The 52,844-nt window shown below is 65.6% G+C and carries 55 protein-coding genes (1 of these 55 only partly in view); 25 read left to right on the top strand and 30 right to left on the bottom strand.

The features are described from left to right. A partial coding sequence (locus tag N5E02_RS01950; protein WP_279945778.1) for a dihydrolipoamide acetyltransferase family protein occupies positions 1-981 on the top strand: 981 nt, incomplete at its 5' end. Positions 982-1,150: 169 nt separating this feature from the next. On the opposite strand, the gene N5E02_RS01945 is transcribed toward N5E02_RS01950, so the two are convergent. The 3 genes from N5E02_RS01945 to N5E02_RS01935 form a co-directional block, all read right to left on the bottom strand. Next, complete coding sequence (locus N5E02_RS01945; protein ID WP_164230223.1) at positions 1,151-1,537, bottom strand: VOC family protein; 387 nt, start codon at positions 1,535-1,537, stop codon at positions 1,151-1,153. 117 nt (positions 1,538-1,654) lie between these two features. Further along, a complete protein-coding gene (locus N5E02_RS01940) occupies positions 1,655-2,362 on the bottom strand; it encodes a YafY family protein (RefSeq protein WP_235649027.1) in 708 nt (235 codons plus the stop codon). Continuing rightward, positions 2,362-2,997, bottom strand: a complete 636-nt coding sequence (locus N5E02_RS01935; RefSeq protein WP_065186555.1) for an NAD-dependent dehydratase — start codon at positions 2,995-2,997, stop codon at positions 2,362-2,364. The genes N5E02_RS01940 and N5E02_RS01935 overlap by 1 nt, the downstream gene beginning before the upstream one ends. Positions 2,998-3,102: 105 nt before the next feature. Between N5E02_RS01935 and N5E02_RS01930 the strand changes: the two genes are divergently transcribed. Next, positions 3,103-4,641 carry a GGDEF domain-containing protein gene (locus tag N5E02_RS01930; RefSeq protein ID WP_005419936.1) on the top strand — a complete coding sequence of 513 codons (1,539 nt, stop codon included), beginning with the start codon at positions 3,103-3,105 and terminating at the stop codon, positions 4,639-4,641. 65 nt (positions 4,642-4,706) lie between these two features. On the opposite strand, the gene N5E02_RS01925 is transcribed toward N5E02_RS01930, so the two are convergent. After that, positions 4,707-5,633, bottom strand: coding sequence for a DUF808 domain-containing protein (locus tag N5E02_RS01925; RefSeq protein ID WP_279945777.1), 927 nt, complete (start codon positions 5,631-5,633; stop codon positions 4,707-4,709). A 162-nt stretch (positions 5,634-5,795) separates the two neighbouring features. Here N5E02_RS01925 and N5E02_RS01920 point away from each other — a divergent pair, with 162 nt between their 5' ends. Beyond that, a complete protein-coding gene (locus N5E02_RS01920) occupies positions 5,796-7,487 on the top strand; it encodes an AarF/UbiB family protein (RefSeq protein WP_329953217.1) in 1,692 nt (563 codons plus the stop codon). A gap of 244 nt (positions 7,488-7,731) precedes the next feature. After that, a complete protein-coding gene (locus tag N5E02_RS01915) occupies positions 7,732-9,837 on the top strand; it encodes a phosphoglycerol transferase I (protein WP_111129211.1) in 2,106 nt (701 codons plus the stop codon). A 591-nt stretch (positions 9,838-10,428) separates the two neighbouring features. On the opposite strand, the gene N5E02_RS01910 is transcribed toward N5E02_RS01915, so the two are convergent. After that, positions 10,429-12,849 carry a DUF3772 domain-containing protein gene (locus tag N5E02_RS01910; protein ID WP_171957632.1) on the bottom strand — a complete coding sequence of 807 codons (2,421 nt, stop codon included), beginning with the start codon at positions 12,847-12,849 and terminating at the stop codon, positions 10,429-10,431. Positions 12,850-12,938: 89 nt separating this feature from the next. After that, positions 12,939-13,187, bottom strand: a complete 249-nt coding sequence (locus tag N5E02_RS01905) for a hypothetical protein (protein ID WP_005419952.1) — start codon at positions 13,185-13,187, stop codon at positions 12,939-12,941. A gap of 182 nt (positions 13,188-13,369) precedes the next feature. On the opposite strand from N5E02_RS01905, the gene N5E02_RS01900 reads away from it, so the two are divergent. The 3 genes from N5E02_RS01900 to N5E02_RS01890 all read left to right on the top strand — a co-directional run bounded on the left by N5E02_RS01900 (position 13,370) and on the right by N5E02_RS01890 (position 15,693). Continuing rightward, complete coding sequence (locus N5E02_RS01900; RefSeq protein WP_005419954.1) at positions 13,370-13,864, top strand: lipocalin family protein; 495 nt, start codon at positions 13,370-13,372, stop codon at positions 13,862-13,864. Positions 13,865-13,876: 12 nt separating this feature from the next. Then, positions 13,877-15,085: an FAD-dependent oxidoreductase gene (locus N5E02_RS01895; protein ID WP_164093445.1), complete on the top strand. Its 1,209-nt coding sequence runs from the start codon at positions 13,877-13,879 to the stop codon at positions 15,083-15,085. Positions 15,086-15,210: 125 nt separating this feature from the next. Next, positions 15,211-15,693 carry a hypothetical protein gene (locus N5E02_RS01890; RefSeq protein ID WP_065178855.1) on the top strand — a complete coding sequence of 161 codons (483 nt, stop codon included), beginning with the start codon at positions 15,211-15,213 and terminating at the stop codon, positions 15,691-15,693. A gap of 204 nt (positions 15,694-15,897) precedes the next feature. On the opposite strand, the gene N5E02_RS01885 is transcribed toward N5E02_RS01890, so the two are convergent. After that, positions 15,898-16,332, bottom strand: coding sequence for a PepSY domain-containing protein (locus N5E02_RS01885; protein WP_065178854.1), 435 nt, complete (start codon positions 16,330-16,332; stop codon positions 15,898-15,900). Between the two features lie 145 nt (positions 16,333-16,477). Here N5E02_RS01885 and N5E02_RS01880 point away from each other — a divergent pair, with 145 nt between their 5' ends. Genes N5E02_RS01880 through N5E02_RS01870 form a run of 3 tightly spaced genes read left to right on the top strand, consistent with a single transcriptional unit; the run spans position 16,478 to position 18,743 of the window. After that, positions 16,478-16,768, top strand: coding sequence for a PepSY domain-containing protein (locus tag N5E02_RS01880; protein WP_049403791.1), 291 nt, complete (start codon positions 16,478-16,480; stop codon positions 16,766-16,768). Continuing rightward, a complete protein-coding gene (locus N5E02_RS01875; protein WP_095378378.1) occupies positions 16,768-17,427 on the top strand; it encodes a response regulator transcription factor in 660 nt (219 codons plus the stop codon). Before N5E02_RS01880 ends, N5E02_RS01875 begins: the two co-directional genes overlap by 1 nt. Further along, a complete protein-coding gene (locus N5E02_RS01870; RefSeq protein ID WP_279945776.1) occupies positions 17,424-18,743 on the top strand; it encodes a HAMP domain-containing sensor histidine kinase in 1,320 nt (439 codons plus the stop codon). Before N5E02_RS01875 ends, N5E02_RS01870 begins: the two co-directional genes overlap by 4 nt. Before the next feature lie 132 nt (positions 18,744-18,875). Here N5E02_RS01870 and N5E02_RS01865 read toward each other — a convergent pair whose 3' ends face one another. Together N5E02_RS01865 and speA are read right to left on the bottom strand one after the other, a co-directional pair. After that, positions 18,876-19,196, bottom strand: coding sequence for a DUF6122 family protein (locus N5E02_RS01865; protein WP_005411369.1), 321 nt, complete (start codon positions 19,194-19,196; stop codon positions 18,876-18,878). Between the two features lie 44 nt (positions 19,197-19,240). Continuing rightward, positions 19,241-21,130, bottom strand: coding sequence for an arginine decarboxylase (gene speA / locus N5E02_RS01860; protein ID WP_049417051.1), 1,890 nt, complete (start codon positions 21,128-21,130; stop codon positions 19,241-19,243). A 191-nt stretch (positions 21,131-21,321) separates the two neighbouring features. On the opposite strand from speA, the gene speE reads away from it, so the two are divergent. Next, the gene (gene speE / locus N5E02_RS01855; RefSeq protein WP_111175846.1) at positions 21,322-22,173 is read left to right on the top strand and encodes a polyamine aminopropyltransferase; all 852 of its coding nucleotides are present in this window, start codon (positions 21,322-21,324) and stop codon (positions 22,171-22,173) included. 113 nt (positions 22,174-22,286) lie between these two features. Here the strand turns inward: speE and N5E02_RS01850 are convergent, their stop codons facing one another. Next, complete coding sequence (locus N5E02_RS01850; RefSeq protein WP_032954620.1) at positions 22,287-23,192, bottom strand: aspartyl/asparaginyl beta-hydroxylase domain-containing protein; 906 nt, start codon at positions 23,190-23,192, stop codon at positions 22,287-22,289. 436 nt (positions 23,193-23,628) lie between these two features. Between N5E02_RS01850 and N5E02_RS01845 the strand changes: the two genes are divergently transcribed. After that, positions 23,629-24,288, top strand: a complete 660-nt coding sequence (locus N5E02_RS01845; RefSeq protein WP_100478874.1) for an RIO1 family regulatory kinase/ATPase — start codon at positions 23,629-23,631, stop codon at positions 24,286-24,288. A 125-nt stretch (positions 24,289-24,413) separates the two neighbouring features. Here N5E02_RS01845 and N5E02_RS01840 read toward each other — a convergent pair whose 3' ends face one another. Next, positions 24,414-24,752 carry a P-II family nitrogen regulator gene (locus tag N5E02_RS01840; RefSeq protein ID WP_005411374.1) on the bottom strand — a complete coding sequence of 113 codons (339 nt, stop codon included), beginning with the start codon at positions 24,750-24,752 and terminating at the stop codon, positions 24,414-24,416. 155 nt (positions 24,753-24,907) lie between these two features. Here N5E02_RS01840 and N5E02_RS01835 point away from each other — a divergent pair, with 155 nt between their 5' ends. Together N5E02_RS01835 and arr are read left to right on the top strand one after the other, a co-directional pair. Then, the gene (locus N5E02_RS01835; protein ID WP_012512353.1) at positions 24,908-25,159 is read left to right on the top strand and encodes an accessory factor UbiK family protein; all 252 of its coding nucleotides are present in this window, start codon (positions 24,908-24,910) and stop codon (positions 25,157-25,159) included. A gap of 123 nt (positions 25,160-25,282) precedes the next feature. After that, positions 25,283-25,717, top strand: a complete 435-nt coding sequence (gene arr / locus N5E02_RS01830) for an NAD(+)--rifampin ADP-ribosyltransferase (RefSeq protein WP_065178851.1) — start codon at positions 25,283-25,285, stop codon at positions 25,715-25,717. Between the two features lie 4 nt (positions 25,718-25,721). On the opposite strand, the gene N5E02_RS01825 is transcribed toward arr, so the two are convergent. From N5E02_RS01825 to N5E02_RS01800, 6 genes are all read right to left on the bottom strand, one after another. Continuing rightward, on the bottom strand, positions 25,722-26,156 hold the full coding sequence (locus tag N5E02_RS01825) for a DUF4279 domain-containing protein (RefSeq protein WP_164093448.1): 435 nt from the start codon (positions 26,154-26,156) through the stop codon (positions 25,722-25,724). A 120-nt stretch (positions 26,157-26,276) separates the two neighbouring features. Next, on the bottom strand, positions 26,277-26,642 hold the full coding sequence (locus N5E02_RS01820) for a hypothetical protein (RefSeq protein ID WP_049402756.1): 366 nt from the start codon (positions 26,640-26,642) through the stop codon (positions 26,277-26,279). A 39-nt stretch (positions 26,643-26,681) separates the two neighbouring features. Then, positions 26,682-27,170 carry a hypothetical protein gene (locus N5E02_RS01815; protein WP_080104356.1) on the bottom strand — a complete coding sequence of 163 codons (489 nt, stop codon included), beginning with the start codon at positions 27,168-27,170 and terminating at the stop codon, positions 26,682-26,684. Between the two features lie 314 nt (positions 27,171-27,484). Beyond that, the gene (locus N5E02_RS01810; RefSeq protein ID WP_005419991.1) at positions 27,485-27,841 is read right to left on the bottom strand and encodes a CPCC family cysteine-rich protein; all 357 of its coding nucleotides are present in this window, start codon (positions 27,839-27,841) and stop codon (positions 27,485-27,487) included. A 314-nt stretch (positions 27,842-28,155) separates the two neighbouring features. After that, the gene (locus tag N5E02_RS01805) at positions 28,156-28,485 is read right to left on the bottom strand and encodes a hypothetical protein (protein ID WP_005419993.1); all 330 of its coding nucleotides are present in this window, start codon (positions 28,483-28,485) and stop codon (positions 28,156-28,158) included. A 240-nt stretch (positions 28,486-28,725) separates the two neighbouring features. Next, a complete protein-coding gene (locus N5E02_RS01800) occupies positions 28,726-29,328 on the bottom strand; it encodes a DUF998 domain-containing protein (protein ID WP_279945775.1) in 603 nt (200 codons plus the stop codon). A gap of 255 nt (positions 29,329-29,583) precedes the next feature. Between N5E02_RS01800 and N5E02_RS01795 the strand changes: the two genes are divergently transcribed. The 3 genes from N5E02_RS01795 to N5E02_RS01785 all read left to right on the top strand — a co-directional run bounded on the left by N5E02_RS01795 (position 29,584) and on the right by N5E02_RS01785 (position 31,851). Then, positions 29,584-30,444 (top strand): OST-HTH/LOTUS domain-containing protein, encoded by an 861-nt coding sequence (locus N5E02_RS01795; protein WP_235646041.1) that lies wholly within the window; start codon positions 29,584-29,586, stop codon positions 30,442-30,444. Positions 30,445-30,918: 474 nt separating this feature from the next. Beyond that, complete coding sequence (locus N5E02_RS01790; protein WP_279945774.1) at positions 30,919-31,275, top strand: hypothetical protein; 357 nt, start codon at positions 30,919-30,921, stop codon at positions 31,273-31,275. Positions 31,276-31,320: 45 nt separating this feature from the next. Continuing rightward, positions 31,321-31,851 (top strand): cold-shock protein, encoded by a 531-nt coding sequence (locus tag N5E02_RS01785; RefSeq protein ID WP_139727881.1) that lies wholly within the window; start codon positions 31,321-31,323, stop codon positions 31,849-31,851. A gap of 76 nt (positions 31,852-31,927) precedes the next feature. On the opposite strand, the gene N5E02_RS01780 is transcribed toward N5E02_RS01785, so the two are convergent. Together N5E02_RS01780 and N5E02_RS01775 are read right to left on the bottom strand one after the other, a co-directional pair. Further along, the gene (locus N5E02_RS01780; protein ID WP_231109117.1) at positions 31,928-32,446 is read right to left on the bottom strand and encodes a hypothetical protein; all 519 of its coding nucleotides are present in this window, start codon (positions 32,444-32,446) and stop codon (positions 31,928-31,930) included. A 178-nt stretch (positions 32,447-32,624) separates the two neighbouring features. Then, positions 32,625-33,548 (bottom strand): RHS repeat-associated core domain-containing protein, encoded by a 924-nt coding sequence (locus N5E02_RS01775; protein ID WP_235646116.1) that lies wholly within the window; start codon positions 33,546-33,548, stop codon positions 32,625-32,627. Between the two features lie 517 nt (positions 33,549-34,065). Here N5E02_RS01775 and N5E02_RS01770 point away from each other — a divergent pair. Beyond that, positions 34,066-35,565 (top strand): YifB family Mg chelatase-like AAA ATPase, encoded by a 1,500-nt coding sequence (locus N5E02_RS01770; RefSeq protein ID WP_164229893.1) that lies wholly within the window; start codon positions 34,066-34,068, stop codon positions 35,563-35,565. 124 nt (positions 35,566-35,689) lie between these two features. Here the strand turns inward: N5E02_RS01770 and N5E02_RS01765 are convergent, their stop codons facing one another. Continuing rightward, positions 35,690-36,076, bottom strand: coding sequence for a hypothetical protein (locus N5E02_RS01765; RefSeq protein ID WP_065179393.1), 387 nt, complete (start codon positions 36,074-36,076; stop codon positions 35,690-35,692). A gap of 177 nt (positions 36,077-36,253) precedes the next feature. Further along, positions 36,254-38,572 carry a TonB-dependent receptor gene (locus tag N5E02_RS01760; protein ID WP_279945773.1) on the bottom strand — a complete coding sequence of 773 codons (2,319 nt, stop codon included), beginning with the start codon at positions 38,570-38,572 and terminating at the stop codon, positions 36,254-36,256. Between the two features lie 297 nt (positions 38,573-38,869). On the opposite strand from N5E02_RS01760, the gene N5E02_RS01755 reads away from it, so the two are divergent. Further along, the gene (locus tag N5E02_RS01755; RefSeq protein WP_231109126.1) at positions 38,870-39,403 is read left to right on the top strand and encodes a hypothetical protein; all 534 of its coding nucleotides are present in this window, start codon (positions 38,870-38,872) and stop codon (positions 39,401-39,403) included. Between the two features lie 15 nt (positions 39,404-39,418). Here the strand turns inward: N5E02_RS01755 and yidA are convergent, their stop codons facing one another. Further along, positions 39,419-40,252, bottom strand: a complete 834-nt coding sequence (gene yidA, locus N5E02_RS01750; protein WP_139727888.1) for a sugar-phosphatase — start codon at positions 40,250-40,252, stop codon at positions 39,419-39,421. Positions 40,253-40,401: 149 nt separating this feature from the next. Between yidA and N5E02_RS01745 the strand changes: the two genes are divergently transcribed. Then, complete coding sequence (locus N5E02_RS01745; protein WP_049444347.1) at positions 40,402-41,064, top strand: exopolysaccharide biosynthesis protein; 663 nt, start codon at positions 40,402-40,404, stop codon at positions 41,062-41,064. Between the two features lie 87 nt (positions 41,065-41,151). Here N5E02_RS01745 and N5E02_RS01740 read toward each other — a convergent pair whose 3' ends face one another. The 3 genes from N5E02_RS01740 to N5E02_RS01730 all read right to left on the bottom strand — a co-directional run bounded on the left by N5E02_RS01740 (position 41,152) and on the right by N5E02_RS01730 (position 43,414). Further along, positions 41,152-42,462: a sorbosone dehydrogenase family protein gene (locus tag N5E02_RS01740; protein WP_065186567.1), complete on the bottom strand. Its 1,311-nt coding sequence runs from the start codon at positions 42,460-42,462 to the stop codon at positions 41,152-41,154. After that, the gene (locus tag N5E02_RS01735; protein ID WP_041863928.1) at positions 42,455-42,895 is read right to left on the bottom strand and encodes a DUF2231 domain-containing protein; all 441 of its coding nucleotides are present in this window, start codon (positions 42,893-42,895) and stop codon (positions 42,455-42,457) included. Before N5E02_RS01735 ends, N5E02_RS01740 begins: the two co-directional genes overlap by 8 nt. A 108-nt stretch (positions 42,896-43,003) precedes the next feature. Continuing rightward, the gene (locus N5E02_RS01730; RefSeq protein WP_235646038.1) at positions 43,004-43,414 is read right to left on the bottom strand and encodes a hypothetical protein; all 411 of its coding nucleotides are present in this window, start codon (positions 43,412-43,414) and stop codon (positions 43,004-43,006) included. Positions 43,415-43,665: 251 nt separating this feature from the next. Between N5E02_RS01730 and N5E02_RS01725 the strand changes: the two genes are divergently transcribed. Together N5E02_RS01725 and N5E02_RS01720 are read left to right on the top strand one after the other, a co-directional pair. Continuing rightward, on the top strand, positions 43,666-45,432 hold the full coding sequence (locus N5E02_RS01725; protein ID WP_279945772.1) for a S8 family serine peptidase: 1,767 nt from the start codon (positions 43,666-43,668) through the stop codon (positions 45,430-45,432). Further along, entirely contained in the window at positions 45,432-46,010 is a 579-nt protein-coding gene (locus N5E02_RS01720) for a DNA breaking-rejoining protein (RefSeq protein ID WP_065197201.1), read from the top strand. Before N5E02_RS01725 ends, N5E02_RS01720 begins: the two co-directional genes overlap by 1 nt. Before the next feature lie 144 nt (positions 46,011-46,154). Here N5E02_RS01720 and N5E02_RS01715 read toward each other — a convergent pair whose 3' ends face one another. The 5 genes from N5E02_RS01715 to cyoA are packed head-to-tail and all read right to left on the bottom strand — an operon-like array spanning position 46,155 to position 50,700. Further along, on the bottom strand, positions 46,155-46,835 hold the full coding sequence (locus tag N5E02_RS01715; protein ID WP_262220250.1) for an SCO family protein: 681 nt from the start codon (positions 46,833-46,835) through the stop codon (positions 46,155-46,157). Positions 46,836-46,846: 11 nt separating this feature from the next. Continuing rightward, positions 46,847-47,179 (bottom strand): cytochrome o ubiquinol oxidase subunit IV, encoded by a 333-nt coding sequence (gene cyoD, locus N5E02_RS01710; RefSeq protein ID WP_006399830.1) that lies wholly within the window; start codon positions 47,177-47,179, stop codon positions 46,847-46,849. Between the two features lies 1 nt (position 47,180). Next, positions 47,181-47,816: a cytochrome o ubiquinol oxidase subunit III gene (gene cyoC / locus N5E02_RS01705; protein WP_005420033.1), complete on the bottom strand. Its 636-nt coding sequence runs from the start codon at positions 47,814-47,816 to the stop codon at positions 47,181-47,183. Further along, positions 47,813-49,789 carry a cytochrome o ubiquinol oxidase subunit I gene (cyoB, locus tag N5E02_RS01700; protein ID WP_065186571.1) on the bottom strand — a complete coding sequence of 659 codons (1,977 nt, stop codon included), beginning with the start codon at positions 49,787-49,789 and terminating at the stop codon, positions 47,813-47,815. Before cyoB ends, cyoC begins: the two co-directional genes overlap by 4 nt. 5 nt (positions 49,790-49,794) lie before the next feature. Continuing rightward, positions 49,795-50,700, bottom strand: coding sequence for a ubiquinol oxidase subunit II (gene cyoA, locus N5E02_RS01695; RefSeq protein WP_095378935.1), 906 nt, complete (start codon positions 50,698-50,700; stop codon positions 49,795-49,797). Positions 50,701-50,883: 183 nt separating this feature from the next. Between cyoA and N5E02_RS01690 the strand changes: the two genes are divergently transcribed. The 3 genes in view from N5E02_RS01690 to N5E02_RS01680 are tightly spaced (at most 55 nt apart) and all read left to right on the top strand, a layout consistent with a single transcriptional unit that may run on beyond the window. Next, on the top strand, positions 50,884-52,299 hold the full coding sequence (locus N5E02_RS01690; protein ID WP_065179383.1) for a PLP-dependent aminotransferase family protein: 1,416 nt from the start codon (positions 50,884-50,886) through the stop codon (positions 52,297-52,299). Between the two features lie 55 nt (positions 52,300-52,354). Beyond that, positions 52,355-52,633 carry a hypothetical protein gene (locus N5E02_RS01685; RefSeq protein ID WP_231109129.1) on the top strand — a complete coding sequence of 93 codons (279 nt, stop codon included), beginning with the start codon at positions 52,355-52,357 and terminating at the stop codon, positions 52,631-52,633. After that, positions 52,633-52,844 carry the 5' portion of a DUF6436 domain-containing protein gene (locus N5E02_RS01680; protein WP_053497371.1) on the top strand. The gene runs 388 nt beyond the window's last position, so the window shows 212 of its 600 coding nt (coding positions 1-212); the start codon lies at positions 52,633-52,635; its stop codon lies off the right edge, out of view. The genes N5E02_RS01685 and N5E02_RS01680 overlap by 1 nt, the downstream gene beginning before the upstream one ends.

Here is a 52,844-nt window from a genome sequence, read left to right as displayed (position 1 = left end):
GTGGTCGGCGCGATGCAGAGCTCCAATGCCGTGCACGCCGAGCAGGCGCTGGCCGTCGGTGGCGTCAAGGCCGTGCCGGCCGTGCGTGCGATGGCGCGCAAGCTGGGCGTGGACCTGAGCCGCGTGGCCGCTACCGGCACCGATGGTGCGGTGACCATGGCCGACGTCAAGCAGGCCGCCGCCAACGGCACCGCCAAACTCGGCGCCGCCCCGGCACCGGTTGCCGCCGCGTATGCCGCGCCCACCCCGGCGCAGGTGTCTGCCCCTGTGCAGAGCGAAGCCCGCACCCCGCTGTCTGCGGCCGGCAAGCCGATGCGCACCCAGCCGCCGGGCGTGGTCGCCAAGGGCCAGCCGGAACCGCTGAAGGGCGTGCGCCGCAACATGGCCCGCGTCATGGCCGATGCGCACAGCAAGGTCGTGCCGACCACGCTGAACGACGACGCCGACATCCACGCCTGGCTGCCGGGCAACGACGTCACCGCCCGCCTGGTTCGCGCCATCGTCATTGCCGCACAGAAGGTGCCGGCCATGAACGCCTGGTTCGACGGTGAAGCGCTGACCCGCACCCTGCACGCCCAGGTGGACATCGGCATCGCCGTGGACACCGACGACGGCCTGTTCGTGCCGGCCCTGCGCAATGCCGACATGCTCGATGCACGCGGCATCCGCGAAGGCGTCAACCGCCTGCGTGAGCAGGTGGAATCGCGTTCGATCGCCGCCTCGGAACTGAGCGGCTACACCATCTCGCTGTCCAACTTCGGCATGTTCGCCGGCCGCTACGCGACCCCGGTCGTGGTGCCGCCGTGCGTGGCCATCGTCGGTGCCGGCCGTGCCCGCCACCAGATGACCCCGGTGATGGGCGGCGTGGAAGCGCACAAGGTAATCCCGCTGTCGGTCACCTTCGACCACCGCGCGGCTACGGGTGGTGAAGCCGCCCGCTTCCTGCGCGCGATGATGGACGACCTGGCGCTGGCCAGCTGATCGGCCCCCTCTGAAACACAGGAAACGCCGGGCAATGCCCGGCGTTTTTTTGTGCCGCTCTATTGTAGAGCCGAGCCCTGCTCGGCTGCCTTGCAATATATCCACGTCATGCGTGGATGAAGGCAAGAAGCAAGCCGAGCATGGGCTCGGCTCCACAGATCGCCTGCGATCAATCGCGCGCGACCATACCCTCGGCACGGCTGTACACACGCAGGCGATGACCATCCGGATCGGCGCCGACGAAGGTGTGGCCGAATTCCAGCGTTGTTGGTGCCTGCAGGATCTGCACGCCCAACGCGCGCCACGCATCGTGCATCTGCTGCACGGCGTCGGGGTTGGCGACCACCATCGCCAGTTCGGCGGCACCGGCCTGCGCGGACACCGGAGGCTGCACGTCATCGCGCTGCCACAGGCCGAGTGCGGCACCATCACCGAGCAGGAACAGCGCAAAGCCGGGCGACTGTTCAACCGGTGGTTTGCCGAGGATGCCACTGTAGAAGGTTGCGCTGATGGCGACGTCGTGCACGTACTGCAGCAGGGTGCTGGGTGTGAACATGGGGAAGCTCCGTTGTTGGGAGCATTCATGGTGGTATGGGCCTGCTGACACATTCTGTCAGTAGAGGGGACTACCGGTAGAGTCGACTCTCCCCCCCGCTCTCGGCTGTTGCTGTGGTTATGAGCGATCCAGCCAGTCGGGTGCAATGCCCTGCGCCTTCTGCCAGCGCCGCCGCAGGGTGGCGCGCGGCACGCGGTAGCGGTCCTCCAGCACACGCACCTGACGGATGCGATCCAGCCGGAAATGGCGGAAATCCTCGCGGTGCTCGCACCACGCCGCCAGCATCGGCACCTCATCGAAGTAGCCCAGCGCGAACGGCCAGACGACGCGCGCGCTGCGCTGGCCGTGCGCATCCTCGTAAGCGAACTTCAGGCGCTGCTGCGATCCCACGGCTTCGCGCACGGCCTGCAGACGCGCGGGGGGAACCTTGCTCCCCGCGCGCGAAGGGCCAACGCGCAGGCCACTGTCACGCAATGCCTCGCGGCGTGCCGCAGGCAACACATGGGCGATACGCGCCAGGGCATCACGTGCGGCCTCGGCCAGCGCCGGCTCGGTGCGCGCGGCGACCCAGCGCAGGCCCAGCACCAGCGCGTCGATCTCGGCCGGTGGCAGGGTCATGGGAGGCAAGGTATCGCTGGGTGCCAGCTGGTAGCCGACGCCGGCCTCGCCACGCAGGTCGGCGCCCTGCTCGCGCAGGGTCTCGATATCGCGGTACAGCGTGCGCAGGCTGATGCCCAGCGCTTCGGCCAGCGCCTGCCCGGCCACCGGCCGTCGATGACGGCGCAGCAGCTGCAGCAGCTGGGTCAGGCGCAGCGCTCGCGACATCAGCCGACCAGCGTGCTCGACGCCACCACGTGCTCGCCCGGCTGCGGGGCCAACGCAGCCTCGACCAGCGCCCTGGCAATCTCGGTGGCCGGATTGATCCGCCACGCACGCGGCAACACCGGTCCCAAAGCACCCAGCACCGTCAGTGCCAGGCGTTCGCCGCGACGCACCTCGTTGCGCTCGCCCCCGATCAGCCCTGGGCGGACCAGGGTCAACGAGTTGAATCCCAGCGCGCGCAGGTCACGCTCCAGCTCGCCCTTCACCCGGCTGTAGAAGATCGACGACTGTGGATTGGCGCCGGCTGCGGAGTTCAGCACAAAGGCCTGCGCACCCTGCGCCTGCGCCAGGCGGGCGAACGCCAGCGGATAGTCGTGGTCGATACGGTGGAAGGCCTCGCGGCTGCCGGCCTGGGCGATGGTGCTGCCCAGCGCGCAGATGACCGCGTCAACGCGCGCCCATTCTGGCGAAGTGGGCAACGCGTCGAATGCCAGCACCGGGTTCTCCAGCTTCCCGTGAGTCAACGCCAGGGGGCGGCGGGTCGGGGCAACCACGGCGCTGCAGCGCGGGTCGTCCAGCAGCCTGCGCAGGGTCAGCCCACCGACCAGGCCGGTCGCCCCCAGCAACATCACGCGCATCACCACCTCCACTGCGGCATCCTGTCGCCCATCCTAGCCGTTCAAGCCCTCGGCGGCCGCGCCGATATGCTGGAACCAGTCCCTGCCAGCCCCAGGATTCGCTCCATGACGGACCAGCCCGACCACCGCCCTGCCCCCGGTACCGCCCTTGGGCCGCCGGCACGCGTGCGCGCGGTGGTGGACGATGGGCGGGGTGACCGCGTAGTGCTGCAGGGCGGCGGTGGCGTGGCGCTGCAGCAGCTGTTCGCAGGCGCCGATGCGCCGGAACCGCTGCTGGCGGCGTTCGCCAACGGAATGGCCACCCTGCCCGGCGAACTGGGCGACATGGGCGACCGCCTGCAGTCCGCACAGGCCAGCGCCGATTGGCCGCGCTATGGGCGCGCGATGCGGCAGCTGATCGACAAGTACATCCGCACCATCGAGCAGCATTCGCCGGACGGGCAGCCGGAAAGCCTGCGCCTGTCCGAGCAGCTGCGGCTGCTGCTGGGCGGTGCGGTGGTGGCCCTGCTGCAGCACGACCCGGACCTGCGCGAGCAAGCGCAGGCGCTGGCCCTGCGCCTGCGCCAATGGCAGCCGGGCACGGCCCTGGAACCCATCGAACAGGGCGTGCGCGAACTTGGCCACCAGGTCGGCGTGCGTGCCGAAAGCTGGCAGGAGCAGCAGGCGCTGCTGCTGGAGCTGTTCGCGCTGCTGCTGGAGAACGTCAGCGAACTGCTGGATGACCGCAGCTGGCTGCAGGGCCAGATCGCGGCGGTACGCCAGTTGCTGGACGGTCCGTTGGAAGCGGAAGCGGTCGAGCGCACCCGGGCCGAACTGCGCGAAGTGATCTACAAGCAGGGGCTGCTGCGCCAGGGCATCGACGATTCGAAGGCGGCGATGCGCGGGTTGATGGGCGAGTTCATCGAGCGCATGGATGGCATGGCCACCAGCACCGGCGAATACCACGACCGCATCGGCAGCTACGCGTTGCAGCTGCGCGAGGCGCGCAGCATCGCCGACCTCAACCAGCTGCTGCAGGAGGTGATGCGCGATACAGGCAAAGTGCAGCAGCAGGCCGCACAGGCCCGCGATCACCTGGCCAATGCGCGGCAGGAAGTGGAGCGCGCAGAGCAGCGCATTGCCGAGCTGGAGCAGGAACTGCGCGCCGCTGGTGACCTCGCACGCATCGATCCACTGACCCAGGCGCTGAACCGCCGTGGCCTGGACGAACTGCTGGAGCGCGAGCTGGCCCGCGCCGCACGCAACAACTCACCGCTGGGCGTAGCGGTGATCGACCTGGATGATTTCCACCAGACCAACGACGCGCATGGGCATGCCGGTGGCGATGCGTTGCTGCAGCACCTGGTGGCCGTGTGCAAGCTGCTGCTGCGCGCCACCGACGGCATCGCACGGCTGGGCGGCGACGAGTTCGTGCTGGTGCTGCCGGAAACCCAGGGCGCCGACAGCATGGCCACCGTGCAGCGCCTGCAGCGCTCGCTGGCCCATCGCGTGCTGACCGTGCAGGACCAGCGCGTGCCGGTGCATTTCAGCGCCGGGCTGGCGCAATGGCAGCCCGGCGACGATACCGAGACCCTGCTGCGGCGCGCCGATGACGCGCTGTATGCGGCCAAGCGGCAGGGCAAGAACCGCGTGCAGGCGGGGTGATCGTGGAATGGGGTCAGATCCCTTTTCCAACGGGAAAAGGGATCTGACCCCGAGGGTCTACGGGCTTATTTACCGCGCAGCTTCTGGAACCCGGTCACCGCTGCCAGCACGATGGCGCCGGCGATGATGCCGACCACCATGTTGCCCACCGCGCTCACCAGCCAGCCCCACTGCCCTTCGCCGCCCAGCGCCTGCACCGCGTGGTGCAGGGCCGGCACGTTGTGCACCAGGATGCCGCCGCCGACCAGGAACATGGCGATGGTGCCGGCCACCGACAGGAACTTCATCAGCCACGGCGCCGACGCCACCAGCCCGCGACCGAAGGCGGCAATGGCACCGCCCTTGCGCGACAGGTACAGCCCAACGTCATCGAGCTTGACGATGCCTGCCACCAGTCCGTAGACGAACACGGTCATCGCCAGTGCGACCACGCTCAGCGTGAGGATCTGGTTGGTGAACGACGCAGTGGCGACCACGCCCAGGGTGAGCACGATGATCTCGGCCGAAAGGATGAAGTCGGTGCGGATCGCGCCCTTCACCTTGTCCTTCTCCCACGCGACCATGTCCACCTGCGCGTCAGCCAGCGCCTTGCGGCGTTCGGCCTGGCGTTCGGCATCGTCGTCGGAGGAATGCAGGAAGCGGTGCGCCAGCTTCTCCACGCCTTCGAAGCACAGGAAGGCACCGCCGATCATCATCAGCGGCACGATCAGCGGCACGTTCCAGCCGCGGCTGCGCAGCCAGGCTTCCAACGCACTGATCGCCAGGGCCGCCGGCACCAGGATCACCTTGTTGACCAGCGAGCCCTTGGCCACCGCCCACACCACTGGCAGCTCGCGGTTGGCGTTGACCCCGGTCACCTGCTGCGCGTTCAGCGCCAGATCGTCGCCCAGCACACCGGCGGTCTTCTTCGCGGCGACCTTGGTCAGCACCGAGACATCGTCGAGCAGGGAGGCGATATCGTCGAGCAGGGCGAACAGGCTGGCACCGGCCATGGGGCGTCCAAGAGAGGGAATGCGCCGATTCTGACCGATCCGCCGGTCTCTGCGATAGCCGCGGGGTTCACCGCATGCCCACCTTCCCCCGGCGACACTGCCGAATCCGGACATTGCCGGCCAGCGCCCGGCACTACCGTCCTTGCCGCATGGGAGTTACGCTTGAGCAATCCGCCCACCGCCAATGGCAATCCCCCGCTGGTCAAAGGCATGAACCGGCGCAGCCAGATCCTGCGCCTGCTGATGCGCTACCGCCATTCGGGCGTTTTCTCGGGCATGAACCTGGACGTCGCCAGCAACCAGGCCGACGTGCCCGCCGATGGCAACCCGGAACAGTTCGTCAGTGACCTGGAGGCCCTGGGGCCGACCTTCGTCAAGCTGGGCCAGATGCTGTCCACCCGCCCGGACATGGTGCCGGTGGAGTTCGCCACCGCCCTGGAGCGCATGCAGGAGAAGGTGGCGCCGATCCCGGTAGAGCGCATCCACGCCATCATCGAGCAGGAGCTGGGGGTGGGGGTGAACAAGCTGTTTGCCTCGTTCGATCCCGAGCCGTTGGGTTGTGCGTCGATCGCGCAGGTACATCGCGCGGTGCTGCACGATGGCCGCCAGGTGGCAGTGAAAGTGCAGAAGCCCGAAGTGGCCGCGCAGCTGCGCTCGGACCTGGAAGCGCTGCGCAGCTTTGCGCTGGCCGCCGATCACCTGACCCAGGTGGGCCGCCGCGTGCGCCTGCGCGACTGGCTCAACGAGTTCGCAAAGACCCTGATGCAGGAGCTGGACTACCACGCCGAGGCCGAGAACCTGGCACGCTTCGGACGGCATCTGCGGCCCTTCCGCCGCCTGTGGGTACCGCAGCCGATCTGGGACTACAGCAGCCAGCGCGTGCTGACCATGGAGCTCGCCACCGGCGTGCGCGTGGATGCGATCTCTGGCGTGCGCCGCACCGAGCAGGACATGGATCCGCTGGCAGCGGCGCTGATCCGCGGCTATCTGGACCAGATCTTCGTGCATGGCGAGATCCATGCCGACCCGCACCCGGGCAACCTGCGGGTGATGCCCGATGGCCGGCTGGCGATCTTCGACCTGGGCATGGTCGCGCACATGCCGCCGCGCCTGCGCGAGCGGCTGCTGAAGATCCTGTTCGCCGCCGTCGATGGCCGCGGCGAAGAAGTGGCCGACGATCTGATCAGCATCAGCACGCGGCTGGAGGCCTTCGACGAAGAGCGCTACCTGCGCGAGACCGGCCAGCTGATCGCGCGCTACGCCGCCAGTGGCAGCTTCTCCGAAGGCCGCGTGGTGCTGGACATGGTGCGCATCGCCACCGCCTGCGGCCTGCGCACGCCGCCGGAACTGAGCCTGCTGGGCAAGGCCCTGCTCAACCTGGAAACCGTGTGCCGGCTGCTGGCACCGGAGCTGGACACGCGCCGCATCGTCGAGCGCCAGCTGCAGCACGTGATGCGCGCGCGCCTGAAGAAATCCCTGTCGGCGGCCAACATCGCCAGCGAGGCGATGGAGCTGCAGCAGCTGCTGCGCGATGGGCCGCGCAAGCTGTCGGACATCATGGCGCTGCTGGCCGAGAACCGCCTGCAGATGAAGGTGACCGGGCTGGAAGAATCGCGATTGATGGAGAACCTGCAGAAGATCGCCAACCGCGTGGCGGCCGGCATCATCAGCGCCGCGTTGATCATGGCTGCGGCAATGATGATGAAGATCGACACCGACTGGCACCTGTTCGGCTATCCCCTGATCGCACTGATACTGCTGTTGATCGGCGTGGTGCTGGGGCTGGGCATCGTTACCAGTGCATTGCTGTTCGATCGTCGCGCGCGGGCGCGCGAGGAACGCGGGCACCGCTGATGCATTGGCGAAAAGCCGCGTATTCATGCGGTTTTTAATGCAATCCAACGAAGCCTTTCACGCTCGTTTTACCTTCGCGGCGTGATTGCGCGCGCGTCATTCCAACAAACATTTCAGTCAGGTTCGTGCATGCACTATCGGGTCATCGGCCTGTCATGTGGATGTGCTTGCAGCAGCGCCGGTCGGATGGACACGCGTCGGTACGACGTCCATCACCACCACCCCGTCACTGCCGAAGCTGCCTATGCTCTGGATACTGCTGCTGTCGTTGTTGCTGCTGTGCTGGCTGTTCCTCGCGTCCGACAAGTGGGTGTGGTGGAAGGCCGGTGCATTCTCGCTGCTACTGCTGATGCTCAGCGCGTGGTGGCTGATCGACAAACTGTCCGGGGATGGGCTCAACGCCGCCACGCTTTATCACCTCGGCGCCGACATGGAAGGCGCTGGTGTCTCCGACTTCAAGGGCTACATCGCCGGCTTCATCGTGCTGGCGCTGGTCTCGCTGCTGCCGCTGTTTGCCACGCGGGTGAAGCGCTGGCGCCGGCCCGGCCACGGTGGTGCGCTGTTCGCCGGTTTCGCGACCGTGTGGGTGGCCACGATCCTGATCAGTCCGCTGGCCCGTGACGGCCAACGCCTCTACCAGCAGCTGCGCCCGGTCGATTTCGCCCGCATCGCCCCCGAGTACCAGGTGCCGACGCAGCCGTTGCAGCGCCCGCGCAACATCGTATGGATCTACGGCGAGAGCCTGGAACGCACCTATCTGGACGAGGCCGTGTTTCCCGGCCTGATGCCCAACCTCAACCGCCTGGCGTCCGAGTCGCTGGACGTGCGTGGCCTGGCCTCGGCCGAAGGCAGCGGTTGGACCATCGCCGGCCTGGTGTCGTCAATGTGTGGCGTGCCGCTGACCACCTCGCAGGGCGACGAGAACAGCATGGACCGCATGGGCAGTTTCCTGCCCAAGGCGGTGTGCCTGGGCGACTACCTGAAGCAGCAGGGCTACACCAACCATTACCTGGGCGGCGCCAACGGCCAGTTCGCCGGCAAGGGCCAGTTCCTGGCCAGCCATGGCTTTGACGAAGTGCATGACCTGGCATGGTTCAAGCAGCAGAAGAAGATCGGCCGCATCCACTACTCGGCCTGGGGCGTGCACGACGACGTGCTGCTGGACACCGCCTACCAGCGCTTCGAGCAGCTCTCACGCGCCGGTTCACCGTTCATGCTGACCACGCTGACCATGGACACCCACCACCCGGCGGGCCACCTGCCGGTGTCGTGCAAGGGCGAGCGCTACCGGAGCGGGTACGGCAACATCGGCCTGCTCAATGCACTCAAGTGCACCGACCGCCTGATCTCACAGCTGGTCGAGCGTATCCAGGCCAGCCCGTATGGGAAGGACACGCTGATCGTGATCGCCTCCGACCACCTGGCGATGCCCAACGACCTCAGCCACGTGCTGGCCAAGCAGAAGCGCGAGAACCTGCTGCTGTTCCTCGGCGACGGCATTGCCCCGCAGCAGCTCAGTGCCGACGCTGGCACCACCCTGGATTCCGGTGCGACCCTGCTCAGCCTGCTGGACCCGAACCTGAAGACGATGGGCTTTGGCCGCTCGCTGATCGACCCGCAGCGCGCGCCCAGTGCCAGCGTGGCCGCGCGGCGCGATGATGGCCGCGACTACCCGCAGTACCTGGCCTTCGCCCGTTCGCTGTGGCTGGGCCAGCCGACCCGCGAACTGAAGATCGATGGCGATGACCAGGTGGTCGTTGGCCTGCAGCACGTGCAGCCGCCGGTGCTGCTGGAGTACGACAAGGAGTGGGGCTTGAAGTCGGTGTACCTGGAAAACACCTCGCGCCAGTTCGATGATGCCAACCCGGACAACACCCTGGCCTACGTCGACCGTTGCACCGCGTTCGAGGACGGCTCGGCCGATGGTGACTGGTGCGCCCTGCTCGTCAACCGCGACAACGGCTTCAAGCTGTACCGCGACAACGACCTGCGCGGTGGCATCGCGGTGGATGCACCGCTGGATACGCTCCAGGGCCCGCGCCCGAGCGTGCGCCAGGCACACATGATCACCCAGAAGGGACGCCGTACGCGTGCCGGCCAATACATGCTGCAACTGGTGGCGAGCACGCGCCCGGACCGCGGTTTCTGGATCGAAGCGGTGTCCTCGCAGCGCAAGGTGGTACTGGCCCAGCAGTGGGTACAGCCCGATGCCAACGGCAAGATCAACGTGTCGTTCGGGTTGGATCACGAAGTGGACGATCTGGAGATCCGCGCGTGGTTGAACCACGCCGAGAAGCTGGCGGTGGATACGTTCGCACTGGTGCCCTCGCGCAGCCGACCGCGGGGGTAGGGCTATTTGCAGGGCTGCGCCCTGCACCCGCTACAAACCGGAGCAACGGCAACAGCGACAGCGTGCATTCCGTGGTTGGGCGGGGCGGTGTCGGAGTGCGGGGACGCCGTAAATCCGTCCCTGGAGGCTTGGCAGCCGCATCCATGCGGCTGACACCCCGCACTCCGACACCGCCCCACCTCTGACAGAGTCCTGCGGCTGTCGGTAGGTGTCGACCTTGGTCGACACTTTTGTCAGATATCGAAATCAATCTGGGGTCAGATCCGTTTTCCTCCGGAAAACGGATCTGACCCCAAGATCGTTCCAACAGATCGCGGAAAACTGTCGAAGGCGGGGTGGGTCCGGTTGCGGGGGCGTGAGCCGCATGGATGCGGCGACCGAGCTTACATGGGTGAGGGCGCTTCGCTTGCGAAGCACTGCTTCGCAAGCGCCCGAACGCGCAGCCGCCAGCGGCTGGGCCGGGCCCCGGAGGGGTACTTGCAGCGTCCCCCGCAACCGGACCCACCCCGCCATCCCACAGGAAACCAGCTTTTGCCGTTGCCGTTGCTCCGGCTTGTAGCGGGTGCAGGGCGCAGCCCTGCAAAGAAACCCCTACTCCTGCGGATCGCGGATGATGTGGATGTCGGTCGGGGTCGACAGCGGAATGTTCCGCTCGGCCAGGATCTGCAACAGGCTGAAGTACAGGTCGCTGCGGGTGGCGTACACCTGCCGCGGGCTGGCCACGTAAGCGAAGCTGTTGATGGTGATCTGGCCACCGGCAATGCTGTCGATGTAGACCGTCGGTGCCGGCTGTTTCAGCACGTTGGTGTGCGCGGCGTACGCATCCAGCAGCGCCTGCCGCAGATTGCCGACATCCGTGCTGGGCGGCACCGCGAACTGGATCTGGATGCGGCCCTGGTTGTTGCCCATCGTCATGTTGCGCACGGTCTTGGTGACCAGCTCGGAGTTGGGCACGATCAACGTCGACTTGTCGCCCACCTGGATCTCGGTCGATCGCAGGCTGATGCGGCGGATGTCGCCCTCCTGGTCGCCCAGCTTCACCCAGTCGCCGATCTTCACCGGCCGCTCGGCCAGCAGGATCAGGCCGGAAACAAAGTTCTGGGTGATCACCTGCAGGCCGAAACCGATACCCACCGACAGCGCGCTGACCAGCAATGCCAGCTTGCTCAGCTGCAGGCCCATCGCCGACAGCGCCCAGATCACCGCGATGATGATGCCCACATAGCGGGCAACGGTACTCACCGAATTGCGCGCGCCCAGATCCAGCTCGGTCTTGGGCAGGTAGGTGTCGGTCAGCCAGCGCTGTACCAGCTGGGTAACGGCCAGGCCAGCCAGCAGCACCAGCACCGCCAGCACGATGCGCACCGGCTCCAGCTTGGTTCCGCCAATGTCGAATCCAGAGGTGAACAGCGAGGAGAAGCGGTCCACCACCGCGCCGATGTTGCCGAACGGTGCCACCAGCGCCAGCAGCGCGATCAGTACGACGATGGTGCGCAACGCCGCCGACAGCAGCACGCCCGCCTGTTCCAGCCGCGATACGCTCAGGCCGGTGCTGAGCAGGATGGTCTGGCCGACCTTGCTGTCGGCGTTGAGCATCCAGGTGCTCAGGTCATCGACGAACTTGAACAGCAGGGTTGCGGCCAGCACGACGATGCTGCCGCCGATCAGCTGCTGGTTCACGAACTTGGCGAAATTTAGGTAGCCCAGCAACGTGGCAACGATGGCCGCCACCACCGCGATATTGCCCGCTACCCGGGCCAGCACCAGCCAGCTGCTGCGGCGCACGGGCGTGGTTGCCCCCACGCCATCGGCCTGTGCTTCCAGCTTGGCCTCGGCCTCGGCGGTCTGCCGGCGATGCAGGCGCGCCAGGGTCACCAGCATGGCCATGATCAGGCCGAGGTAAGTCAGGGCAATCAGGCCGTCCAACGCCACCGTGGTGACGTCGCTGGTGCGCGTAGCCTGGTCGAGGGCCACCAGCACCGTGCTCAGCCAGGCCAGCGCCGCCGCGCCCCAGGCATATTTGCGCAGCTTCAGCGCGGCGGTGTCGTCCAGGTTCAACAGCCGCCATGACGGGCGCTTGGGCACCAGCAGGCAGGCGCTGAGCGCGGCAATGAACGCCGCACGGAAGGTGGCGGTCTCCAGGCCGTCGGCCACGACCTGCAAGCGCGGCGCGATGGCATCGATCGCATCCAGCGCCGCCATCAGTACCACCACGGCATAACCGGGCAGCAGCGTGCCCACCAGCAGCAGCCACATCGCCAGGCCAGACCGGCGCAGTCGTCCATCAGGCGCGCGCTCGGACGCGGCGAACTGCCGCCCCAGCCTGCGCAGCCACAACCGCAGCGGGAACATCATCACCAGCGCGGCCAGCAGGCCCAGCAACGGCGTGCCCCAGCCATGGGTGCGGATGCCGGCCACCAGCGCGTCACGCCCCTGCTCGGCCAACGGCGCAACGCGCGCGATATCGATCGGCAGGCGCTCGGCCACCTTGCTCCACAACGCAGGCGACAGCGGCGAGGCGACCTTCTGGCCCAGTTCTTCCGTACGTTGTGCGGTGCGCTGCTGCTCGATGTCCGCCGCCAGCTGCTGTGCACGCACGGCACTGGCCTTGGCCTGCGCTACCGACGCGGCCAGGCCGTCGCGCTGCCTGGTTATGGCCCGTCGCTGCGCTGCCAGCTCCGGCGGCTCCGTGGTGCCCTCGGCAGGCGTCCCCAGCTGCGCCAGCTGCTCGTTGATGCGATCCAGCTGGGGCTGCAGTGCCTTTTCCAGTGCCTCGGCGTCACGCCGTGCCTGCGAGGCATTCTCGGACAGCATCGCCAGCGTCTCGGTGGCTTCCGCATCGCCACGTTTGCGCTCGACATCCTTCAACCGCGAATCGATGTCCGCCAGCTGTTGCTTGGGCGTGGGGTCCTCCTCCTGCGCCAGCACCGGCGCGGACAGCAGGAAGGCAGTGCACAGCAGCAGGGCCCACCAGGGCCCTCGTGCACGGATCGATCGCAGGAAAGAAGACACGCAGCCACACCGGTTCGCGCGGACCACCGCGCCTGCGCGCGACTATACGGCAGAGGCGGTAAAGGACGGATGGGGGACGCGCAGCAGTATCAGTACTTCAGGCGCAGCTCTTCCACGGTCGGCTGCTGCAGCGCGTACCAGTCCTGGAACTCTTCCTCGGTGATCTCATCGGGCGCATATACCGCCACCGGGTGCCACTCGTGGTCGGTCGGCAGTGGCTGGCGCGGGCCGGCCCGCAGGCTGTAGCTGACGCCCTCGTAGTCGACCAGATCATCGACCTGCGGCCACTGTTCGCGTGCGAACGCGGATTCACTCTTCAACAGGATCACCTGGTACATCGGCACCTCCACCTTGGTTGGATCAGGAAAACACGGCGCTGGCGGCAGGATACCGCCATGCCGGTGACAACAGGCACGTCGCAGCGGCGACGGATCGTTCTGGACACGGCCATCGCCCCGGCTTCACCCGCCCATGGCGAGCCCATCGGCATCGTGGAGGCCCGCCCCTGCCACGATGACCGATGACCGAGCACCCGCCGCTGAAGACCGTCGCCGACCTCAAGCTGCCGCGCTACCTGGGCACCTGGTACGAGATCGCGCGCCTACCGATGCGCCACGAGCCGGAAGGCTGCACCGATGTGTCGGCGCACTACACCCTGCTCGACAACGGCAATGTCGGCGTCACCAACCGCTGCCGCATGGACGGCGAGATCGAAGAGGCCACCGGCGAGGCCTGCGCCGTCGACAACGACAGCGCGCGCCTGGAGGTCAGTTTCCTGCCCAAGGGCCTGCGCTGGCTGCCGTTCGCCAAGGGCGACTATTGGGTGATCCAGGTCGCCCCGGACTACAGCGTCTCGCTGGTCGGCAGCCCGGATCGCAAGTACCTGTGGCTGCTGGCGCGCGAGCCACGCCTGGACGCGACCGTGCAGGACCATTATCTGGCCGCGGCCCGCCTGCAGGGCTTCGATCTGTCCGAACTGATCCAGACCCCGCATACCGGCCACCCCACCGCCTGAGCACGACCACGCATGGACCTGAAAAGTGGCTACCCCTGGTGGGCAGTGCGCAACGGACTGCTGCAGGCCTTTCCCCCGCTGGAGCAGGATCTGCGCTGCGACGTGCTGGTGGTCGGTGGCGGCATCACCGGTGCGCTGATCGCCGACGAACTGTCCGCCCACGGCCACGAGGTGGCGGTGATCGAGCAGCGCGACATCGGCTGGGGCAGCACGGCGGCCAGCACCGCGCTGTTGCAGTATGAGATCGATACCCATCTGCTGGAACTGGCCGAGCGCTATGGCAAGGATGCCGCCGCCCTGGCCTACCTTGCCTGTGCCGACGCGATCCCGGCGCTGGCTGAAGTGGCACGCGGGCTGAAGGAGGTGGACTTCCGGCAGATGGACAGCCTGTACCTGGCCAGCCGGCGGCGCGACGTGCCGCGCCTGATGGCCGAAGGAGCTGCACGCCGTGATATTGGACTGGACGCGCGTTGGCTGGACCGCGAAGCCCTGCGCGAACGCTTCGACGTGGATGCCGGCGGCGCCCTGCTGACCCGCCAGGCGGCGCGGGTCGATCCCTACTGCCTCACCTACGGCCTGCTCAAACGAGTGCGCCGTCGCGGCGGCCATGTGCACGACCGCACCGTGCTGCACACGCTCAAGCCTGGCGCGCAGGGCGTAACCGCGATGACCGAGGCCGGCGCCACGGTCCGTGCCCGCCACGTGGTCCTGGCCATGGGCTACGCCAACCAGCGTTGGCTTGAACAGCGGGTCGCGCGCAACCGCAGCAGCTACGCCTTCATCACCGACCCGATCGATGCGGACACGCTGGGCCGGCTGCAGCGCACGATGGTGTGGGAGAGCGCACGCCCGTACCTGTACCTGCGCGCCACCGGCGACCGCCGCCTGCTGGTGGGTGGGCTGGACGACGCCATCGATATCCCGGCGCGGCGCGACCGGCGCGTGCAGCGCAAGGCCGAAAAGCTGATGGATCAGCTGCTGCACTGGTTCCCGCAGCTGGACCCGGTGCCCGCCTTTTCCTGGGCCGGCACCTTCGCCGAAACCGCCGACGGCCTGCCCTTCTTCGGCCCGCACGCGCAGTGGGGGCCGCGGGTCCATTTCGCCATGGCCTACGGCGGCAACGGCATCACTTATTCAATGATCGGCGCCCAACTGCTGCGCGCCCGGATCGAGCGGCGCAGGCATGCGCTGGAAGGGCTGTTCGGGTTCGGGCGGTTGTGACCTGCAGCCGGCCGTGGCCGGCTCTACCCCAATCCGGGGCCGACAGGCATCATTCAAGCAACCCCTGCTAGCGTCGGCCTGTACCGCCGCGTGTTGCGTGGCCACCTGTTCGCTGGAGCGCCGTCATGATCCGCCCCCTGACCCTGCTGCTGTGCCTGGCCCTGCCGGGAACCGTGCTGGCCCAGTCCGCCGCCGGCGCCACCGCGCCGCAGGCTGCCGGCCTGGACCTGACGCTGCCGCAGGCGCCGCTGCGCTACCTCAACGACCCGGCCCTGCAGCAGGACCCGCCCGGCACCTATTACGGTGACAAGAGCGGCCCGCGCGTGCACGACGACGCGAAGATCGCCGACGTCACCGACGACAAGGTCAAGGTGTCGGGCAGCTTCACCACCGGCATCGGCTATTCCAAGAACGGTGGCAACAGCCACTACAACGCGGCCACGCTGAACCTGAGCAAGAACTACACCACCGATGAGGGCAAGACCCACGGGGTCAACGTCAACATCCACGTGAGCGAAGGCAAGGGACCGGGCTTCTTCGGCCCGTATGGCGGCTATTACGGCCGCGGCCCGGGCTATTGGGACTACCCGCCGCCGTACGGCTGGTAAGCTCCGCGCCGGGCCCGGGCCGACCCAGGTGGCCGCTATCGCTGCGTACGCTTGGTAGATGTCGACCTTGGTCGGCACGCTTTCTCCCCGTGTGCCGGCCAGCGGCCGGCATCTACCGGTACCTATGCCCGGTAGGTGTCGACCTTGGTCGACACGCTTTCTCCCCGTGAGCCGGCCAGCGGCCGGCACCTACCGGCACGCGAATCAATCCAGCCAGCCATCGCGCTCGCTGTGCAGGATGCGGCCGTCATAGCCGCTCAGGCGCACCTCTACCTTCTGGTTGCGGGCATTGCGGGCTTCCAGCGACCAGGTCGCACCATCGCGTTCCAGCGAATGGATCTCGCGCAGGCCATGCGACTGCGCCCGTGCCAGCACCTGCTCGGTAGTCAGCAGCGCGCGGCCGCTGTGCTCGTCGAAGATCTCGCCGGTCTTCGGGTCCACGTAGACCTCGCTGAAGCGGCCATCGGCGCGGCTCACGTCAGCCTCCCACAGGCCATCATCGCGTTCGATCTCGTGGATCTGGGTGTAGCCGGCCTTGCGCAGGGTCTGTTCAACCTGGGCCATGCCCAGCGGCGCGGCCTGTACGGCCGGCGCGACGGCAAGCAGGGCAACAGTGGCGAGGGTGAGCGACTTCAACATGGGGGTTCTCCTGTTCGTGGCCGGACCATCCCGGCAACGCCACGATGCATGGCCCGGTTAACAGCGCCTTAGCCGTGGCTGTTAGCCGGCTGTTAGTCATCCCCGCCACACTCGCGCCTGTACCCCTCTCTCTTTCCTTACCCGCATGCTCGCCACCCTGCCCCTGCTGCTGGCCCTGGCCAACGCCCCGACCGCCGCCGCGCCCCTGCAGGACCCGGCGCAGCAGGTCGCGCGTCGCGCCGTGCAGCAGGGCCGCTACGTGCCGCTGGAGAGCGTGGTGCGCGATGCGCTCAAGCGCTACCCGGGCCAACTGCTGGAAGTGGAGCTGGACGACGGCGTCTACGAAGTGGAGATCCTGCGCGGCGACGGCGTGGTGGTGGAGCTGGACTATGATGCGCGCAGCGGAAAGCTGCTGAAGACGGAGCTCGACGACTGATGCGCATCCTGTTGGCCGAAGACGATGCCGCACTGGCACAGCGCCTGGTGCCCCTGCTGGAACAGGCCGGCTATGTGGTGGCGGTGGTCGCCGACGGTCGCCAGGCCGAGGAGATCGGCCAGATCGAGGACCTGCAGGCCGCCATCGTCGACCTCGGCCTGCCCGGACTGGATGGACTGAGCGTGATCGAGCGCTGGCGCGGCAATGGCCGCAGCTTTCCGGTGCTGGTGCTGACCGCGCGCGGGCGCTGGCACGACAAGCTGGCTGGCTTCGATGCCGGTGCCGACGACTACCTGACCAAACCGTTCCAGGCCGACGAACTGGTGCTGCGGCTGCGCGCCCTGATCCGCCGCAGCCATGGCCACGCCAGCCCGCGCCTGCACTGCGGCCCGCTGCAGCTGGACGTCAACGCCGGTCGTTTCGAGCTGGACGGCAAACCGTTGCCGCTCAGTCCGCAGGAGTTCCGGCTGCTCAGCTACTTCATCCATCACAGCGGCCAGGTGATCGGCCGTGATCGCCTCGGAGAACAGGTGTTCGACGGCGGCCATGACCCGGACTCCAACGCACTGGACGTGCTGCTCGGACGTGTGCGCCGCAAGCTCGGCATCGACCTGATCCAGACCGTGCGCGGCCAGGGCTGGCGGCTGGCCGCGCCGTGAGCCGGCAATCATCGCTGCGACGGCGCCTGCTGCTGGCTGGCGGCGTCGGCCTGCTGCTGGTCTCGCTGCTGGCCAGCGCGCTGCTGGGCGAGCTGTTCGAGCGCAGTGCGCGTGACCGCCTCGACCACGAACTGCAGCAGGATATGCTGACCCTGCTGGCGCAGGCCGAAGTGGATGCGGACGGACAGCTGCGCCTGCGCCAGGAACCCAATGACGCACGCTTCCAGCGCGTGTTCTCCGGTGCCTACTGGCAGATCGCCGGGGCCGATGGCCGCGTGTTGCTGCAGTCGCGCTCGCTGTGGGATGAAACCCTGCCGGCGCCGGTTGCCGAGCCGGCCACCCGCAACCTGGCCGGGCCGCTGCAGCAATCCCTGCGCGCACGCGTGCAGCAGGTGCGCCTGCCACGCGCCAGCGAACCGTTCGTAGCCGTGGTCGCCACCGATCGCAGCACACTGGATGCGGATGTTGCCGCGTTCCGCAACCGCACCGCCATCGCCCTGGGCGTACTGGTTGCGGCGTGGCTGGCGGTGCTGGCCAGCCAGGTGCACTTCGGCCTGCGCCCACTGCATCGCCTCGGTGCGCAGCTGGAACGGGTACGCCGCGGTGATGTGCAGCGCATCGACACGCAGGAGCTGGGCGCGGAGGTCGCACCGCTGGGGGAAGAACTCAATGCACTGCTGGACCACCAGCAACGCATGGTCGCGCGTGCGCGCACCAGTGCACAGGATCTGGCGCATGCGCTGAAAACCCCGCTGAGCGTGCTGGCCACCGAAGCTGACGGCGATGGCGCGGACTGGCGGGCGACCGTGCGCGAGCAGAGTGCGCGCATGCAGGCCAGTGTCGACCGTTACCTGGCTGCAGGACTGGCCGCCGACCATCGCCAGCGCACCGACGTGGCGGCCGTCGCACAGGCGATGTGCCGGCTGATGGCACGCGTGCATGGCGAACGTGGCATCGCGTTCACGGCGGCGGGCATCGATCCGACGCTGCAGTTCGCCGGTGCCAGCGCGGATCTGGAGGAGATGCTGGGCAACCTGCTGGACAATGCCGGGCGCTGGGCGCAACAGCAGGTCACTGTCGAAGCGGAAACCAGCGAAGGGCAGCTACGCATCGAAGTGCGCGACGATGGCCCCGGCCTGGCCGCAGACGCGCTGGAACGGGTCACCCAGCGTGGCGTGCGGCTGGATGAGCGCGTGGGCAGCAGTGGATTGGGGTTGGCGATCGTGGGCGATATCGCCGCCAGTTATGGCGGACGCGTGGCGCTGGAGAATGTGCAGCCGGGCCTGCGCGCGACGTTGTGGTTGCCGGTGGCGTGAAGCGACCAACCTGACGGTGGGTAGTGCCGGCCGCTGGCCGGCAACCACGTGGTCACAGGGAACGCCCAGCGGAAGCCGGCCAGCGGCCGGCTCTACCAAGCGCCAATCCGACCGGTCGCCGTGCATCAAGCATCAACGGTGATGCATCCACCAGCAATCAATTGCGTCCAGCACGATGTGGATGATCAGACCGATGCCGAACAACCGCGTTTTCTTCGGCACGCACAGCCCGGCATAGACCGCAATGGCCGGTGCGGTGTGCAGCGGATGGAAACCAATGCTGCAGCGGTTCGGTGCATAGATCGGGTCGGCCAGCAGATGGTCCAGGTCGATGATCCAGCCCAGCAGCATCAACAACCACGCCGAGGCGAAGCGCTTGCGCCAGAACAGCCATGCCAGCAACGCTGGCACGGCGGCATGCAGGAACAGGTGGAAGATCGCGCGCGCGCTCATCGGGGCCGGTAACGCCGGGCCTATGCCCGGCATTCCCGTTTACCTCAGACCAACGGCTCGTCGGAGAGGTAGGTATAACCGGTCAGGCCGGCTTCCAACGCTTCGGACAGTTCCTGCGCGCGTTCCGGTGACAGCTGCGCTGCAGCCACGCGCTGCGCATAGGTCGCCCGCAGTTCGTCCAGGCGGTAACCCACGTAGTCCAGCATCACGTCGGTGGTATCGCCACGGCGCTGCTGGGTAATGGCATAGCCATCGGCATCGGCCAGCACTTCCACCGCGTCGGTATCGCCGAACAGGTTGTGGATGTCGCCCAGGATTTCCTGGTAGGCACCGACCATGAAGAAGCCGATGCGGTAGCTCTCGCCCGGCTTCATCTTGTGCAGCGGCAGCGAGCTGTCCAGGCTCTCGTTCTCGACATAGGTTTCCACCATGCCGTCCGAGTCGCAGGTCATGTCGGCGATGATGCCGCGGCGGTCCGGGGTCTCGTCCAGGCGCTCGATCGGCACGATCGGGAACACCTGGTCGATCGCCCACACGTCCGGGATCGATTCGAACACGCTGAAGTTGACGAAGTACTTGTCGACCAGGCGCTCGTTCAGTTCGTCCAGCACCGGGCGATGGCTCTTCTCGTCATAGCTCAGGCGCGCACGCACGCCGTGGGCGATGGCATAGAACAGATCGTCGATGCGTGCACGCTGCGGCAGATCGATCTGGCCCAGCGCGTAGCTGGCCAGGCCTTCGGCATGGAAATGCTGGGCTTCCTGGAACAGTTCCACCGCCGGGCGCACGTCCAGCTCGTCATGGATCTCGCGCAGGTGGCGGATCGCCGCCGGCTCGTCATCGTGCTGGTCCGGCACGCGGCCTTCCTGCGCTTCTTCTACTTCCGACACATTGGCGATCAGTACCGCGTGGTGCGCGGTCATCGCGCGGCCGCACTCGGTGACGATGCGCGGTGGGGTCAGGCCGAACTCTTCGCAGGCATTGGCCAGCGGCTGCACGATGTTGCTGGCGTAGGAATGCAGGCCGTAGTTGATCGAGCAGAAGCTGCGCGAACGGGTGCCTTCATAGTCCACGCCCAGGCCACCGCCCACATCGACGTGGGTGATCTTCGCGCCCAGGCGCGACAGCTCCACGAAGTAGCGGGTGGCTTCGCGCATGCCGTTGGCGATGTCGCGCACGTTGGAGATCTGCGAGCCCATGTGGAAGTGCAGCAGGTTCAGGCAATCGGCGTACTCGGTGTCACGCAGCGACTTCCACAGGTCCAGCAGCTGGCGCGGCGACAGGCCGAACTTGGCCTTGTCGCCACCGCTGTTCTGCCACTTGCCGGCGCCCAGCGAGGCCAGGCGCATGCGCACGCCCAGGCCCGGCTTCACGTCCAGCGCCTTGGACTCTTCCAGCACCAGCTTCAGCTCGGACGGCTTCTCGATGACGATGAAGGTCTGCAGGCCCAGCTTGCGGCCGATCAGGGCCAGGCGGATGTACTCGCGGTCCTTGTAGCCGTTGCAGACGATCAGCCCGCCCGGGCGCGACAGCGCCAGCACGGCCATCAGCTCGGGCTTGCTGCCCGCTTCCAGGCCGAAGCCCTCGCCGTGGTGGCTGGCCAGGGTGCCGGCCACGCCGCGGGTCTGGTTGACCTTGATCGGGTACACGGCCGTGTAGCCGCCGCTGTACTCCCAGTCCTGCTGGGCCTGGGCGAAGGCCGCCTGCAGCTTGCCCAGGCGCTGGCCGAGGATGTCCGGGAAGCGCACCAGCAGCGGCAGCTTGGCGCCCGCCGCCCGCGCCGCGTCGACCACCTTGGGCAGCGACACCACCGGGCCGTCCGCCCCGGTCGGTCTCACCACCATGTGCCCGGCCTGATCCACGTCGAAGTAACCGTCCGCCCAATGCGGGATCGAGTAGGTCTTGCGGGCTTGGTCGAGGGACCAATCGGTCATTTCAGTCGGCCTTGTTGGCAATAAAAGGGGGGGCATGATAACGCCTATGTGCCCACAGGTTCGTTATCATGCGCGCCCGCGCCCGTGACAGGTTCCAACCTGAACGGGCCGATCCGTCCGGATGTGGCATCTGTGCCACGCGGCCCCGCCCGCCAGCCCGGCTCCACCCCTCCGAACAGGACTGTTTTCCCATGACTGACAGCAACAACTGGTACATCGAACACTTCGAGCGCACCGGCTCGGCCATCGGCTACCGCATCACCGGCAAGCTGGACGAGGTGCAGTCGCCGTTCCAGAAGATCGAGATCTTCCAGACCACCGACTGGGGCAACCTGATGACCATCGACGGGGCCATCATGCTGACCAGCAAGGACAACTTCTTCTACCACGAGATGATCAGCCACCCGGTGCTGTTCACCCACGCCGCGCCCAAGCGCGTGGTGATCATCGGTGGCGGCGACTGCGGCACCCTGCGCGAAGTGCTCAAGCACACCGGCGTGGAGAGCGTGACCCAGTGCGATATCGACGAGCAGGTCACCGTGATGGCGCGCAAGCACTTCCCGGAACTGTGCGACTCCAACGACGACGCCCGCGCCGAGCTGCTGTTCGACGACGGCGTGGCCTACATGGCCAACTGCCCGGCCGGCAGCGTGGACGTGGTGATCGTGGACTCGACCGACCCGGTCGGCCCGGGTGAGGGCCTGTTCAACAAGGCCTTCTACGAGAGCTGCTTCAAGGCCCTGAAGGACGACGGCATCCTGGTGCAGCAGTCCGAGTCGCCGCTGATGCAGCTGGCGCTGATCAACGAGATGCGCACCGAGATGGGCAAGGCCGGCTTCGGTTCGTTCAAGACCCTGCCGTTCCCGCAGCCGTGCTACCCCACCGGCTGGTGGAGCGTGACCATGGCGCGCAAGGGCGACAGCAGCTTCGACTTCCGCCAGGCCGACTCGGCCGCCAAGACCTTCAACACCCTGTATTACACCGCCGCGCTGCACACCGGCGTGCTGGTGACCCCGCCGTTCGTGCAGGCGGCGTTGAAGTAAGGCGTGCCGACCAACGGTCGGCACCTACCCAATGAAAAACCCGCGCTGGCGACAGCGCGGGTTTTTTCATGTTCCGGTAGTGCCGGCCGCTGGCCGGCAACCTCATGTAACGATCAAAGCGCCCAGATACCGGCGATCACCGCCACCACCAGGCCCCACTTGATCAGCTGGTAGGCCACCACGCTGCGCTCGCGCAGTGCCTTGGCCTTCAGGCGCACCTTGTAGACGCTGCCGAATGCCTTGTTGACGCCACCGGTCGGGTCACCCGGCAGGTTCGGCGAGGCGCCGCCGGCCAGCAGCGTGGCCGCCACCGCGCGGTTGAACAGCCCCGGCAGGCCGAAGCGCAGCGGGCGGGCGATGTCGCAGAACAGGATCACGCGGTCCTGCTGCGTCTCGTTGTGTGCATGGTGGATGTAGGTCTCGTCGAACATCATCCACTCGCCGTCGCGCCAGCTCTTCTTGATGCCGTCCACTTCGATGTAGCAGGCATCGTCGTTGGGCGTGCTCAGGCCCAAGTGCAGGCGCAGCGAGCCGGCGAACGGGTCGCGGTGCGGGCGCAGCTCACTGCCCGGCGGCAGCTGCGCGAACATCGCCGCACGCACATCCGGGATCGATTCGATCAGCGCCGTGGTCTTCGGGCACAGCGTCTTCGCCGACGGGTGCGACGGGCCGTACCACTTCAGGTAGAAGCGCTTCCAGCCACGACGGAAGAATGAATTAAAGCCGGCATCGTTGAACGTGCTGGAGGCGGCGATCTTCTGCGCGTCGCGCAGCGCCAGGGCCTCGTCGCGGATCATCTGCCAGTTCTGGCGCAGCGGCTCCAGCTGCGGGAACTCCTTGCCCGGGTCCAGGAACGGCGTGGTCGGCACCTTCGAGAACATGTACATGACCACGTTGATCGGGGCCATGAAACTGGAGTGGTCCAGCAGCTGGCGCGACCAGCGCGCGCGGACCTTGCCACGGAAGTGGATGTACAGCACGCAGGCCACGAACAGCGCTGCAATGACGATTTTGATGATCAAGGCACTTTCCTCCAGCCGCGGCCGGAACGGGAAACGGGGCGATGCACGGCCAGGCGGCCAGCACCGGTTCGGAACGCGGCAGGGGACGGGGACGTGCCGGAGGGGGGCGGCCGCCGATGTCGCGGGTTAACAGCTTATGGTCGGCAGGCCGTGCGCCGGGGTCAAGTTGCCCGTGCGCCGTGTTCATCCGGTTGCGAAGGAGGCGCAGGGCTGGGCGCGCAAGCTGTTGATGCTAAAGGCCAACTGGAATAAGTGAGACAGAATTGTCCGATTCTGCGCGACGAACTGTTCCAGCCACGACCCCGACATTTCTCCGACAAATCGTGGAATAGCGAACTGGCGAGTACTAAAATTAACGAAAACTTAGTAACTCCCTGTAACACCGGTTCGCTTGACGCATTGCGCCACCCACCGGGTCGTCCGAGACCCCGACATGCATCTTCCTGCCCTGCCATCCTCCTCCTGCGGCGATGACGCCGCCTCCCCGCTGCTGCTCAAGCGCGGCGAGCGTTTCCTGGCCCCGGATGTCTACCGCACCTGCCTGGACGGGCGCGAGGCGGTCATCAAGGACTATTCCCGCTACCGCGGCACCCCCGTTTCGCTGATCGCGCGGCTGATGGTGCGCCGTGAAGCCCGCATGCTGCAGCGCCTGGGCGGCTGGAAGCATGCCCCCGCACTGCTCGGCACCCTGGGTGGCCTGGCACTGGGCATGGAGTTCATCCCGGGCCAGACCCTGAGCACCGCGCAGGCCGTGGGCAATGAAGTGTTCGAGCAGCTGCAGCACGCGCTCAGCCGTCTGCACGCCGCCGGCATCACCCACAACGACCTGCATGGCACCAACGTGGTGGTCAGCGGCGGCGTGCCGGTGCTGCTGGATTTCACCTCGGCCTGGCGCGCCCCGCGCTGGCTGCGCCGCAATCCACTGAGCCGGCAGATGCGCCGCAGCGACATGAAGAACCTGCTGAAGATCCGCCAGCGCGTAACCGGCCAGGCCCCGAGTGCCGCGCAGGCCGCACTGGTGGCCGACCCGGGCTGGGTGGCCGCGGTGCGGCAGGGCTGGAAGCGGTTCTACAAGTGGGCCAAGCGCCGGTAGGGGGCGAGCTCGCTCGACCGCGTTACCGCTCTTTGTAGAGCCGAGCCCGCGCTCGGCTGCTGTTCCTGCATCGCGCGAAATGCAGCCGAGCATCGGCTCGGCTCTACGACATCCCGCCGAACGGGTTACAACGCGTCCGCGTCCAACTCACCGGTGCGAATACGCACCACACTGCCCAGGTCGTACACGAACACCTTGCCGTCCCCAATCTTGCCGGTGCCGGCGGCCTTCACGATGGCCTCAACCACGGCCTCCACCTGGTCATCGGTCACCGCCACTTCCAGCTTCACCTTCGGCAGGAAATCGACCACATACTCCGCGCCACGGTACAGCTCGGTATGGCCCTTCTGGCGACCAAAGCCCTTCACTTCCGTCACCGTGATCCCGGTAACCCCACGCTCGGCCAGCGCTTCGCGCACGTCGTCGAGCTTGAACGGCTTGATCACCGCCATGACCATCTTCATCGTCTATCTCCTGTCTTCCGGCGTGGAGGATAGCGCCTGAACGCGGCCCGTGCGAAGCCGCTGCCGCCTGTCCGGGCAGTGGGTGCCAGCAGTATCCTTGTGCCCAATCGGCCTGCCCGCGCCGGATGCACGGGCCCACCCCCACGGAGCACCCCATGATCGACCTGAACCAAATCGATGACCTCGCCCGTCGCCTCAGCGACCTGGTGCCGCCGGGCCTGCGCGAATCGCGCGAGGAACTGCAGGCCACCTTCAAGAGCGCGCTGCAGGCCGGCCTGGCCAAGCTCGACCTGGTCACCCGCGAGGAATTCGAAGTGCAGCGCGCCGTGCTGCTGAAGACCCGCGAGAAGCTGGACGCGCTGGAAACGGCCGTGCGCGAACTGGAAGGGCGCGGCACCGCAGAATGAAAAAGGAGGCGCACCGCGCCTCCCACTACAGAGTATTTCCCGGATGGGGCCTTGCGGCAAGGCCCACCGGACGCCCTAGACTCGCCGGCCTGTCGATCCGGCAGGACACGCAGGGCAGTGCCGATGGCGCAGGACACCGAATGGACACCCGTTTCGCACGACACCTGTGACCAGGTCGCCGGGCCGTTCTATCACGGCACCCGCGCCGATCTGGCGGTAGGCGAGCTGCTGAGCGCGGGCTTCAGGTCCAACTATCGCGACAGCGTGGTGATGAACCACATCTACTTCACCACGATTGCCAAGGGCGCCGGGCTGGCTGCGGAGATGGCCCGGGGCGAAGGGCGACCGCGCGTGTATGTGGTAGAGCCGACTGGACCGTTTGAAGACGATCCGAATGTGACCAACAAGAAGTTTCCCGGGAACCCGACGCGGTCGTATCGGAGTGCGCAGCCGTTGCGGGTTGTGGGGGAGATTGTGGAGTGGGAGCTCTACGACGCGGAGTTCGTTCGGCAGTTGAAGGCGTTTGTTGCTTCGGGGAGTGGGGAGATCATCAATTGATGACCTACTGGCGTTGGGCGTTGCGCACTTCTTCATCGGCTTTATAGATGTCCAGCCCGAGCTCAATGCCGCGCTCTCCCAAAGCGAGCAGCACGCGGGGCGAAAGCGAGACACCGTCATTGCTGCTGCACATGAAAAGACCGCAGAACAGGTCAGGCCGGAACCGTGCCAATGACTGCCATACGGCGAGATCGCCGGTGAGCTGATCGAGGATCTCGAAGATCTGCGCTTCCAGATCTTCAGGCTCACGACGCTCCGCATCAAGTTGCCAGCTTCCAGTCCTGGCGATACGCACGGTGCCTGGTGGGTTGCCTCTGAGTTCCTGCCCCTTGTGATGCGATGCGGTTGGAGTGGATCCGAGCAAGGCACTGACTTCTTCGGGCAGGAGGTCGTCCCCGAAGAATCTGAGGGTTACCAGGGAATGATCGAATGCGGCCATTGGAATCCAGTGCGTAGGCATCGTTGATGTCAGATTACGGCCGGAACCGGATGACAGCAGCTTCAGAATAGGCCGAAGCGCGGGAATCGGCATGCGCTCAAACGGAGAGCTGGCCGGACCCTACTTGAACATATCCAACAGGTCCTTGTCTTCATGCCGCTGCTCCCACGTGGAGAGAAAGCAAAAGCTGACCCCACTGCGCATGGCAACCCTCTGGAACGCCGCGAGCTCTTCCTTCGTGATCGGATACTCGACCGGATCAAAGTGCAGGAGCGCCCACGGCTTGAGGAGTGAGAACCCGAACGTGAGTTCCGAGAAGAGTTCCTTCAGCTTAGGCCGGATGGTGGAGAAGTCCCTGACCGGCCCCGCGCGATTGCCAAGGGCGTGGCACTGGCGGCGAATGGTTCTGTCACCACCGACCAAGCGGGCGATGAAGTGATCCTGGTGCACTTGAACGTAGAACAATTGCCGGCGAAATATCCTCATTCCCCGCATCTTCCCCCAAAAGCCCAGCCGTGCAAATCATCAAGCCCCATCCGGAAGCCGGACCTGCGCCGCGCATTCTGCCGCAACGGACCCAAGCGCTGCGCCCTTCATCCGTGAAAGTGCCGCAAGCGTACGTCGTTCATACGCCTCCGCGACGCCCGGATCTGGCTCTATGAAAGGCGATGTGCAGATATCTTCGACCTTGAATCCCCGTGCGATCAATGCCAAGACCCGCTCAGGCGCTTTGGGCAATGCATGGGCTACCGCGTAATTGATGGATAGCGAAGCGCCCGCATCTGAAAACGGCTTTAGCGCAGCCGCAACCTCAAGCCATGCTGGATCACCTGACTCGATGCCAGAGGTGACCTGCCCAAACTCCCGCTCGTGCTGCCACAGGTCCCAAAGCACCTTGCGCCCCCCTTCGTTGGCAATGCGATTGAGCACGGCCTGTGCCGAAGGGCGATCCGCCGCAACTGCAGCTGGACTGGCAAGCGCAAGCACGAGTAGGAGCGCTGTCATGTTTCCCATGGCACCTGACTCCCTGATGTATGGACCCTTGGATCCGGTCATACGACCTACCCACAAAGCAACATGTGGCGTACTTTCCCCTTATACAGCGCGATCCTAGTGCGGCTGGGGGTCGGCCATCAAGCCAGCGCATGGCCGGACCCAGGCATAGAATCAGACGCCTCGCCAATTCCACGTTCAGGACACCTGGGCCATGTCCGCTACGGGTCGCTGGCTGGTCAGTGATCCACAGGAAGTGCCCTGCGCGAGCCAATGTCCGCTCTCGGCCAGGGGTAGAAATTCGTGAACGTCATGAGTTGAGCCGCAAAGTGGCTTCAGATCGATAGAGCGCCCAAGCTCGACCAGTAGGCCTCCCTCTCGTGCGAGACCCCCTTGCTGTGCCAGTGTTTGCCGCCCCTTAAAGCTTCGTAGTGCCCAATTTCTGTGCGGGACAAAGGGCGCCAGCCAGATCCGCGGCGAAAGCCGCCTGCGACCTGGACGCCAAGGGGGAAACTGGAGAGAGCATTCTGCTGCGCTTGCGCCAGAGACTCGCCGTTGGCTCCGCCGTTGGATGTGGGGTTGGCAAGTTGTACCCCGTCATCCTCCCAGTTGCAGATCGGACATATGGCATAGGACCCGTAGAAGTCTTCCAGGGTCAGGAAGCCACATGATGGACAAGGCAGATCGATCATTGAGAACCAAGAACCTCAGGTAGACGAATCACTGGACCGGCAGGTGTCGCGCAGGGCTGAAGGGGACGAACGTCCGCTTCGGATCGAGAGCGGCCTCTAGCATTCCTGATCGCGTTGTCTGGCGCAGGCACGTTTCCTTTCAACCAAGGGCGGACATCAATCGCAAGAGCCTTCCTTATCGCGGAACTCCGGCGCGAGAGTTTGAGCTGCATCAGGCCGGCTAGATGCGCGACGCGCGGTTTTCATGCTCGGCCCTTGCCAAGCTGCTGCAAGATGATTGCAGGCTATTGGCTTTGGTCTACTCCAGCGATTCGTCACTCCCGCCCTTCCGCCTGGATATGGATAGACGAAACACCGGAAACCAAGGAATGGCTGGACCAAGCATCCAGCTCTTTCGCAATTGAACCACTCAGGTGCCATCCGCGGCCAGTGCACTGAGCCGAAGCCAGGGCAAGAACCACAAATTCAGGCCACGATTGCGCGGCATGATAGGAGCAGGCACTCACCATGAAGCCGCCCTTGTGATATGGCTCGGCGTGGAGATTGCTGACTTCAAGACCTGCTTGCTCAAACATCCGCGCCGCCACCTTGAGAGCTGCCTGCTGCGATGTGCAATTGGTGAACAAGCGCCAGTACAACTCCATGAGTCCACAATCTTCCAAAGGGCCCTCTGGGCGCGGTTGCGCTACTTATAGCAGAAGGCGCGTACGACCTTTCCCCTCTTGCCACCCGGGGTGCCAGCATCAAGGAACAGATAGTTGAAGAGCGCCCACGGCTTGAACAGTGGGCACCCTGGCATGAATCCCGAGAAGATCACCTTGAGCTGGGGCCGGAGAATCGAGAAGTCCTTGATCGGCCTTCCGTGCTCCTGTCGCGCGCTCCCATCAATGCGGAAGCTGCATCTTCAGCGCGCTTGAACCCCCGCGCAGCAGATACAACGCAACCAGAAACGGCCACAACGAGTTGACCGACGAGAACAGCCGCTGTGTCAGCCCCCTGAACCCCTCCGGGTCCGCTCCCACCACGTTCAACCAGAGATAAGCGATGCCCGCGACACTCACCATAGCAGTCACGGCGTACGCCCTTCGGTTGGCAGACCACGCGCTCAATTCGATGTGCGACATCGCCGGTGCAATGATGTTTGCGATGCCGATGGTGTAGAAGCCGTGCATCGGATGGCCCATGGGCCAGAGCCCGTTGGTCAGCATGGAAATGCCAAAGACCAACCAGCAGATTGCACCTACTGCAATCCGGCGACCGGACTCCCGCCATACCCCGATGGAGAACGCCACGAAGCCCACGCCGGAGCCGATAGCCGCGATCCTGCCGCAGAAGCTTGCAAGCGCTGGCGCCTGCAGGAGCTCGCTGGCGTGCTGTGCAAACCTGTTGTAGCCCGGCGCGGCCACGGCGGCAACGCTGGTCCAGAACAGGAACCACGGAAGCGGGACCAGACCCGCACACAGAAGAAGTCGGTTGCGGCGCAACACGTAACGTGATCCTTATAATGGCCTGCGCCAGTGGGTGGAATCCGTTCAAACACCGCAGAACCTTCCTGATCGGGGCAGGATGGCTCCGGCTGACTACAGAGGTAGTCATCTTCTGCACGACGCCCTAGGGGGTCAATAGGCAGAAAGTCACTCATGCCCGCAAGCGATGCAGACAACAACCTCATCATTCCGGTCCAGCCTGAGCTTCCACCATCTCTGGCTGTAAAGTTGACGTGTCCCATGCTCAGGTTTGCCATGTCCGCCGTCGACCAGAATGACATTGTCGGTGCACAGCACGAAGTGCAACGGCTTCTTGGCCGTTGCATTCTGCGACTTCAGCAGTGCGAGCAACTGATGAAGTCCATGCTCGCCTTTCAGAAGTTGTCCGGTACGCCGGAAGCACTCCCAATGGCTTTGGACAAGCGCAAAGCAGAGATCAGCGGCAAGACAATGGGGGTGCTGGTAGGTCACCTGACTGCCGAATGCGTGATCAAAGAGGGCAGCGAAGCCCCTGGCGGCCCATCGGGTTACGACAGCAATTCAAGCTTCGTCGCTCTGCACATGGGGCTAGAGTTTCCAGAGCAATCCCATGTAACGCTGCAAGCCGACCTGCGCGAACTGGTGAACCTCAGGAACGTGCTCGTTCACCACTTCATCGAGCAATACGATATCCAGACTGTCGAAGGATGCCTGAAGGCACAGGCTGCACTCAGCCGTTCCTACGCTCAGATCGACCGCCAATTTCAACGGCTGCGTGCACTTGCGGCAGATGTTGCGCGGGGAGCGAAAGCCTTTGCGGAGCTGGTTCAGTCTCCCCAGTTCCATGAGTTTATGGTCAACGGCATCGCGCCTGATGGACAGATCCATTGGCCGCTCACAGGTATTGTCAGTGCGCTGAGACAGGCCTTCCGAGAAGGGGCGATCGACGGCTGGGTGAGTCTGGACACAGCCGTTCGCTGGGTAGCAGAGCACCACCCGGAACAAACCCCCAAGAAGTACGGCTGTGCCCGATGGCGGCACGTCATTCACGAATCTCGTCAGTTCGAACTGCGCCACTTCGTGCACCACGGCCAGCTCGGGGCTTGGTTCCGCGAGCGGGCAGATTCGACTGGCTAGCCAGGCGCCGCCGTTGGTAATAGCAGCAATACGCTTTCGCCTACCAAGTGCTGTCGCATTTGCCGCTCCCTGCGTCTCTGGCGGAAGGTTCTGACGACTCCGTCGCAGAAGTGCCGCTGCGCCAAGCACGCCAAGGCTCTCGCCGCTTTCCTCGCTATGCGACAATGCCAAAAACGTCTCGGGTTTTGGCGGCATTGACCCCTACCCGTTGGCATTCCGAACAACAGCAGGTAATCGTTACTGCGCCACCGTGCATCGGTGGTCGGGACTCGAAAGCCCGTTTTGTTGGGAAGTAGTTTGCGCTTGCCAGCCGGCACCACCGCGCGTGGTGCCGGCTGGCAATCCGTCTGCCGGCTATGGCGGGCGGGGCGTGGGGGTCCTGTACCCGCCGGTTCCCAACATCCGGTTTTCGAGCCACGCTCTGCCCGCCACCTTTATCGGTGGCGGCGTCCGCCTGCATGCACGGAGCCCGCCATGACCACGCCGCACTCCCCACCCCCGCGCCACATCCAGCAAGTGCCCCCGGCCGAGCCAGCCCTGGATCCCAACAGCCTCATCGCCATCCTGCACGCCATCGGCGCGGGCGCTGCGGCCGACGGCCAGCCCTGGCCCGAGCGGTACCATCTACGCAGCCGGCAGATGCAGTTGTCCGACGCCGACTGCGCACTCACCGGCCAACGCATCGTGCAGGAGATCCTGCTGGCGGCCGAGCGCACGCGCCAGAACGGCGAGCCGGAGCAGTACGTCGGCGACCGGGTGATGGAGGGACTGGTGATGGCCGATCTGGCGCTGACCGCCTTCATCCACGAGCGGATGCGCCCCAAGGACTGAGCGCGCTTATGGCGCTGACCTTTCTGCCTGTGTGCGGGGTGACGAATGAAGAAGCACGGCCTTGCCGCTGCGGCGGTGTGCATCGCGGTGATCGGCGCGATGTGGGTGGAGTGGCCTGAGCCTGCGAGCGATCAGGTGTGGGCCTACCAGAAGCTGCAGCCGGCCGATTACCGCCTGCTGCACAGTGATGCACTCGGCTTCGTGACCGCGAAGGCACTCGAGGGCTTTGAACTGCACACGCGCCATGCCGGGGCGACATCCTTCGAGATCCGATGCAAGGGCGTGCTGCTGATGGAGGTGGAGAATGCGCCCTCGCGCGTGCTGATCCGCATGCCCGCCGATGCACGGTGGCGGGCGCCGGACATCGAGCGTCTGCGCACCAGCTTCGAGCGCTGGCTGGATCTGCATCAGAGCCAGGGGCGGTTGCTGGTGGAAAGTGCGGGGCCTTCGTGGGTTGAGGCGCGGTTTGGGCGCTTCAATGGGTTGGTGCTGGATGGGCAGCGGTGTCTGCTTGGGGCACCCGGCATCCGCCAGCCCGATCCCACCAACGACTTCAGCGCTGAAGTGCCTTCGTAGGCAGACGCTCACAGTTGCGCTGCGCCTGCACCGCAAGGGGCCGCCCGATGCTCGATCATCAAGGACGGCGCCAACGTCAGGGGCGGTCTGTACTGATGGAAACCGAGCCGTCATCCAGCAGGTGGACGTTTACATATGCGTCTGGCGGAGGTATCCGATCGATCGACGCCCCTGCGGGGAGAATGTCCCAACTGGTGATCGAGCCGCAGACTGTCCTGTGCACCAATCGGCGACTATCCAACCCTCGCTTGGCAAGCTCGGCCACAACTACTTCAGGAGGCTGGCGGTCGAAGCCCTTGTAGGCGGTGCACGTCTCTCCCGTCTGGCCAATGGGATACGTTGAACTCTCCACCTCATCCCGGCACCCCGGCAGGCCCATGGCGAGCGAGAGGGCCATCAGTACTCGCAAGCCGCGAGGGACTTCAAGTGAACACAGTTTTTCCAGCAGCCGATGTGGAGATTGGCATGCTTTCACTTGCACGCCGGTAAACCTCCCCGCAAAGAGCACAAGCCGCCCATTGGCCGACTTGTTCTTTGGTGCAAACGAAATCCCGGAACGGTGCACGCCTATCGCCTTCGACGCGAATTTTCCCACCACTGCTTCAGCGCAAGAAACAGTTGAAGGAATAGAAAGATCACCGCGAAGTAGCCCCAAATACGCAATCCCGTGTGCATAGCGTCCGGGTAATTGCGGTACGTGAGAACTGCGAAGTACGAAACGCCAAAGACCGCAGCGAGAAGCTGAGTGCCTATGAAGCCTTTCAACAAGGGACTCATTTCTTCTTCTCCAAGTCCTTCTGTACGATAGTCGCCCCTGCTCCCGCCAGGCCCTGGCCCGCTTGGGACGCCGCACCCTGGAGCGCCGATTGCCTGGGAATGGCAGTTCCGGTTGACGCAGTGGCAGTTGCCATGTTCGGTCCACCTGGGCCGCGGGATTGACTCAGCCGTTGGAGTGATCCCCGTGCAGCTGGCCCTGCGAAATCACCCATGGCAACGCCAACCCCGGAGGCTGCCAATCCACCCGCTGCACTGCCAATCGCGTTTGAAGCGACGCCCTCCGCCGTGATGGGCTGCCCTTTGATTGCGCTCTCTGCGGCGGAGCCGGCACCGCCTGCCACCGCATTGACCACGGTCTGTATAGCAACTGCACGCCCTACCGAAATCGTGCCAGATCCGACTGCCGCAACGGCTACTCCACCGGCGCCTCCGGAGACAGAGCCAACCGCAGCCGCAATGCCAGCCTCCACTTTGTCGATAGGCTTATCCGGATTCATGGCTTTCTGGACCGCGATGTCTGCGAGGCCGCCCAAGACGGCACCGTAGATGAATGGCATTACCGGGACCCTTCCTTCCGGATCGGTGAAGGAGTAGGGATTGCCGTAAGCGTAGCTGTAGCGATTGAAGTGTTTCGGACTTGAATGCGTGGAGATCGGATCCACCGAGAGGAAGAGTCCCAAGTGGGGATCATAGTAGCGCTGCTGCATGTAGCTCAGCCCAGTGGCAGCGTCGCTCACGTGTCCCGTATATCCAGGTCCATCCGCAACCTGCCCACCAACAACGGCCCCATAGGGTTCGTAGTCATAGCGCTTGACCACGTTGCCATTGGCGTCGGTCTCGGCAACCACCGAACCAAGCGCATCAGTATGAATGTAGGTGACCGTCTCGGCGCTTGCCGATGGCGCCAACGCCAAGCTCATCAGTGGTATGCAACTGAGCCAGGTCCCCATGGGGGCCCGTTTAGGAAAGCGCTTCGCCAAGCCCCAAGGAAAGAGGAAAACACGGTGATCGATCTCCTCGAACTTTTCCATCCTTCCAATCCCATTGAAAGGGCCTACAGCAAGATCCCGTCTTCATATCACAGCCCCTGATAGCTGGGGAAGCCACACTGAGACCCGTGCGTGTTGACGTGAATCAAGCGCTGGTTGTTGCCACGCTGATCTTTCAGAAGCATCCGCAGGTAGGGCACCTGGATTCCCCAAGTGAAATTGGCGTGGCGCTAGGAAGTGCGCGGCATGTGAAACCGACGCCCCTCATTGGAGTAGCACAGCGTTAGCGTCGATCCTTCACTTGATGGCAGAGACCCGTGTCCGCAGAGGAAGAAGACACGCTCCAACCATCGGCCGGAATCCCCCTAGTATCTGCACCAGCAATTCCCGATAGTCCCACGCAGATTACCTGCAGCACCATCGAGCGTCCCTCTGCAGGAATCCACACATGAGCCTGGCGCTGGTCCACAGCCGTGCCCGCGCCGGGGTCGATGCCCCACTGGTGCGGGTGGAAGTGCACCTCTCTGGCGGCCTGCCTGCCACCCAGATTGTCGGACTGGCCGAGACCAGCGTGCGTGAATCCCGTGAGCGCGTACGTGCGGCCCTTCTTTGCGCCCGCTTCGACTTTCCGCAGCGGCGCATCACGCTCAACCTCGCGCCCGCTGACCTGCCCAAGGAAGGCGGGCGTTACGACCTGGCCATCGCGTTGGGCATTCTGGCAGCCAGTGGCCAGATCGATCCGCAGTCGCTGCTGCAATACGAGTTCCTGGGTGAGCTTGGCCTGACCGGCGAGCTGCGGCCGGTGGCGGGCGCGCTGCCCGCTGCGATTGCAGCGGCTGACGCTGGGCGCATCCTGGTGGTGCCGCCGGGCAATGCCGCAGAGGCCGCGTTGGCCGAGCACGCCGATGTACGTGTGGCGCGCACGCTGCTGGAGTGCTGCGCCGGGTTGGGCAATCCGCGCCTGTTGCCGTCCGTGGAGCGCGTGGACACGACACCGTTGCCACTGCCCGATCTGGCCGACGTGCGCGGGCAAGCGCATGCGCGGCGCGCGTTGGAAGTGGCGGCCGCCGGTGGGCACCATCTATTGCTGATCGGTAGCCCTGGCTGCGGCAAGACACTGTTGGCCTCACGCCTGCCCAGCCTGTTGCCGGACACCGAGGAAGCCGAGGCGTTGCAGCTGGCCGCGATTGCCTCAGTGAGCGGTGAGGGGCTGGATCCGCGGCGCTGGCGACAGCGTCCGTTCCGGGCGCCGCACCACAGCGCGAGTGCGGCGGCGCTGGTGGGTGGGGGCAATCCGCCCTGCCCCGGCGAGATCTCGCTGGCCCATCACGGCGTGCTGTTCCTGGATGAGCTACCAGAGTGGAACCGCAGTGCGTTGGAAACCCTGCGAGAGCCGCTGGAATCCGGCCACATCCGCATCGCCCGCGCGGCACGCAGCGTGCAGTATCCGGCACGATTCCAGCTGGTGGCGGCGATGAATCCCTGCCCCTGTGGCTGGGCCGGCGACCGCAGTAACCGCTGCCTGTGCAGTGATGAGCGCATCAACCGCTACCGTGCGCGGGTTTCTGGCCCGCTGCTGGACCGCATCGACCTGCATATCAGTGTGACGCGCATGGATGCCGTGGAGCTGCGGGAGAGCACGCCACTGGGTGAGCCCAGTGCTGCGGTACGTGCACGGGTGGAAGCCGCCCATGCCCGGCAGCAGGCGCGTGGCGGGCTCAATGCGCATCTGCCGCCAGCGGCGCTGCGAGCCTGTACCCGACTCAGCGATGCAGATCAGGACATGCTGGAGCAGGCCATCGAGCGTCTGCAGCTTTCCGCACGTGCGATGCACCGGATTCTGCGCGTGGCGCGCACGATTGCGGATCTGGCGGGTTGTGAAACGATCCACACGGCGCATCTGGCTGAGGCGATCGGCTACCGGCAGTTGGATCGGGGAAAGCCTTAGAAATGACGGTCGGGTTGGCTATTGGTAGAGTCGACCGTTGGTCGACTCTCGCGCGAAGCGCGGCCTTCTGAGAGGTAGATGCGAAGAGCGGTCGACTAACAGTCGACCCCACCAAGGGCAGGCATCAGGCTGCCGAATGCAACCGTCCCCGCTTCGCCAGCAGCGCCACCCGACGGCTGACCAGCGCGTGCAGCTCCGCCAGCTCCGACGCCCGGCCAGCCGTCATGTTGTCGCCGAACAGCACCCGCGACAGCCCCGCCGCGTCGCTGTCCTCCGGGTGCTGCCAGCGGTCGCGATATACCTTCTGGCACACCAGCCAGGCCTGCGGCAGCCCACCGCCGGGTAGCGGGCGGACCACGCGTTCGTAGACGTGCCAGAAGTGGTACTCGGCCTGCAGGTCGATCACAGGTGCCACGGACGGCGCCTGCCGGGGCCGTCCTGGGCCTCGGATGCCGAACAACCGGGTTGGCGGGGTCTGCTGTGCCATGCGCACAGGATGACCCAGCAACATTGTGGGAACCTTGCGTCGCCGCCAGAAAATCCCTGTTGATTGCGCAAGGCGGGCTTCAGGGCGGGCTTCGGGGTCAGAGCCCTTTGCCGTGCAAAGGGATCTGACCCCCGATCACGGGATGGCTGCGGGGTCGGATCCCTTTGCGCAGCAAAGGGCTCTGACCCCGCCCTCGTCGCCTCAGAACGCCATCGAGGTACTGAACATCAGCTGCCGTGGCGCGCTGCGCTGCAGGGTCTGGTAATCCCCCGAGAACGACGAGCCGGCGATGGTGGCGGTGCCGATGTTGTGGCGGTTGAACAGGTTGCTCACATCCAGCCGCAGCTCCAGGCCGGGCACGGCGCTGTCCGCACCGAAGCGGTAAGCGGCGTAGGTGTTGACCTGCCAGAACGTGGGCACGCGGATGTCGTTCTCGTAGGTGAAGGGCTGGCGCAGGTACGAGGTGCTGGTTGCACCAAAGCGCCAGTCACCGAAGTGGGCGGACAGGTCGCTGACCAGCGAGATCTGCGGGTAGCCCGGCTGGGCGTTGCCCTTGATCGGGTACACCGTGTCATCCACCACGAAATCGCTGTCATAGTACGAACGGGCCACGGCCACGCCCTGGTAGAACTGCAGGTGGTCGGTCAGGTCGGCGGTGATGCCGAGGTCGGCACCGATCACGTGCATCTTCGGCATCAACCGCACGGTGTTGATCTGTGCGAACTGGGTGCCGATGGCAGCCGACAGCAGGCGGTTGCGGATGTCGTTGTAGAACACGTCGCCGGTGATCGTCAGCCGATCGAAGCGATGCGATGCACCCACGGTGAGGTTCCAGTTCTTTTCCGGACGCAGGGTACCCGCTACGCGGTCGAACTCTTCCTGGTCGGTGATGGTCCACGCCGAGGCGGTGTAACCGATGTTGCCGCGCTGAGCGACGCGATAGCCGTTCATGGTATTGGCCAGGTCGATGAAGGCATCGGTGGATTCGGTCGGGCTCCAGAACAGCGAGACATGCGGCAGGAAGTTGCTCTTCGCGCGCAGCGTGCCGTTCACCGGCCGGTCCTTGGCATCGCCGAGGCCGCCGCCGCGGGTGCGGAAGTCCACGGCCTTGAAGCCGACACCCAGCTTCAGCGTGTCGTTCAGCACGATGTCGTCCTGCAGGTAGAACTGGCGTGAGCGGGTCACCCAGCTCGATGCGTTGTCGGTCTTGAACGCGGGGCCGTACACATCGAACGGGCCGGTGGCCTTCAATGGCGGGCCCTCGCCCAGCAGTGGCTGCTCGTACCACTCGGTCTTGGCGGCGGCCTTGCTCTTCTCCTGCCAGAAGCCGGCGGTGAAGGTGTGCGCGCCGGTCTCGAACTGCAGGTTGACCATGCCACCCAGCCGGTTGAGGCGTGGTGTCTGCACCTGTTCGGAGAACGGTGCGCCGTTGGGTGACGGTACGGTCGGGTCGGTCAGCGTGGCCTGGGTGTGGCTGTTGGCGTTGTACAGCTGCACGTTGCCACTCAGCGCCGGGGTGATCTGGAAGCGATGGTTGATCGATGACACGCGGTCGCGGGTGATCTGGCCGGTGTCGTACGGAATCAGTTCGGAAAGCTCGCCGCAGGTGTAGGCGCCGCAGGACTTGTCTGCATTCTCCGGCGAGGCCACGTACCACGCCCACGCATAATCGGGATAGAAGATGTCGGCCTTCCAGCCCAGTTTGCGGATCATGTCGAAGGAGATGTTGTTGTAGCCCCAGACCTTGGCCTTGCTGTCGGACAGGAACACGGTGACATCGCCCCAGGCGACGTCCTGCTGCAACTTGAGGTCGCCGCGCAGGAAGTTCTGCGTGCCCTCGCCCTGGTACTTGTCGGCAGACACGCGCTGCAGGTCGACCAGTACTTTCGGGCCCTGCTCGCCGAGCTGGCCGCTCTGCCCGGATACGGTGGTGACCAACGTGCTGTTGCTGCCCACGCCCTGCTTCAAACGCAGGCTGGGCGTGTCCTGCAGGTCACGCAGGCGGTACTCCAGGCTGCCGCCGTTGACGCTGCTGGAGAACACGCTGACCGGTGCGCCACCGGGGCTGACCGTGATCGCGCCGATGCCATCGGGCACGCCCACGTTCACCACGCTGGTGCCGGTAAGCGAGAGGAAGCCGTTGTCGTTCAGCGGCACGCCTTCGAAGGTGATGCCCATTTCATTCATGCGGAAGCCGCGCACGAACAGGCTGGTGGCCGAGATATCCAGGCCCAGCCCATCGGTGGCAGTGTAGCTGGCGCCCGGTACCTGCCTCAGCATCGCCAGGCCGTTGTTGCCGGTGACCATCGCGTCCAGGTCTTCGGCCTTGATGATGTAGCGGTTGGGGCCGACCACCTGGGTCGGTGCCACGGCCGCACCGCGCGGTGTGGCGATAACCTGCAGGGCATTGAGCGTGGTGGGCGTGTCGAGCGCGGTGGCGTGCGTTTCTGCGGCATGCGCTGGCGCGGTGATGGCGGCGATGATGGCCAGGGCGAGGCGCGTCGTGGGTGGGGTGTTCATGGGCAGATCCAGGTGCAGGGAGAGAGCGGCGCAGGCGCACGCCCAGCGCGTTGCAGCACCGGTGTCGGCGCCCTGGCTGGCGGTGCGATTGCGTTGAGAGGGTGACGGCGCGGTGCGCGCCGGTCAGCAGACGAAGACGATCATCTGCCGCAGGATTCGATGGCGTGATTTCGACGTGCGAAATTCTTGCATCGCACTGGCGCATCCGCCATTGCGCCGTGGTACAGCGCGGCTATACGCAGGTATCGTCCTGTCCGGTATCTTCAGATACCCGATTCCGGATTGGCAGGAGCCTTGATGATCCGCTGGACCACCTGGAAAGTAATAGCCATCGTTGGCGTGACGCTGCTTTCGTGCATGGAAACTGCGCAATCGCACGACAGAGTTGAAGTGCGTTCCCCACAGCGTCTGGATGCCCTGATCGACGCGCTGGTCACCACGCCGTCGCCGATCAGCCCGGCCCAGTTGCATGAGCTGGGCATCATCGCGCCGTTTTCCTTTGAGAAGGATGCAGGACCGCGCATCTACCGGTCACAGCCGATGCTGACCGCCGATGGCTATGCCATCGACAATGTGGAGTATCGCGTGATACGCGGCAAGGACGATGACATCCGCCTCCTGTTCGTCACGTTCGTGGATACGCCATGCTTCCCACTGGAGCGGTTGGCTAAGCGTTACACCCTGCAGCCATTCATCTATCCACCCAGCCATGGTGCGCCATTGATCGCGCGGAACCACGAGCAGCACCATTCGCTCACCGTAGGAGCGCAGGAGATCATCGTCCGCAGCCAGCGCGATGCTCCGCACTGCGTGCTGGGCCTGAGGCGCTGAGCGCCGCTTGGCGCCTCAACGCAATACGTAGGTCTCAATGGCGCGCGCCACGCCGTCATCAGCATTGCTGCTGGTCTCGAACCGCGCCACCGCCTTCACCGCGTCGATGGCGTTACCCATCGCCACGCTGGTGCCGGCGTACTGCAGCATGGTCAGGTCGTTCTCCTGGTCACCGATGGCCATCACGTTGGCGCGGTCGATGCCCAGGTGCTCGGCCAGCTTCTGCAGGCTCGGCCCCTTGCCTGCACGGTGGTCGAACACTTCCAGGAAGAACGGCGCGCTCTTCAGTACCGCGAAACGTTCGGTCAGCTCGCTGGGCAGGCGCGCGATGGCGGCATCCAGCACATCCGGCGCGTCGATCATCATCAGCTTGATGAAGGACATCGACGGATCCATGTCCTCCACGCGGCGGTACGACAGCGGCATCCGCGAAAGATGCGAGTCGGCTACGGTGTAGTAGCTGATGTCCTGGTTGGGCGTGTACATGCGCTGGCTGTCCAGCGCCTGGAAGTGCACGCCGAGTTCGCGGGCCACCTGCTCGCAGAACAGGAAGTCGTCGAAGCTGAGCGGATACTCGACCACGGTTTCGCGCGTGCCGATGCGCTGCACCAGGCCGCCATTGCAGGCGATGCAGTAGTCGTCGTTGCCGGTGATGCCCAGCTCGTGCAGGTACGGCGCCAGGCCCGGAACCGGGCGGCCACTGGTCAGCACGATGTGCACGCCCAGCGCGCGCGCCTGCGCGATGGCCTTCCTGGCGCGGGAGGTGAGCTGGTGCGACGGGTCCAGCAGCGTGCCATCCATGTCGATGGCGACCAGTTCGATGGTCGATTGCCGGCGGCCCATGTCCATTGCGTTCAACTCGTGCGGGGCACGCCAGTTTACCCCCTCATGCCCGGTTCACCTCTTTGCCCACGTTGGCCGGGATACTGCGGGAGCCTGTGCGTCCCCCACCGCAGGACGGCCCGTTGACCGCCCTTCCCTGGAGAACCTTGCGACGCATGACCTACCGTGCCCCTGAAACCAATGACAGCGCGCCCCTGGCCCAGCAGATCGAGCAGATGATCGACGAGCTGCCCGGCGACCAGGTGAGCGTCGGCACCCTGCTCAGCGCGCTGGGCGATGAGGGCCTGCTGCTGATCGTGATCCTGCTCTCGGCCATCTTCATCATTCCGGTGTCGATTCCCGGGCTGAGTACGGTGTTTGGCGCCTCGATCCTGCTGATCGGCCTGAGCCGGGTGCGCAACCGCCCGCTGTGGGTGCCACAGAAGCTGGCCCGCCGCGAGATCGCCACCGACAAGCTGAAGGCCAACCTCGGCCGTGCGCTGAAATGGGTGCACCGCATGGAGCGGCTGTCGCGGCCGATGCGGCTGGCGGTGATGGTGCGCTCGAAGAAGATGATGCGCCTGAACAACCTGATGCTGGTGTTCGCGACCCTGCTGTTGATGGCGCCGGCCGGGCCGATACCCTTCAGCAACACGCTGCCGGCGCTGGCGCTGATGTCCTTCGCCATCGGTTTCATCCAGCGCGATGGCGCGGCGGTGGCGGCCGGTTATGGCTTCGTGGTGGCCACAGTGGTGTATTTCGGCGTGCTGCTGGGCGGCGTGGGGTTTGCTGCGGAATCGGTGTTCAGCGGGTTCCGCAGCAGTACTGCGGAACTGTAGAGCCGAGCCCATGCTCGGCTGCTCTTCGACCTGTACGCGAAACCCCGCGCTGCGCGCGTAAGCCGAGCATGGCTCGGCTCTACAGAACTACCTGGCCGACACCCGCCACACCACGTCGCCCACGTCGTCGGCCACCAGCAGCGCGCCCTCGGCGTCCATGGCCATGCCCACCGGTGCGCCCATCAGGGTCTTCTCGTCCTTTGAGGCGAAGCCGCTCACCACGGTCTGCGGGCGCCCGGTCGGCTTGCCGTCCTTGAACGGTACATACACCACTTCGTAGCCGCTCAGCGGTGAACGGTCCCAGCTGCCGTGCTCGCCGATGAAGGCACCGCCGTGGTACTGCGCCGGCAGTGCCTGTCCGGTGTAGAACAACAGGCCCAGGGGTGCCACGTGCGAGCCGATGGCGTAGTCCGGCACGATTGCCTTGGCCACCAGGTCCGGCCGCTGCGGCTGCACGCGTTCGTCCACGTGCTGCCCGTAGTAGCTGTAAGGCCAGCCGTAGAAGCCATCTTCCTTCACCGAGGTGAGGTAGTCAGGCACCAGGTCGGCACCGATCTCGTCGCGTTCGTTTGCTACCGCCCACAGCTTCCCGGTACTCGGCTCCCAGTCCAGCCCGGTCGGGTTGCGGATGCCCGAGGCGTAGATGCGGCTGCCGCGGGTGGCCACGTCCACTTCCAGCACCACCGCACGGCGGTATTCGACGGCCAGGCCGTTCTCGGTGATGTTGCTGTTGGAGCCCACGCCCACATACAGCTTGCGGCCATCACGGCTGGCCAGCAGTTCCTTGGTCCAGTGGTGGTTGATGGTGCTGGGCAGGTCGGTGAACTCGCGGCCCTTGTCCGACATGCGGGTTTCGCCGGGCACGTAGTGGTACTGCATGATGTTGCCGGTGTTGGCCACGTACAGCGTGTCGCCGATCAGCTGGATGCCGAACGGCGAATGCAGGCCCTCGATGTAGACATGCTGGGTCCACGTGTTCGTTCCCGGCGTGCGGCGCAGCAGGGTGACCCGGTTCCCGCCCTTGCCGGCCTTGCCCGAGCGCGCTTTGACCTTGCCGGCAATCCACTGCTTGGGCGTGGTGACCGGTTCTTCACCGGGGCCGTTGCCTTCCACCACCAGTACATCGCCATTGGGCAGGGTCAGCAGGCGCCGCGGATGCTGCAGGTTGGCGGCGATGCGCTCGATCTTCAGGCCCTCGGCCACCGTGGGGGTCTGCCCATCAGTCCAGCCGACGCCCTTGGGCACCTGCATCGGCGGCATCAGGAAGTTGGCCGGCTTGGGCAGCGGCGGCTGCGGGCCCGACTGATCGGCGGGATGGTATTCAGCCTTGCCGGCGCAGGCCGACAGCATCACGGCCAGCGCCAGGGCGCCCACGGTGGGCAGGATGTGCTTAGCCATGACGACCTCCCTGCAGCACCGGCGGCTGCAGTGACAGCAGTATCAGGCCCAGGGCGATCAGGGCCACGGTCAACGCCGACAGGATCGTGCCCGGCACCGCAACGGCGTACGCGTCGCGGCTGTGCACGAAGGCGTTCCAGATGGCCAGCACCACCGCGACCAGGTTGAGGAAGAAGTCGATGCGGTCGATGCGGGTGGCGGTACCGTTGCGGCGCCAGACCGCGAAGAGGTTGATCAGGCGCGGCACGATGGCGATCAGCAGGCCGAAGGTGATCAGCCAGGCAGCGGCCTTGCCCCACATCACCTCGGCGCTGTTGAGATAGATCGCGTCGAAGATCAGTGCGCCGACGAAGAAGCCGAAAGGTATCGGGTTCAACAGGCTGAACAGCGTGGTGCCGAGGCCGCGATGGGCCTGGGCGAGCGGATTGACCATCATCGTGCTCCGTGCGGAAGGGTGCACGGGCTGTAGTAGCACAGCGCGATGTGAGGACGCGCGATGATGCCCCGGCGGGGCTGCCACACCCTCCGCGCAGGCACCGCGCTAAGTGGATTCGTCCTCGCGCACCTCGTGGAAGGGCAGCATCGTCTCGAAGCCGAATTCGTGTTCCATGCTGGTGCGGACCAGGCCGCCGATGGCGTAGCGGCTGGTGTTGGCGTGCACGTCTATGCCACCAGGCCGCCACTCGGTGCGCAGATGCAGCGTCTCTGCGCGTCGCATGACGATCCGTTCCTCCTGCAGCAGCGCGCGACGATGCTTCTTCATCAACAGGCGCAGCGGTTTCACCGTGGTGATGCCGAAGGCTGCCAGCTCGGGCAGCAACTCGCTGATATCGGCATCGTCGCCATAGTCGTGGCTGCGCGTATGCACGGACAGCACCACCTTGCGGATGGCGGCAACCGAGAGCGGGGTCTGGTCCACGCGCGCACGGGCACGCTGGCGTGCGTTCTTCATGTGTGACTTCACCTGCATGCGATTACCCACGTTTCCCGTACCTCGAAGCAAGCGAGCGATGATGGCGTGAAGGCATTCGAGTGCCCCGTCATAACTTGGCGTACTAAGTGTTTGTGACGCAATTGGCACATTCGCACATTGCGGGAGTGAAGAGGTAGGGGGTTGTTCGTTATGTCGCGTTTGGCTCGTTGCGATGGGGCAGTTCCGCCCCGCCGTCCTGCCATGCCGATTCACAACAGAAGGATTCGTGTATGAAGCGACACACGCAACGCACCGCGCCACCGCGCTCCGCGCGCCTGGCCCTCGCCACTGCCTTGGTACTGGGCAGCCTGGCCGTCACTGCCCAGGCCCAACAGGCCGATCCACTGGCGGCAATACAGTGGCACCTGCTCAACACCGGGCAGACGGTCCCGGCTGACACGCTGCCGGTGGCCGGCAAAGATCTGAACGTGGATGGCCTGTTCCGCAACGGCATCCGCGGCCAGGGCATCACCATCGCCATCGTCGATGACGGCCTGCAGATCGCGCATCCGGACCTGGCGGCCAACGTGGCCGCGGTGGCCGGCAAGAACTTCACCAATGGCTCGAACAACCCCACCCCGACCAACCCGGATGTCGACAACCACGGCACCATGGTCGGTGGCATCGCCGGCGCGGTGGGCGCCAACAACCTGGGCGTGCGCGGTGTGGCCCCGGCGGCGACGTTGAAGGGCTTCAACCCGATTTCGCGCTCGGCCCTGGGCAACCAGCAGAGCAACATTGAGTACGCCTGGTGGGACGGCGCGGAATCGGTCGACGTGCAGGTGTTCAACAACAGCTGGGGCGCCGGCCCGGGCAATCCAAACCTGCCGCTGGCGTACAGCGAAAACACGATTCGTTCGTACGAGCAGGCACTGTCGGGCACGCGCGGTGGCCGCGGCGGCATCTACGTGAAGTCGGCCGGCAACAACTTCAACAATGCCTCGATCAGCCAGACCCAGGATGTCTGCACCACCGACACCAAGAACCGCAACACCGGCTGCGTGCCGGCCGGCCGTGATCCGCGCAACAACCTGTTCAACGTGATCACCGTGGGCGCGGTGCGCGCCGATGGCGTGCGCTCGTCTTACTCCTCCACCGGCTCGGCCCTGTGGGTTTCGGCCTTTGGTGGTGAGTACGGCCTGCAGGCGCAGTACGCGCCCGGCCTGGTGGCACGCGCGTACGACCCGGCCATCGTCACCACCGACGTGACCGGGTGCGCGCAGGGCAGCAACAAGAACACCAACCGCCAGAACACCCTGGACAGCAACCTGTCGGCCATCGACAGCACCTGCAACTACACCGCCAAGATGAACGGCACTTCGGCGTCGGCGCCGATGGTATCGGGCGTGGCGGCACTGGTGCTGGAAGCCAATCCGAACCTGTCCTATCGCGATGTGAAGTACATCCTGGCCACCACCGCCACGCGCAACCACCCGAACCAGCCGGCGGTGACGCTGGCCGACGGGCGCACGCTGGTGCCGGGCTGGACGGTGAATGCCGCCGGCCGTGCCTACAGCAACTGGTATGGCTTCGGCGTGGTCAACGCTGCACGTGCAGTGCAGGTGGCCGAGAACTTCCAGTCGCTCGGTGTGCTGGTCGACAGCGGCTGGCGCACCACCACGCGTACCGTGGCCATCGGCAATACCTCGGCCGCCGCCGCACGCCTGACCTTCCAGTTGGCCAACGGCGCGCGCAACATCGAAAGCGTGCAGCTGGGATTCCGGGTCAACCACCGCAACACGCGCCAGCTGCAGTTCGTGCTGGTGTCGCCCAGCGGCACCCGCAGCGTGGTGCAACCGGCGTTCACCGCGATCGGCTCGGGCACGGGTGGCGCGCAGAGCAATTTCACCAGCTGGGACCTGCTGTCCAGCAATGCCTTCCTGGATGAGAATGCCAGCGGCACCTGGACGCTGGAAGTGACCGACATGGGGCAGGCCGCGACCGCAGCTTCGCGCGGCAACCTCGAATTCTTCAAGATCCGCGTTCTGGGGCACTGATGATGAAGACCACCATTCTGTTGAGCACGCTCGCCTTCGCGGCGATGACCTCCCCTGCCTGGGCACAGAGCTCGGGGCAGACTCCTCCGGCCAGGACCCTGTCGACCGTGGATGCGCAGGAACTGAAGGCGTCCGCTACCGGCCGCGCGTTCGATGTAGGCGGCACGCGTTTCCAACTGTCCCCCTCGGCCACGGTGAAGCAGGCCAGCGGCGGCCAGTTCACGATCACCCCGCAGGCGGCGGCGACCACCAGCTCGCGTACCAGGCGTTCGCTGGATGGCGCAGCGGCGGCACCTGCTGATGCCGGTGCCGGCAAGTTCGCGGCGGCGGTCTCCCGTGACGGCGCGCCGGTGGTGGCGACGTCGCGGGTCAAGGTGTTCTTCACCGATGCAGCATCGGCCCAGCGCGCAGCCGCCGCCACTGGCGGTACCGTGGTGAAGGTCTCCAGGGCTTCAGGCCAGGCCATCGTGGAGTACCCGTCGGTGAACGCGGCGCTGGATGCGACCACCAGGCTGCTGTCCACCGCCGGTATCCGCGCGACCGAGCCGGACGTGGTGCAGTGGGAAGAGACCAAGTAAGGCGTTGAGTGGTGCCCCTGGCCGGTTGGCTCTCCTGGCCGGCCGGGGGATTGGTGTCAGGGTGTGCCGACCAACGGTCGGCACCCACCGGACTCATGCATCACGTGTCGACCAAGGTCGGCACCCACCGCGGTAGAGGTGGCGTCAGCGGGCGGCGAGTGTGCCGCTGTGCTTGAGGTGGCAGCTGGCCAGTGCGTCGTTGCCGGCGGCCGGGTGGCCGGGTTCGAGCAGCAGGCGCTGCACGTCGGAGAACAGCTTGTCCACCGGCATGCCGTACGGCGCGAACAGGCGCAGGCGGCCCTGGCGGTCGAACACGTAGCCACCGGCGATGTGGCTCATGGTGTAGGTATCCGGTACCTGGCCGGGCTCTTTTTCGTAGAACGCCTTGAAGTCACTGGCCATCGCCGCCAGCTGTGCTTCGTTGCCGACCAGCGCGATTGCCTTGGGATCGAAGGCTTCCACATAGGTGCGCGCAACCTCCGGCGTTTCGCGCGCCGGGTCGACGCTGACGAACACTACCTGCAGCTGGTCGGCATCCCTGCCCATCAGGTGCTTGACCTGGCTCAGCTCGACCATGGTGGTCGGGCACACGTCCGGGCAGCTGGTGAAGCCGAAGAACAGATAGGTCACCTGGCCCTGCAGGTCCTTCGGGCCACGCACGGTGCCGTGGCTGTCGGGCATCGACCACTGTTGGCCAAGTTCTTCGCAGGCAATGTCCTTGGAATAGAAGTCCATGCGCGACTGCGCACTACAGCCGGCCAGCAGGCCGAGCAGCAGGCCTGCGGCCAGCCGCAGGCCACGATGGGGGAACGCAATGCCGTTCACGGTTCGCAGGCTCAGTTGATCATCATGTGGTAGTGCATGCTCCAGATGATCCAGACCGACAGCGCGACGACGATGAACAGGATCACCAGGGTGAACACGAAGCTGGCCAGGTTCCACCCGCCTTCGGACTTGCGGTCCATGTGCAGGAAATAGACCAGCTGCACCAGGATCTGTGCCACCGCGAAGCCGACCAGCAGGAACAGCGTGAGCGGCCGCGACAGCACCGGGTTCATCACCAGCGCGAACGGCACCACGGTCAGCAGCGCGCACAGCACGAAACCGATCAGGTAGGACTTGGTGGAGCCGTGCGCATTGCCGGCGCGCGAGGTTTCGACGTGGGCCATGTCAGAAGGCTCCGATCAGGTAGACGAAGGTGAAGACGCAGATCCACACCAGGTCCAGGAAGTGCCAGAACAGGCTCAGGCACGAAACGCGGGTGATGTTGGTCGGGGTCAGGCCACGGCGGTAGACCTGGTGCATGACCACCGCCATCCAGATCAGGCCGCTGGCGACGTGCAGGCCGTGGGTGGCGACCAGCGCAAAGAACGCCGACAGGTAGGCACTGGTGCTCGGGCCTGCGCCTTCGTGGATCAGGTGCGAGAACTCGTAGATTTCCATGCCGATGAACGAGGCACCGAGCACGAAGGTCACGCCCAGCCAGCGCAGCACCGCCGACGCATCGTGGCGATGCATCGCCAGCACGGCCTGGCCGTAGGTGATGCTGGACACAAGCAGCAGGAAGGTCTCGGCCATCACGAACGGCAACGAGAACAGCTCCTTGCCGGTGGGGCCGCCGGCATAGGCGGTGCTGAGCACCGCATACGAGGCGAACAGCGAACCGAACAGCACCAGGTCGGACATGAGGTAGACCCACATGCCGAACACCTTCATGCCGCCCTGCTCGTGGCTGTGGTCGTGTTCGTGATGGTCCTCGTGCGCCTGCGTGTCGCTGGCCAGCTCGGGGCGGGTCAACAGGTTCATGCGCGTACCTCCTTCAGCTTGGCAAGGTTGGCCGCTTCAGTGCGCGCCACCTCTTCGGAACTGACGTAGTAGTCCACGTCCTCGTCGTAGGACCGCACGATCAGGGTGACGATCATCGCGATGAAGCTGACCGCGGCCATCCACCAGATGTGCCAGACCAGGGCGAAGCACAGCACCAGGATCCAGATGTTGAGGATCAGTGGCACGCCGGTGTTCTTCGGCATGTGGATCGGCGCGTACTTCTTCGGCGGCGGCGGCAGGCCGCGCTTCTTCGCTTCATGGAAGGCGTCCAGCTCGTCGGCCTTGGGCACCACGGCGAAGTTGTAGAACGGCGGCGGCGACGGCGTGGCCCATTCCAGCGTGCGTGCGTTCCACGGGTCGCCGGTCAGGTCCAGGTTGCGCTTGCGGTCGCGCACGCTCACGTAGATCTGCACCAGCATCAGGATGATGCCCGCGAACACGAACAGCGCGCCGATGAAGGCGGCGATCAGGTACGGCGTCCACGCCGGGTTGTCGTACTGGTTCATGCGGCGGGTCATGCCCATGAAGCCCAGCATATACAGCGGCATGAAGGCCAGGTAGAAGCCGATCACCCAGCACGCGAACGACCACTTGCCCAGGCGCTCGTTGAGGGTGAAGCCGAACACCTTCGGGAACCAGTACGCGAAGCCGGCCAGGTAGCCGAACAACGCGCCACCGATGATGGTGTTGTGGAAGTGCGCAACCAGAAACAGGCTGTTGTGCAGCAGGAAGTCCGCTCCCGGAATGGCCAGCAGCACGCCGGTCATGCCACCGATGGTGAAGGTGACCAGGAAGGCAATGGTCCACAGCATCGGCACACTGAACTCAACGCGGCCACCGTACATGGTGAACAGCCAGGTAAAGATCTTCACGCCGGTGGGAATGGCGATGATCATCGTCATGATGCCGAAGAAGGCGTTGACGCTGGCACCGGAACCCATGGTGAAGAAGTGGTGCAACCAGACGATGAACGACAGGATGCCGATCGCCAGCGTTGCACCGACCATCGACTTGTAGCCGAACAGCTTCTTGCGCGCGAACGTGGCGGTGACTTCAGAGAAGATGCCGAACGCCGGCAGCACCAGGATGTACACCTCCGGATGGCCCCAGGCCCACACCAGGTTCACGTACATCATCGGGTTGCCACCCAGCGTGTTGGTGTAGAAGTTGAAGTCCAGGTAGCGGTCCAGGGTGAGCGCGCCCAGCGCCACGGTCAGGATCGGGAAGGCGGCGATGATGATCACGCTGGTGACCAGCACGGTCCAGGTGAACACCGGCATCTTCATCAGAGTCATGCCCGGCGCACGCATGCGCAGGATGGTGATGAACAGGTTGACGCCGGTCAGCAAGGTGCCGATGCCCGAGGCCTGCAATGCCCAGATGTAGTAGTCCACGCCCACGCCTGGACTGAACTCGATGCCCGACAGCGGCGGATAAGCCACCCAGCCGGTCATGGCGAATTCGCCAACGCCCAGCGAGATCATCATCAGCGCGGCGCCGACCACGAAGATCCAGAAGCTGAAGGCGTTGAGGAACGGGAACGCCATGTCGCGTGCGCCGATCTGCAGCGGCACGATGATGTTCATCAGGCCGACCACGAACGGGGTGGCCACGAAGAAGATCATGATCACGCCGTGTGCGGTGAAGATCTGGTCGTAGTGCTCCGGTGGCAGGAAACCGTCACTGCCCGGCCCGGCCGCGGCCAGCTGCGCGCGCATCATCAGCGCGTCGGCGAAACCACGCACCAGCATGACCAGCGCCACCACCACGTACATGATGCCGATCTTCTTGTGGTCCACGGTGGTGAACCAGTCACGCCACAGCGGGCCCCACAGCTTGAAGTACGTCACTGCGCCAAGCAGCGCGAGGCCACCCAGCACCATGGCCACCAAGGTGACCACGACGATCGGCTCGTGCAGCGGCACGGCCTCCCACGTCAATTTACCCAACATGTTCGTTACTCCTGGGAAACCTGGGCACCGCCGGCAGCGCCCGCCGGGGTAGCCGCAGCGGTGTTCTCACCGACGCCGATGAACTGGTCGATGACCTTCTTGAACAGCAACGGTTCAACACTGGAGAAGTGCTGCACCGGTGCGTTCTTCGACGGCGCGGCCAGCGCCTTGAACTGGTTGAAATCCAGCGCCTGTGGCGCGCTGCGTACCTCGGCCACCCAGCGCTCGAAGTCCTCGTTGCTGCTGGCGGTGGCAATGAACTTCATGTTCGAGAAGCCATGCCCGCTGTAGTTGCCGGACATGCCACGGAACTGGCCAGGCTCGTTGGCGATCAGGTGCAGCTGCGTGCGCATGCCCGCCATCGCGTAGATCTGCCCACCCAGCTGCGGGATGAAGAAGGTATTCATCGTCGAGTTGGAGGTGATGTTGAACGCCAGCGGGCGGTTGGCCGGGAAGTTGAGCTGGTTGACCGTGGCGATGCCCAGGTCCGGGTATACGAACACCCATTTCCAGTCGGTGGCGATCACGTCCACGTGCAGCGGTTCACCGGCCACGTCCAGCGGCTTGTACGGGTCCAGTTCGTGGGTCGACTTCCACACGATCACCGCCAGGCCGGCAATGATCAGCAGCGGCACGCCCCAGACCACGATCTCCACCTTGGTGGAGTGCGACCAGTCCGGCGTGTATTTCGCTTGGGTGTTGCCGGCGCGGAAGCGCCAGGCGAATACGAAGGTCAGCACAATGGCCGGTATCACCACGATCAGCATCAGGCCGATGCAGATCAGGATCAGGTCGCGCTGGGCGAGCCCGACCATGCCCTTCGAATCCAGCAGCACCCAGTCACAGCCCGACAGGCCGACGCAGGCCAGGGCGACCAGCGCCAGGCGGATGCGGTTCCAGCAGATATTCATTGGAGGTCAACCCTGTTGAAGAAGCTCGCTTGACCGGCTCGCCTGCGCGCAGCGCCCGGGCGTGGAGCGGCTACACTGTGGGTACGAGGTCGCCTACAAGAGGGCGAACCACTCCAATCAAGCCCATACAAAATACATCATTGTATGGAATTGTGCATCTGCACGTATGGAAAAGCCTGACCGATGACGCCACCTGCCGCCGGCCGCCGCCTGAAACACCCCAATCGCACCTGGGTTCGCCCCTTCCGCGAGGGCGCAGGCCCGCTGTACCTGCAGATTGCCCAGCAGGTGCGCGAGGCGGTGGATGACGGCGTGCTGCGCCCGGGCGACCGCCTGCCGCCGCAGCGCGACCTGGCCCAGCAGGTGGGCGTGGACCTGACCACGGTTACCCGGGCGTTCGCCGAGCTGCGCCAGGCCGGCCTGCTCGACGCGCAGGGCGCCGGCGGCACCTTCATCGCGCTGTCGGCCGGCAACCGCAGCACCTCGGTGGACCTGAGCATGAACATCCCGCCGCTGCTGGGCAGTGCGCCGTTCGCGCAGGGCATGGAGGCCGGTTTCCAGCACGTGGGCCAGCAGCTGGGCCAAGGCGAACTGATGAGCTACCACGTCGGCGCCGGTACCCGCGAGGACCGCGCCGCCGCGGTGCAGTGGCTGGCGCCGATGCTGGGCACGGTGGGCGCCGACCAGGTGGTGATCTGTCCCGGTGCGCAGACCGCGCTGTGTGCACTGATCCTGGCCTGCACCCAGCCGGGCGAGCTGATTGCCGCCGAGCAGCTGACCTACCCGGGCCTGCTGGCCGCCGCGCGCGTGCTGCAGCGGGGTGTGGTGCCGGTGGCGATGGACGCCGAAGGCATGCTGCCCGATGCGCTGGAAGAAGCCTGCCAGCTGCGCCGCCCGCGCCTGCTGTACCTGGTACCGACCATCCAGAACCCGACCACGGCAACGATGTCGGCACAACGCCGGCAGGCCCTGTTGGCGGTCGCCAAGCGCCACGATCTGACCGTGATCGAAGACGATCCCTACTGGTTGCTGGCCGGGGACGCCGCACCGCCGCTGGCCGCCCACCGCGACGCCGGCTGCCCGGTGTATTACATCTCCACCCTGTCCAAGTGCCTGGCACCGGGCCTGCGCACCGCCTACCTGGTGGTGCCGGCCGGCGAACCGATGGAACCGGTGCTGGACGCCCTGCGTGCGATCGCGCTGATGCCGACCCAGTCGATGGTGGCGGTGGCCTCGCAGTGGATCCGCAGCGGCAAGGCCCAGGACATGGTGCAGCGCTTCCAGCAGGAGCTGCGCGAGCGCCAGGCGATTGCTGCGCAGTACTTGCCGTCCCGTGCCCAGGCCCATCCGGCCGGCCTGCATGTGTGGCTGCCGCTGCCGCCACGGCTGGACCAGTACCGGCTGATCCAGGCCGCGCAGGAACAGGGGCTGGGCATCGCCAGTTCCGACGCCTTCAGCGTGGAAGAACCGCCTCCGGGCAACGCGATCCGCCTGTCACTGGGCGGCGCGGTCGACCAGGGCGCGCTGGCCGGGGCCCTGGCCAAGCTGAATGAAATCCTGTCGGAAGCCCCCGAGGCCCGGCACAACGCCATCGTCTGAACCGGACGCATGGCCCCACATCCATACAAAATGATATTTTGTATGCAATGTATGGATGAAGGGACGTGCCTCGATGCGCGCGGAGAAACTGAAGTTCCACCTGGTGATGGCCGGCTGCGGTGGCTTTGTGGTGTTGATGCTGGCTGTGCTGGCCTGGGTCTGCCTGCAGCCGCAGACCGTGGATGTGCAGGCCGCCGAACGCCACGCCATCGAGCAATGCGTGCAGCGCAGCGAGGATCCGTCGCGTAGCGAGATCCAGCGCCGGGCGCAGGCCGATTCCTGCCGCGAGATGCGCAAGCAGTACGTACACAAGTTCGGCGGGGACGCGTCCTGATGGGCGCAGCCGCGCCGCGTCGCCGCTGGTTGCTGCCGACGATGATCGCCCTCGCCTGCCTGTTCATGGCCGGCGTGGCGGCGGCGCTGTGGCAGTACTTCGGCTACAGCGCGCAGTCCACGTTCACCGAACAGGCCATCGTCTTCGACGACTCGCAGCTGCGCCTGCCGGCCGATCTGGCCGGTAATACCGGCCGCATCCGCGTGGTGCA

Source organism: Stenotrophomonas sp. GD03777 (genome assembly GCF_029842485.1).
Lineage (GTDB): Bacteria > Pseudomonadota > Gammaproteobacteria > Xanthomonadales > Xanthomonadaceae > Stenotrophomonas > Stenotrophomonas sepilia.
This window is presented reverse-complemented; position numbering and strand designations above follow the sequence as displayed.

What these genes read in the sequence shown, in the direction of transcription:
- N5E02_RS01945 (WP_164230223.1), bottom strand. Translation starts at nt 1,537, where the DNA reads ATGTTCACACCCAGCACCCTGCTGCAGTACGTGCACGACGTCGCCATC.
- N5E02_RS01940 (WP_235649027.1), bottom strand. Translation starts at nt 2,362, where the DNA reads ATGTCGCGAGCGCTGCGCCTGACCCAGCTGCTGCAGCTGCTGCGCCGT.
- N5E02_RS01935 (WP_065186555.1), bottom strand. Translation starts at nt 2,997, where the DNA reads ATGCGCGTGATGTTGCTGGGGGCGACCGGCCTGGTCGGTGGGCTGACC.
- N5E02_RS01930 (WP_005419936.1), top strand. Translation starts at nt 3,103, where the DNA reads ATGACGGACCAGCCCGACCACCGCCCTGCCCCCGGTACCGCCCTTGGG.
- N5E02_RS01925 (WP_279945777.1), bottom strand. Translation starts at nt 5,633, where the DNA reads ATGGCCGGTGCCAGCCTGTTCGCCCTGCTCGACGATATCGCCTCCCTG.
- N5E02_RS01915 (WP_111129211.1), top strand. Translation starts at nt 7,732, where the DNA reads ATGCTCTGGATACTGCTGCTGTCGTTGTTGCTGCTGTGCTGGCTGTTC.
- N5E02_RS01905 (WP_005419952.1), bottom strand. Translation starts at nt 13,187, where the DNA reads ATGTACCAGGTGATCCTGTTGAAGAGTGAATCCGCGTTCGCACGCGAA.
- N5E02_RS01900 (WP_005419954.1), top strand. Translation starts at nt 13,370, where the DNA reads ATGACCGAGCACCCGCCGCTGAAGACCGTCGCCGACCTCAAGCTGCCG.
- N5E02_RS01895 (WP_164093445.1), top strand. Translation starts at nt 13,877, where the DNA reads ATGGACCTGAAAAGTGGCTACCCCTGGTGGGCAGTGCGCAACGGACTG.
- N5E02_RS01890 (WP_065178855.1), top strand. Translation starts at nt 15,211, where the DNA reads ATGATCCGCCCCCTGACCCTGCTGCTGTGCCTGGCCCTGCCGGGAACC.
- N5E02_RS01885 (WP_065178854.1), bottom strand. Translation starts at nt 16,332, where the DNA reads ATGTTGAAGTCGCTCACCCTCGCCACTGTTGCCCTGCTTGCCGTCGCG.
- N5E02_RS01880 (WP_049403791.1), top strand. Translation starts at nt 16,478, where the DNA reads ATGCTCGCCACCCTGCCCCTGCTGCTGGCCCTGGCCAACGCCCCGACC.
- N5E02_RS01875 (WP_095378378.1), top strand. Translation starts at nt 16,768, where the DNA reads ATGCGCATCCTGTTGGCCGAAGACGATGCCGCACTGGCACAGCGCCTG.
- N5E02_RS01865 (WP_005411369.1), bottom strand. Translation starts at nt 19,196, where the DNA reads ATGAGCGCGCGCGCGATCTTCCACCTGTTCCTGCATGCCGCCGTGCCA.
- speA (WP_049417051.1), bottom strand. Translation starts at nt 21,130, where the DNA reads ATGACCGATTGGTCCCTCGACCAAGCCCGCAAGACCTACTCGATCCCG.
- speE (WP_111175846.1), top strand. Translation starts at nt 21,322, where the DNA reads ATGACTGACAGCAACAACTGGTACATCGAACACTTCGAGCGCACCGGC.
- N5E02_RS01845 (WP_100478874.1), top strand. Translation starts at nt 23,629, where the DNA reads ATGCATCTTCCTGCCCTGCCATCCTCCTCCTGCGGCGATGACGCCGCC.
- N5E02_RS01840 (WP_005411374.1), bottom strand. Translation starts at nt 24,752, where the DNA reads ATGAAGATGGTCATGGCGGTGATCAAGCCGTTCAAGCTCGACGACGTG.
- N5E02_RS01835 (WP_012512353.1), top strand. Translation starts at nt 24,908, where the DNA reads ATGATCGACCTGAACCAAATCGATGACCTCGCCCGTCGCCTCAGCGAC.
- arr (WP_065178851.1), top strand. Translation starts at nt 25,283, where the DNA reads ATGGCGCAGGACACCGAATGGACACCCGTTTCGCACGACACCTGTGAC.
- N5E02_RS01825 (WP_164093448.1), bottom strand. Translation starts at nt 26,156, where the DNA reads ATGGCCGCATTCGATCATTCCCTGGTAACCCTCAGATTCTTCGGGGAC.
- N5E02_RS01820 (WP_049402756.1), bottom strand. Translation starts at nt 26,642, where the DNA reads ATGAGGATATTTCGCCGGCAATTGTTCTACGTTCAAGTGCACCAGGAT.
- N5E02_RS01815 (WP_080104356.1), bottom strand. Translation starts at nt 27,170, where the DNA reads ATGGGAAACATGACAGCGCTCCTACTCGTGCTTGCGCTTGCCAGTCCA.
- N5E02_RS01810 (WP_005419991.1), bottom strand. Translation starts at nt 27,841, where the DNA reads ATGATCGATCTGCCTTGTCCATCATGTGGCTTCCTGACCCTGGAAGAC.
- N5E02_RS01805 (WP_005419993.1), bottom strand. Translation starts at nt 28,485, where the DNA reads ATGGAGTTGTACTGGCGCTTGTTCACCAATTGCACATCGCAGCAGGCA.
- N5E02_RS01795 (WP_235646041.1), top strand. Translation starts at nt 29,584, where the DNA reads ATGTCCGCCGTCGACCAGAATGACATTGTCGGTGCACAGCACGAAGTG.
- N5E02_RS01790 (WP_279945774.1), top strand. Translation starts at nt 30,919, where the DNA reads ATGACCACGCCGCACTCCCCACCCCCGCGCCACATCCAGCAAGTGCCC.
- N5E02_RS01785 (WP_139727881.1), top strand. Translation starts at nt 31,321, where the DNA reads ATGAAGAAGCACGGCCTTGCCGCTGCGGCGGTGTGCATCGCGGTGATC.
- N5E02_RS01775 (WP_235646116.1), bottom strand. Translation starts at nt 33,548, where the DNA reads ATGAGCTTGGCGTTGGCGCCATCGGCAAGCGCCGAGACGGTCACCTAC.
- N5E02_RS01770 (WP_164229893.1), top strand. Translation starts at nt 34,066, where the DNA reads ATGAGCCTGGCGCTGGTCCACAGCCGTGCCCGCGCCGGGGTCGATGCC.
- N5E02_RS01765 (WP_065179393.1), bottom strand. Translation starts at nt 36,076, where the DNA reads ATGTTGCTGGGTCATCCTGTGCGCATGGCACAGCAGACCCCGCCAACC.
- N5E02_RS01760 (WP_279945773.1), bottom strand. Translation starts at nt 38,572, where the DNA reads ATGAACACCCCACCCACGACGCGCCTCGCCCTGGCCATCATCGCCGCC.
- N5E02_RS01755 (WP_231109126.1), top strand. Translation starts at nt 38,870, where the DNA reads ATGATCCGCTGGACCACCTGGAAAGTAATAGCCATCGTTGGCGTGACG.
- yidA (WP_139727888.1), bottom strand. Translation starts at nt 40,252, where the DNA reads ATGGACATGGGCCGCCGGCAATCGACCATCGAACTGGTCGCCATCGAC.
- N5E02_RS01745 (WP_049444347.1), top strand. Translation starts at nt 40,402, where the DNA reads ATGACCTACCGTGCCCCTGAAACCAATGACAGCGCGCCCCTGGCCCAG.
- N5E02_RS01740 (WP_065186567.1), bottom strand. Translation starts at nt 42,462, where the DNA reads ATGGCTAAGCACATCCTGCCCACCGTGGGCGCCCTGGCGCTGGCCGTG.
- N5E02_RS01735 (WP_041863928.1), bottom strand. Translation starts at nt 42,895, where the DNA reads ATGGTCAATCCGCTCGCCCAGGCCCATCGCGGCCTCGGCACCACGCTG.
- N5E02_RS01730 (WP_235646038.1), bottom strand. Translation starts at nt 43,414, where the DNA reads ATGAAGAACGCACGCCAGCGTGCCCGTGCGCGCGTGGACCAGACCCCG.
- N5E02_RS01725 (WP_279945772.1), top strand. Translation starts at nt 43,666, where the DNA reads ATGAAGCGACACACGCAACGCACCGCGCCACCGCGCTCCGCGCGCCTG.
- N5E02_RS01720 (WP_065197201.1), top strand. Translation starts at nt 45,432, where the DNA reads ATGATGAAGACCACCATTCTGTTGAGCACGCTCGCCTTCGCGGCGATG.
- cyoD (WP_006399830.1), bottom strand. Translation starts at nt 47,179, where the DNA reads ATGGCCCACGTCGAAACCTCGCGCGCCGGCAATGCGCACGGCTCCACC.
- cyoC (WP_005420033.1), bottom strand. Translation starts at nt 47,816, where the DNA reads ATGAACCTGTTGACCCGCCCCGAGCTGGCCAGCGACACGCAGGCGCAC.
- cyoB (WP_065186571.1), bottom strand. Translation starts at nt 49,789, where the DNA reads ATGTTGGGTAAATTGACGTGGGAGGCCGTGCCGCTGCACGAGCCGATC.
- cyoA (WP_095378935.1), bottom strand. Translation starts at nt 50,700, where the DNA reads ATGAATATCTGCTGGAACCGCATCCGCCTGGCGCTGGTCGCCCTGGCC.
- N5E02_RS01690 (WP_065179383.1), top strand. Translation starts at nt 50,884, where the DNA reads ATGACGCCACCTGCCGCCGGCCGCCGCCTGAAACACCCCAATCGCACC.
- N5E02_RS01685 (WP_231109129.1), top strand. Translation starts at nt 52,355, where the DNA reads ATGAAGGGACGTGCCTCGATGCGCGCGGAGAAACTGAAGTTCCACCTG.